Annotated in this window: 48 protein-coding genes and 1 pseudogene (1 of these 49 running past the window's edge); 14 read left to right on the top strand and 35 right to left on the bottom strand. The window is 62.9% G+C overall.

The genetic code is table 11. From position 1 onward, the window contains the following. Positions 1–72 carry the 3' portion of a CHAT domain-containing tetratricopeptide repeat protein gene (locus tag VJ811_RS10235; protein ID WP_324072169.1) on the top strand. Its footprint begins 2,211 nt before the window's first position, so the window shows 72 of its 2,283 coding nt (coding positions 2,212–2,283); the start codon falls outside the window, past its left edge; the stop codon is at positions 70–72. A gap of 79 nt (positions 73–151) precedes the next feature. Continuing rightward, positions 152–1,081, top strand: a pseudogene (locus VJ811_RS10230) (IS91 family transposase); the annotation flags it as partial. Between the two features lie 480 nt (positions 1,082–1,561). Here the strand turns inward: VJ811_RS10230 and VJ811_RS10225 are convergent. The 16 genes from VJ811_RS10225 to VJ811_RS10150 form a co-directional block, all read right to left on the bottom strand. After that, complete coding sequence (locus tag VJ811_RS10225; protein ID WP_324072168.1) at positions 1,562–3,076, bottom strand: alkaline phosphatase D family protein; 1,515 nt, start codon at positions 3,074–3,076, stop codon at positions 1,562–1,564. Between the two features lie 185 nt (positions 3,077–3,261). After that, complete coding sequence (locus VJ811_RS10220) at positions 3,262–6,441, bottom strand: TonB-dependent receptor (protein WP_324072167.1); 3,180 nt, start codon at positions 6,439–6,441, stop codon at positions 3,262–3,264. A gap of 107 nt (positions 6,442–6,548) precedes the next feature. Further along, on the bottom strand, positions 6,549–7,424 hold the full coding sequence (locus VJ811_RS10215) for a FecR family protein (protein ID WP_324072166.1): 876 nt from the start codon (positions 7,422–7,424) through the stop codon (positions 6,549–6,551). 40 nt (positions 7,425–7,464) lie between these two features. Further along, positions 7,465–7,980 (bottom strand): RNA polymerase sigma factor, encoded by a 516-nt coding sequence (locus VJ811_RS10210; RefSeq protein ID WP_324072165.1) that lies wholly within the window; start codon positions 7,978–7,980, stop codon positions 7,465–7,467. A 258-nt stretch (positions 7,981–8,238) separates the two neighbouring features. Then, complete coding sequence (locus VJ811_RS10205) at positions 8,239–9,183, bottom strand: hypothetical protein (RefSeq protein ID WP_324072164.1); 945 nt, start codon at positions 9,181–9,183, stop codon at positions 8,239–8,241. Positions 9,184–9,333: 150 nt separating this feature from the next. Beyond that, positions 9,334–9,591, bottom strand: a complete 258-nt coding sequence (locus VJ811_RS10200) for a hypothetical protein (RefSeq protein ID WP_324072163.1) — start codon at positions 9,589–9,591, stop codon at positions 9,334–9,336. Between the two features lie 135 nt (positions 9,592–9,726). Then, positions 9,727–9,948: a hypothetical protein gene (locus VJ811_RS10195; protein WP_324072162.1), complete on the bottom strand. Its 222-nt coding sequence runs from the start codon at positions 9,946–9,948 to the stop codon at positions 9,727–9,729. Position 9,949: 1 nt separating this feature from the next. Then, positions 9,950–10,492: a hypothetical protein gene (locus VJ811_RS10190; RefSeq protein ID WP_324072161.1), complete on the bottom strand. Its 543-nt coding sequence runs from the start codon at positions 10,490–10,492 to the stop codon at positions 9,950–9,952. A gap of 46 nt (positions 10,493–10,538) precedes the next feature. Further along, entirely contained in the window at positions 10,539–10,895 is a 357-nt protein-coding gene (locus VJ811_RS10185; RefSeq protein ID WP_324072160.1) for a hypothetical protein, read from the bottom strand. Positions 10,896–10,928: 33 nt separating this feature from the next. Continuing rightward, entirely contained in the window at positions 10,929–11,174 is a 246-nt protein-coding gene (locus VJ811_RS10180; RefSeq protein ID WP_324072159.1) for a hypothetical protein, read from the bottom strand. A gap of 218 nt (positions 11,175–11,392) precedes the next feature. Next, entirely contained in the window at positions 11,393–13,210 is a 1,818-nt protein-coding gene (locus VJ811_RS10175; protein ID WP_324072158.1) for an alpha/beta hydrolase, read from the bottom strand. A gap of 189 nt (positions 13,211–13,399) precedes the next feature. Then, positions 13,400–15,373, bottom strand: coding sequence for an Atxe2 family lasso peptide isopeptidase (locus VJ811_RS10170; protein ID WP_324072157.1), 1,974 nt, complete (start codon positions 15,371–15,373; stop codon positions 13,400–13,402). Next, positions 15,370–17,979 carry a TonB-dependent receptor gene (locus VJ811_RS10165; protein ID WP_324072156.1) on the bottom strand — a complete coding sequence of 870 codons (2,610 nt, stop codon included), beginning with the start codon at positions 17,977–17,979 and terminating at the stop codon, positions 15,370–15,372. Before VJ811_RS10165 ends, VJ811_RS10170 begins: the two co-directional genes overlap by 4 nt. Before the next feature lie 98 nt (positions 17,980–18,077). Then, a complete protein-coding gene (locus VJ811_RS10160) occupies positions 18,078–19,022 on the bottom strand; it encodes a FecR family protein (protein WP_324072155.1) in 945 nt (314 codons plus the stop codon). Then, positions 19,003–19,551 carry an RNA polymerase sigma factor gene (locus VJ811_RS10155; protein ID WP_324072187.1) on the bottom strand — a complete coding sequence of 183 codons (549 nt, stop codon included), beginning with the start codon at positions 19,549–19,551 and terminating at the stop codon, positions 19,003–19,005. The genes VJ811_RS10160 and VJ811_RS10155 overlap by 20 nt, the downstream gene beginning before the upstream one ends. A gap of 442 nt (positions 19,552–19,993) precedes the next feature. Continuing rightward, complete coding sequence (locus VJ811_RS10150) at positions 19,994–20,392, bottom strand: DUF6961 family protein (protein WP_324072154.1); 399 nt, start codon at positions 20,390–20,392, stop codon at positions 19,994–19,996. 14 nt (positions 20,393–20,406) lie between these two features. Here VJ811_RS10150 and VJ811_RS10145 point away from each other — a divergent pair, with 14 nt between their 5' ends. Further along, positions 20,407–20,667 (top strand): hypothetical protein, encoded by a 261-nt coding sequence (locus tag VJ811_RS10145; RefSeq protein WP_324072153.1) that lies wholly within the window; start codon positions 20,407–20,409, stop codon positions 20,665–20,667. A 6-nt stretch (positions 20,668–20,673) separates the two neighbouring features. Here VJ811_RS10145 and VJ811_RS10140 read toward each other — a convergent pair whose 3' ends face one another. The 8 genes from VJ811_RS10140 to VJ811_RS10105 all read right to left on the bottom strand — a co-directional run bounded on the left by VJ811_RS10140 (position 20,674) and on the right by VJ811_RS10105 (position 32,310). Continuing rightward, complete coding sequence (locus VJ811_RS10140; RefSeq protein WP_324072152.1) at positions 20,674–21,027, bottom strand: hypothetical protein; 354 nt, start codon at positions 21,025–21,027, stop codon at positions 20,674–20,676. Positions 21,028–21,136: 109 nt separating this feature from the next. After that, entirely contained in the window at positions 21,137–21,742 is a 606-nt protein-coding gene (locus VJ811_RS10135; RefSeq protein WP_324072151.1) for a superoxide dismutase family protein, read from the bottom strand. 346 nt (positions 21,743–22,088) lie between these two features. Continuing rightward, the gene (locus VJ811_RS10130) at positions 22,089–24,257 is read right to left on the bottom strand and encodes an Atxe2 family lasso peptide isopeptidase (protein WP_324072150.1); all 2,169 of its coding nucleotides are present in this window, start codon (positions 24,255–24,257) and stop codon (positions 22,089–22,091) included. A gap of 118 nt (positions 24,258–24,375) precedes the next feature. Beyond that, positions 24,376–26,952, bottom strand: a complete 2,577-nt coding sequence (locus VJ811_RS10125; protein ID WP_324072149.1) for a TonB-dependent receptor — start codon at positions 26,950–26,952, stop codon at positions 24,376–24,378. A 91-nt stretch (positions 26,953–27,043) separates the two neighbouring features. Next, positions 27,044–28,096 carry a FecR family protein gene (locus VJ811_RS10120; RefSeq protein WP_324072148.1) on the bottom strand — a complete coding sequence of 351 codons (1,053 nt, stop codon included), beginning with the start codon at positions 28,094–28,096 and terminating at the stop codon, positions 27,044–27,046. Beyond that, positions 28,093–28,599 (bottom strand): RNA polymerase sigma factor, encoded by a 507-nt coding sequence (locus VJ811_RS10115; protein ID WP_324072147.1) that lies wholly within the window; start codon positions 28,597–28,599, stop codon positions 28,093–28,095. The genes VJ811_RS10120 and VJ811_RS10115 overlap by 4 nt, the downstream gene beginning before the upstream one ends. 475 nt (positions 28,600–29,074) lie before the next feature. Continuing rightward, positions 29,075–30,265, bottom strand: coding sequence for a hypothetical protein (locus VJ811_RS10110; protein WP_324072146.1), 1,191 nt, complete (start codon positions 30,263–30,265; stop codon positions 29,075–29,077). A gap of 422 nt (positions 30,266–30,687) precedes the next feature. Continuing rightward, positions 30,688–32,310 carry a CHAT domain-containing protein gene (locus VJ811_RS10105; RefSeq protein ID WP_324072145.1) on the bottom strand — a complete coding sequence of 541 codons (1,623 nt, stop codon included), beginning with the start codon at positions 32,308–32,310 and terminating at the stop codon, positions 30,688–30,690. Between the two features lie 475 nt (positions 32,311–32,785). On the opposite strand from VJ811_RS10105, the gene VJ811_RS10100 reads away from it, so the two are divergent. The 10 genes from VJ811_RS10100 to VJ811_RS10055 are packed head-to-tail and all read left to right on the top strand — an operon-like array spanning position 32,786 to position 45,091. Continuing rightward, positions 32,786–34,024, top strand: a complete 1,239-nt coding sequence (locus VJ811_RS10100) for a cysteine desulfurase family protein (RefSeq protein WP_324072144.1) — start codon at positions 32,786–32,788, stop codon at positions 34,022–34,024. Further along, on the top strand, positions 34,021–35,142 hold the full coding sequence (dndC, locus tag VJ811_RS10095; RefSeq protein WP_324072143.1) for a DNA phosphorothioation system sulfurtransferase DndC: 1,122 nt from the start codon (positions 34,021–34,023) through the stop codon (positions 35,140–35,142). The genes VJ811_RS10100 and dndC overlap by 4 nt, the downstream gene beginning before the upstream one ends. Next, entirely contained in the window at positions 35,139–37,355 is a 2,217-nt protein-coding gene (locus VJ811_RS10090; protein ID WP_324072142.1) for an AAA family ATPase, read from the top strand. The genes dndC and VJ811_RS10090 overlap by 4 nt, the downstream gene beginning before the upstream one ends. Further along, positions 37,352–37,780 (top strand): DndE family protein, encoded by a 429-nt coding sequence (locus tag VJ811_RS10085; RefSeq protein ID WP_324072141.1) that lies wholly within the window; start codon positions 37,352–37,354, stop codon positions 37,778–37,780. The genes VJ811_RS10090 and VJ811_RS10085 overlap by 4 nt, the downstream gene beginning before the upstream one ends. A gap of 25 nt (positions 37,781–37,805) precedes the next feature. Continuing rightward, positions 37,806–38,045: a DNA modification system-associated small protein gene (locus VJ811_RS10080; RefSeq protein WP_324072140.1), complete on the top strand. Its 240-nt coding sequence runs from the start codon at positions 37,806–37,808 to the stop codon at positions 38,043–38,045. Beyond that, positions 38,042–40,072, top strand: a complete 2,031-nt coding sequence (dndD, locus tag VJ811_RS10075) for a DNA sulfur modification protein DndD (RefSeq protein ID WP_324072139.1) — start codon at positions 38,042–38,044, stop codon at positions 40,070–40,072. The genes VJ811_RS10080 and dndD overlap by 4 nt, the downstream gene beginning before the upstream one ends. 1 nt (position 40,073) lies before the next feature. Then, positions 40,074–41,561 (top strand): FtsK/SpoIIIE domain-containing protein, encoded by a 1,488-nt coding sequence (locus tag VJ811_RS10070; protein ID WP_324072138.1) that lies wholly within the window; start codon positions 40,074–40,076, stop codon positions 41,559–41,561. Beyond that, the gene (locus tag VJ811_RS10065; RefSeq protein ID WP_324072137.1) at positions 41,561–42,727 is read left to right on the top strand and encodes an AAA family ATPase; all 1,167 of its coding nucleotides are present in this window, start codon (positions 41,561–41,563) and stop codon (positions 42,725–42,727) included. The genes VJ811_RS10070 and VJ811_RS10065 overlap by 1 nt, the downstream gene beginning before the upstream one ends. Before the next feature lie 17 nt (positions 42,728–42,744). Further along, a complete protein-coding gene (locus VJ811_RS10060; RefSeq protein ID WP_324072136.1) occupies positions 42,745–43,614 on the top strand; it encodes a hypothetical protein in 870 nt (289 codons plus the stop codon). Positions 43,615–43,645: 31 nt separating this feature from the next. Further along, a complete protein-coding gene (locus VJ811_RS10055; protein WP_324072135.1) occupies positions 43,646–45,091 on the top strand; it encodes a DNA phosphorothioation-associated putative methyltransferase in 1,446 nt (481 codons plus the stop codon). Between the two features lie 415 nt (positions 45,092–45,506). Here the strand turns inward: VJ811_RS10055 and VJ811_RS10050 are convergent, their stop codons facing one another. The 8 genes from VJ811_RS10050 to VJ811_RS10015 form a co-directional block, all read right to left on the bottom strand. Next, positions 45,507–46,013 (bottom strand): RNA polymerase sigma factor, encoded by a 507-nt coding sequence (locus tag VJ811_RS10050; protein ID WP_324072134.1) that lies wholly within the window; start codon positions 46,011–46,013, stop codon positions 45,507–45,509. Further along, the gene (locus VJ811_RS10045; protein ID WP_324072133.1) at positions 46,010–46,459 is read right to left on the bottom strand and encodes a hypothetical protein; all 450 of its coding nucleotides are present in this window, start codon (positions 46,457–46,459) and stop codon (positions 46,010–46,012) included. The genes VJ811_RS10050 and VJ811_RS10045 overlap by 4 nt, the downstream gene beginning before the upstream one ends. A gap of 263 nt (positions 46,460–46,722) precedes the next feature. After that, on the bottom strand, positions 46,723–47,646 hold the full coding sequence (locus VJ811_RS10040; protein WP_324072132.1) for a nucleotidyltransferase and HEPN domain-containing protein: 924 nt from the start codon (positions 47,644–47,646) through the stop codon (positions 46,723–46,725). Positions 47,647–47,750: 104 nt separating this feature from the next. Beyond that, positions 47,751–49,715 carry a relaxase/mobilization nuclease RlxS gene (gene rlxS / locus VJ811_RS10035; protein WP_324072131.1) on the bottom strand — a complete coding sequence of 655 codons (1,965 nt, stop codon included), beginning with the start codon at positions 49,713–49,715 and terminating at the stop codon, positions 47,751–47,753. Positions 49,716–50,304: 589 nt separating this feature from the next. Continuing rightward, on the bottom strand, positions 50,305–51,393 hold the full coding sequence (locus VJ811_RS10030; RefSeq protein WP_324072130.1) for an IS110 family transposase: 1,089 nt from the start codon (positions 51,391–51,393) through the stop codon (positions 50,305–50,307). A gap of 134 nt (positions 51,394–51,527) precedes the next feature. Next, positions 51,528–51,749 carry a hypothetical protein gene (locus VJ811_RS10025; protein WP_324072129.1) on the bottom strand — a complete coding sequence of 74 codons (222 nt, stop codon included), beginning with the start codon at positions 51,747–51,749 and terminating at the stop codon, positions 51,528–51,530. A gap of 110 nt (positions 51,750–51,859) precedes the next feature. Beyond that, positions 51,860–52,231 (bottom strand): hypothetical protein, encoded by a 372-nt coding sequence (locus VJ811_RS10020; RefSeq protein ID WP_324072128.1) that lies wholly within the window; start codon positions 52,229–52,231, stop codon positions 51,860–51,862. A 372-nt stretch (positions 52,232–52,603) separates the two neighbouring features. Continuing rightward, positions 52,604–52,927, bottom strand: coding sequence for a DUF736 domain-containing protein (locus tag VJ811_RS10015; protein WP_324072127.1), 324 nt, complete (start codon positions 52,925–52,927; stop codon positions 52,604–52,606). Positions 52,928–53,356: 429 nt separating this feature from the next. On the opposite strand from VJ811_RS10015, the gene VJ811_RS10010 reads away from it, so the two are divergent. Next, positions 53,357–53,677, top strand: a complete 321-nt coding sequence (locus tag VJ811_RS10010) for a hypothetical protein (RefSeq protein ID WP_324072126.1) — start codon at positions 53,357–53,359, stop codon at positions 53,675–53,677. A 189-nt stretch (positions 53,678–53,866) separates the two neighbouring features. On the opposite strand, the gene VJ811_RS10005 is transcribed toward VJ811_RS10010, so the two are convergent. The 3 genes from VJ811_RS10005 to VJ811_RS09995 form a co-directional block, all read right to left on the bottom strand. Next, positions 53,867–55,804, bottom strand: coding sequence for a ParB/RepB/Spo0J family partition protein (locus VJ811_RS10005; RefSeq protein ID WP_324072125.1), 1,938 nt, complete (start codon positions 55,802–55,804; stop codon positions 53,867–53,869). A gap of 85 nt (positions 55,805–55,889) precedes the next feature. After that, complete coding sequence (locus tag VJ811_RS10000) at positions 55,890–56,333, bottom strand: DUF2958 domain-containing protein (protein WP_324072124.1); 444 nt, start codon at positions 56,331–56,333, stop codon at positions 55,890–55,892. Then, positions 56,330–57,349, bottom strand: coding sequence for an ArdC family protein (locus VJ811_RS09995; RefSeq protein WP_414711934.1), 1,020 nt, complete (start codon positions 57,347–57,349; stop codon positions 56,330–56,332). The genes VJ811_RS10000 and VJ811_RS09995 overlap by 4 nt, the downstream gene beginning before the upstream one ends. Positions 57,350–57,671: the final 322 nt, after the last annotated feature.

Genomic DNA, 57,671 nt, shown 5'->3' with positions numbered 1-57,671 from the left:
CCCTATCTCAAGAGCTGGTCGCATCCGAGCGCTTGGGCGCCATTTTCGCTGATCGGAGATGTCGGCCGCTGATGTTCTCGCGGCCAACCGTTGGTCGCATATGGCGGCATTTGGCAAGATTTCGTTAACCTCGTCCGCGCATGTTTTGCGCGACCTCCTCCCGGTCGGCTACTTCCACGTCGTGTTCACCCTCCCTGCCGAGGTCGCCGCGATCGCCTATTACAACAAGGCACTCGTCTACGATCTGCTGTTCAAGGCCGCGGTCGATACGATGGTGACCATCGCCGCTGATCCCAAGCACCTCGGCGCCCGGATCGGCATTACCGCCGTTCTCCACACCTGGGGCTCGGCGCTCACCCATCATCCGCATATCCACATGATCGTGCCCGGCGGCGGCATCTCGCGCGATGGAACACGCTGGATATCGGCGCGCCCCGCATTCCTCTTGCCGGTCCGCGTCCTTGGTGCCCTGTTCCGACGCTTGTTCCTCACCCGGCTGCGCGCGCTGCACGGCGCCGGCAAGCTCGCTTTCTTTGGCAGCCTCACGCATCTCGCCGAACGACGCGCTTTCCTGCGGCACCTGTCACCCGTCAGGAAGAAGCGCTGGGTGGTCTATGCCAAGCCTCCATTCGCGGGCCCCGAAGCGGTGCTCGCTTACCTCGCCCGCTACACCCACCGGGTCGCCATATCGAACAGCCGCCGCCTCCGGTTCGACGAGGCCGGGGTCACCTTCCGCTACAAGGACTACCGCAAGGCCGGTGCCGGACGGCAGCAGGTCATGACCCTCGCCGCCGACGAGTTCATCCGCCGCTTCCTCCTCCACGCCCTGCCGCGCGGATTTCACCGCATCCGCCACTATGGCCTCCTCGCCTCCGCCAGGCGCAAGGACCATCTCGAACGCGCCCGCCGCCTGCTCGATGTCGCACCTCCACCGACCGACGAGCCGGTCGACGATGCAGGGCCCGGGCCAACCTGCCCGGGCTGCGGCGGCACCATGATCATCATCGAGGTCTTCGAGCGCCGCTACCAGCCCCGCGCGCCGCCGCCGTCGGCGGTCTCATCCGGGACACCTGCGCCGTGACCCGGACCGGCATGGCAACGACACGATCCAGGGCAGACCGGCGCCTGGAACCGAACCCGCTCGCGCCGGCGGCGCCCAATAGCAGACGTCACACCACCAAAATCGGCCCGTCCGCTTTTGCACGTCCGCTTTTACAACCCATATCCAGACGGTCCGCTATCGGGCACGTCCGCTTTTGGGCAGCATCTGGCTACCCCAGCATCCGCGCAAAACAGCTTTCCCCATAGCTCAGCCCATGACCACCGCGGTTCGGGCACCGAAGACTTTCCGACGCCTGGCGGCGTCCGAAACTCTCAACGATTGCGGACGGTCTGCTCTCAGCACCGATGACGCGATGGCAGACATTGCCAGATGGCATTCGCTCAGGGTTCGGCCGATTTTCCTTGCTCCAGAATATCGAACCAATAGCGTCCGCCGGACCGGAAAAGGATATGTTCCGCGGTCGGGATCATCTGCGAGGTTATCGCCATGGTAATCGCTTTAAACTCGCTGCAGGCCGGGGCGCCCACGCTCGCTGACAAAGCTGGCAAATGTCGAAAGCTGCCCATCCGGTCGCATGACGCTGTCCAGGATCTTCAGGTCTCCGCGCCAGCTATCCCTATTGACGTCGCACAGGAGGTAGCCGCGCCGATCGGTCATCGCCTTGAGGCAGGCATTGCCGCTGACGGACTGGTGATAGGCATCGCCATCGCCGGTCCCATCCGCTCCCGATGTGATGGAGGTGGCCAGATATTCGCTGGTAACGGCCGGGCCCTCGCCGCCATTGCGCAGCACATCGCCGGCAAAATGGCGATGCGCGTCGCCGCTCACGGTCAACACATTGGTCAGCCGCCGGTCGGCGATGTGATCGAGCAGTCGGCCCCGGCTGGCCAGATAACCCGACCATTGATCCATAGAATAATGTGGCGCGGCCAAGCCTTCGCGATGCTGCGCCAATTGCATCAGCATCACCTGCTGCGCGATGAGCTGCCAGCGCGCCGTTCCGCGCGCGAGGCCGCCGAACAGCCACGCCTCCTGCCGATCGCCCATGAGCGTGCGATGGGGCGATAGCACCTCGGCATTGATCGGCGCGTCAATGTCTCCCTGCGCCTGATCGCTGCGATACTGGCGGGTGTCGAGGAAATAGGCATCCATCAGATCGCCGAAGGCCGCGCGCCGGTACATCTGCATATGCCCGTCCATCGGCATGGACGATCGACGCAGCGGCATATGCTCGTAATAGGCCTGCATCGCGGCCGCCCGGCGATAGCGGAATATCTCGGCGGGCGTCCCATCCTGATCGATATCGCTCGCCCAATTATTATCGACCTCATGGTCGTCGAAGCTGACGAACCACGGGGCCGCCGCATGGGCGGCCTGTAGATCCGCATCCGATTTGTAGAGCGCATAGCGCCGCCGATAATCGTCGATCGAATAGATCTCGTCGCCCACGTGCTGGCGCAGCGGCGAGAAGATGCGGCCGTTCATCAGGCGCGGACCGGGTCCGGTGGCGCGCCCTTCGTAGATATAGTCGCCGTAGTGGAACACAAAGTCGACCGGCTCCTCGGCGATTTTGCGCCAGGCAGTATAATGCCCCTCCTCATAATGCTGGCAGCCGGCCACCGCGAAGCGGACGCGATCCTTGCGTGCGCCGGGGAGCGGCAAGGTGAGGCTGCGGCCCGCAAGGCTCCGTTCCTTCCCGCACTGGAAACGATACCAATAGGGGCGATCGGGCTGCAGCCCCGCCACCTCGACATGAACCGAATGAGCGAGTTCGGGATGGGCGATCGCATCGCCTTTCGCGACGATCGTGCGGAAGCCTTCGTCAGCGGCGACTTCCCATTTCACGAGGATCGGGACCATCGGCATCCCGCCACCCGATCGCAGGGGCTCCGGCGCCAGGCGTGTCCAGATCACGAAGCCGTCAGCCGCGGGATCGCCCGAGGCGACGCCAAGCTGGAACGGCGGCACGACGAAAACAGGGTCTTCGCGCAGGTTGCGAAGCGTGGCGGCCATAAGATTGCCGGAAAAAGCGGTGCCGGTGAGGACAAGGCCGGAGAGAAAGATACGTCGCGTCGAACCGGGCATGGATGCCTCCCGCTGCCGTGAAAAGGAAAAGTCGTTCGGAAGAGCACGCTGGGCGCCGCTTCGAGGACGGGTTGCTGCGAAAAGGCCGGGGGCGGCGCCCCCGGCCCGCCGCATCAAAGTTTCAGGCTGAGTGTGCCGAAGAAGTAGCGGCCGATCGTGTCATAGCGCCCGCCGGCACCGGCCCAGACGAAGATCGTCTGGGTGGGCTTTACGTCGAAGAGATTGTTGACCCCCAGTCCCAGTGAATAGCGATCATCGATCGTGTAGCGGAACGAGATATTGTTATAGATTTTCGAGGGAACGTGGTTCGCATCGCCGTAATAATAATCGGGCTGGTTCTTTGAAAGAACGGTGGAACTGATGAACCTTGTATCGAAGCTGACTCCGAAATTGCCGATATCATATCCGAGGTATAGCGTGCTCTTGAAACGCGGCACGGTCCAGTCACCGGCATAGTAGATATCGCCCGAGGCTATCCCGGGCGTGGTTTCCGTCATGTTTCTGATGTTCCACGTGCTCTTCCAGGAAGCCTCAAGCCTGCCCTCACCGATATTTCTCCGGTAGTTGATCCCGACATCGATGCCTCGCGCCTGCATCCGCGCGGCATTGAGATAGTAGGAGTCGATCTGGGTAACCTTGTGAGATATGGGGTCGCGCGTGATACGCGAACAGAATGGATTATCGATCGTGGGCAGATCGACGCACAGTTTCTGCATATTCGCCACGCTATAGGACGTGATGACATCGGCGATGTCGATGTCCCAATAATCGACCGTCACATCGAGGCCAGGCAGGAATTTCGGCTGGATGATGGCACCCAGGGTCAAGCTGTTGGACGTCTCCGGCTCCAGGTTCGGGTTGCCGCCGCTATAGGTCACGACGCTGTCCGTATAATTCCAGACGAGCGAGCCGCGAGGAATGCCCAGTGCCGCACAATTGGCAGCGCGCGTCGATGACAGGTCATAGTTCGGACCCGAGCACGGATCGTTGATGCTGGCGGTGATCCCCCGGTTCTGCGGGCTATAGAGTTCGGCAAAATTGGGGACGCGGACGCTGCGCGAACGGACCGCCCGGAACGACAGCCCCTCGATCGGCGACCAGATCGCGCCGGCCTTCCAGGTGTGCGTGTCGCTATAGCTGCTGTAATTGGAATAGCGGTACGCGCCTTCGATCCGAAGATCATGGACGAAGGGCAAATCCTTGAGGATGGGGACAACGACCTCGCCATAGACTTCCGACACGCTGAGCGAGGCATCGATATCGGGATGCGGTGACGGAATGAGGTCGGTTGTCGAGCGCGGATCGTCGACCGTGCGCAGACTGTCGCGGCGGTGCTCCGCCCCCAGCGAGAAGGACAGGTCGCCATAGGGCAGAGCGAACGCGTCGCCGCTGACGTTCGCGCCGAAAAGCCGTTGCGATGTAGCCCGCGATTCCCGGCGCGTGGTCAGGACATAGGCCCGCTGCGCCGCCGTCGTCGCCATGCCGAAAATATCGAAGGGCACACAGCCCGCCGCACGTGCCGCCGGATCACGGCATATCGGCTGGCCATCCGGACCGGCAATGGCGTCACGCGCGGCGACCCAGCGGGAAATCAGCGGCACATTGGAGGTGTCGACGTCATCGGTGGTGCGGCCATATTGCCAGAACGCCTGCCATTTAAAGCGACCGTCTGCGACATCGCCGTTCAGTTCCTGGTGAATGGTGTAATTGTTGCGGTCATGGTTCTGGCGCATCGTGGGGAAATTGGTCCACCACTTGCGCAGCGGCAGGCTGGTCAGCCCGTTGGCGAGCATCAGCTGACGGACCGAATCGGGGAGATAAGGATTGTCCAGATAGGCGATCGCGCCGCCCTTTCCGTTCATCCACAGGCTAGTGCGCTGGTCGTCGCGATAATAGCCGGCCTCGCCCCGGTACAGGCTGCGGCCATAATCGAAGGTCGCGACATAGTTGATCGAAGGGGTCAGCTCATATTCAAAGCGCCCCATCACCGCGAAGGTATCGGTCGGGCCCTGCAACTGCTGCGTGACATTGAGATTGCCGCCATTGCCGCCGGGTCCTTGGGGAAAACCGGCGGTGTTGGTGTTGAGGTCGTAGGTGATCGGAACGACCTGGCCGTCGACGACCTTGTAGGCGTTCTGACCGATCATGAAGTTCGAGTAAGGCGAATAGGCGGCCCAGGTATAGACCGGCGTAATCAGCAGTTGCGGCTCGCCGCTATCGGGTCCCGTATAGGCAGGATTGTTGTAGTAGCTGGGCGAGTTGGCCGTGTAGGGGCGATCCTGCGCCATGACCTCCTTGTTGTTGACGTAGGTTCCGCCGATGATGACGCGGCCTCGTCCGTCGGCGAATTGGCCGCCCAGGGTTGCGGAAAACCGAAAACGCTGCGCGTCGCCACGTTCCGAGATGCCGTTGGTCACATCGAGCTGCAGCCCCGAGAAATTCTTCCTGGTTATCACGTTGACTGCGCCGGTGACGGCGTCGGCGCCGTAAATCGCCGCTGCGCCGCCGGTGATGATCTCGACCCGGTCGATCATCGCGGGCGGGATCATGTTGAGGTCGACTGCCGAAGACTGCGCCGAACCGGACACGCGCCGCGCCCCGTCCAGCAGTGTCAGCGTGCGATTGGTGCCAAGGCCGCGCAGGTCGACCGAAGAAATGCCGGCATCCCAGCCCTGCGATTGCGCGTTGCCCTCGCCGATGCCGACATCGAGCGCGGGCTCGCGCAGCAGGGCCTGATACGTGGTGGTGAGGCCAAGGTTGTTGGCCTGTTCCATCCGAACCACGCTCACGGGCATCGGCGATTGAAGTTCGGGCCGCGCGATACGCGATCCGGTTACGATGATGTCGCTGCCCGGCGCCTCGATCTCGCCGGCCGCCACCGACGGCCCATCCCGGGAAGGCGAAGGGGCACTGTCAACGACCTTGCGTGCCGCGCGGTCACCTTTTGGCGAGGCCGGCCCGGTGCCGCGCACGATCAAATACGCATCAGCACGCTTGCGATAGATCAGGCCCGATCCCCGGAGAAGTTGGGTCAGGGCAGCTTCGGCCGAAGACGCTCCCCTGATCGCGGACGCCCGCTTTCCCCGCAGCAGCTTCTGGTCGACGAGTATCTGCACGCCAGCCTGACGCGACAGCGCGTTCAGTGAATCTTCGAGGCTGGCAGAAGGAAGAGAGATACTGCTTTGCGCCTGTCCCGGGGATGCAGCCCCGACAGCGCCAATGACGAGAGCAAAAGCGGCGACGCTCGCGCGAAGCGAGTCCTGAAATCTGGACACTGAATATTTCCCCTGCACCTGAGTGAATTGGTTCCGGGGTTAGAGACGCGGTGGACGTCGAAACTTCACAAGGTTTTTTGTTACAGTTTTACTGCAGATCGGAGGAGAGTAACTTCGAAGGACTGTCAGTCCTTCGATATGACCAGCGCATCATCGGTGCGGCGAACCTGGAACGCATGAATGATCGACAGATTCTGAAGCTGACCGACCGGGTCGGTCAGCCGCATCCGCCCGCTCACCGGCCGGGTCATCAGACTCTCGTCCTTGAGCTCGATCGGCACGGGCGAAAGGCTTTGCAGGTCGGCAATCACCTGCTGCAGCGGCGCGCCCTTATATTCCACCCATTCGCCGCGCCACCGCGCGACGTCGTTCGGATCCACGTCCGCGATCCGGTTCAGGCCCCTCCTGTCCAGGATAGCGGCCTGAGACGCGGTCATGTTGATGGGCTTGCTGAGCCAGCCATCGTTACCGAATTCAACGATACCCGAAGCAACCATGACGCGGACGCTCGCGGGCTTGCTCGATACCTCGAAGCTGGTTCCAAGATCCACGATGCGCGCGTTGCCGGCTTCGACGCGGAAAGGTCGCTCTTCATCATGCGCGACAGTGGCAAAGATCGTGCCGTGCGCCAGCTCGACCACGCGCTCATGGCGGGTATAGCGGACCCTGACCTCTGCGCCGCCCCCCAACGCAAGCTGCGTTCCGTCCGCCAATATGACCTTGCGGACCGTTCCGTCCGCGACCGCATAGTCCTGCGGCGACGCCAGATGCAGTTCGACCAGCGGCATGGCCGTGTAACCGCACGCCACGACCAGCAAGACGGCCATGCCGCTTGCCAGCCAGGTGCGCCTGGATGCGCCTCGCCGCTCGTAGGAACCCAAGGCCGCATCCATCTGCGATCCCATGGTCCGTCGCCACATCGCGTCGAATACCGACCGGCAGCGGGGATCGCTGGAAAGCCAGATATTGAACGCGTCCTCGTCGAACGGGTCATTGTCCATGCGGCGCGCAATCCACTGCGCCGCATCCCATCTTATGGCGTCAGTCCCGGACAAGGCCGCCTCGCATCTCGATCTTCTCGATCGCCAAATCCAGGTCGAACAACGCTCGCGCAACATGGTTGCTAACGGCGCTGGGAGAAAGCCCCAGGGCCTCGGCGACGTCTCCGGCAGCTTCCCCATGCACGCGGCGACGGATGAAAACATCCCGCCGGAGACGCGGCATCGCCTTCAGCACGCCTTCGACAATGGCGATGAGCTGGCGCCGCTCCAATTGCTGATGCACGCTCGGCATCGGGCAGGAGATATCCTCGGACAACTCGACGATCGGCGCACTCTTTGCGCGACGAAAATGATCATGCGCGAGGTTCAGCGATATGCGGCGCAACAACGCAGAGGCGTTGGAAACCATGTTTCCCGGTTTCGCCTCATAGGCCAGCATCCGTAGGTACGCTTCCTGGACAATGTCCTCGCTAAGCGTCGAGTCGCGGACACGGCGCCCAACATAACGCAATAAATCAGAGCGTTGCGCAATCAGTTCGGAATCAGGAGGGCTCATCGCCCGCGGGGCATATTCAAGCGAGATGACAGCTCGGTTGCACCCGGCTCACTGGCAACGCACATTCAATGCCGGCACCGATGTCATCTCGCGGAGATGCGCCAATCCCGCGGGCTTGAGGCTTTGGGACGTCACGGACTGCTACGGATCAGCCCATGCTAGATGCGTGTTTCATCTCTAACGCACGGCTTTGTGGCCGATTGCGGTCAGGTAGCCTTCGGACGCAAATCTCATGAAACGGACGTGCCGTTGGCTCGACTAAGAGCATGCCTCCCACAGATTTCTCGCGCTGGAATTAATGCCTTCAAACTCGCGCTTGAACTGTGTTCCCGCGCTTTGTTCGATTGCGGTCAGCGAGGGAATATGGGCCCTGATGGCGAAGATTTCTCCCGTGCTGTCGCTCGAAATGACCATCTGCGCCATGGAATAAATCGGCTCGGCTCCCTTGCGGCGCCAGTCGATGACGTGCGACGCGTGGCTTGTCCTGAACTTTGTCTGGCAACCCGTCGTACCCACTTCGATGAGCTCGCGCGGCTCCTGATCGATCTTGAACACCGCGATACGAACCTTCCGGATGTTCGCGTCGAGATCTCGTCCGAGGCGCGCCAGGTCGACAGCCGTGTCGGGCCGCTTCTCCGTCGGCACTGCCGGCGCGGCGGTGGTCGCCGGATCGAAGGGCGGCTGCTTTTCGCTGCAGGCGTTCAACGACGCGATCCCCGAGTGAAAGCCCGCGTCTGCGTCAATGACGGCGATCTGCGATCCGGCCGCGGAGATTGCGATCCGGCTATAGTTGATCGTGTATGTCTTGCCGTTTAGGGACGCGCGAGCCGGCCGCAGGAGGCCTGACACGCCTTCGATGAGGAGGCCTTCTCTATCCGCGCTTTGTACAATGGTTGCCGCGAACTTGTTGTCGCTTTGCGTCGTCTTGCCTTCGACCTCATATGTCAGGCTAAGCACGACAGGCACATGGGTTCCGACGGCACCCGGCACATCGATCCCGCTGACGGTCAAGGAAGCCTCTGGTCGCCAGTCCGTCCGAAGAGACGTTTCGAGGGCGATGGTTCGCGAGCCGGCCGCAGCTTTCATGGAGCAGCCGCTTGCCTCCGCATTTCTGTACGGCGCAACGATGGGCTGCGAGAGCTGGGATGCCGAGGGCGCAGGCTGTAAAGCCGCAAGCGCCGCCGCAATCATGGCACCATTCATCGAAAATCCTTCTTAAACAGCCCTAGAGAACAGGGCTACAGCCATATGCGTGACGAAAGACGACCTCCAGCGCCGGCGGCACGACCCGCTCGCAGCCGACGAGCGGCACACCCGGCTATCGACGAAGCACGGAGCCTTCAACAACATGGCTCAATCATCCTCGTCTCCGACATTGCCGGAGAGGAAATCATAATGAGCAAGGTCGAAAGGTTGAGCCATGTCGATGATCTGCACCACTTCATAGTCGGTCCAGCGGTCACCAACGTGCGGTTCGACAGTGCAATAGGCCGGCTCGTGCCGACCGTCGTCGGGCCGGAGATAGACCGCGATCCAGTGTGCCTTGAGCTCGATGCCGCGATCGAACCAACTGCGCGCGATGTCTGCTTCTTCTTCGGTCAACTTCGGCAAGGGCATTTTCTCGCAATTTGATCGGACGGCCGTCTCTGAAACGGCCCAAGAAATTTCGTCGCTACCGTGGGGAAGCCGAATTGGAAACGCGCAGCTCCCGTGCCTTCCATGAATGAGGCTTCCAAAAATCGCCCGTCACCGACCGCGCGATTGCTCCTCACGCTCCATTTCTTCTCGCTCGACGAATTCGAGCATCTCCAATCGGAACAGCTCGTCGAGTTCCTCCTGCCTATCGTCGCGATGCGCACGCGCGTCGGCGAGGATACGAGCATAGACTTTCACCAAGGCCGGGACGCCGAAATAGACTGCGAGCGCCATACCCCCGATCAGCAGCCAGCCTATGGCGGCGTCCGTCATGTTACGAATTCAAGGTCGTACAGCGCAGGTGCAGCAAATCGCCCATTTCCTTAATCTTCTGAAAATTGGCCCGCGAGCGTTCCAGATTTCGGGACGCCGCCTCATTTTCGAAGAAGCCGAACACCTTGCTCGACTGGTTCACTTCGTGAACCCAGATTACCCCGACGAACTCGACCGTTCCGCTCTCTCCGCCGTAGGTCTGTGTCTGGGTCCAGTCGATCGTCCAGCGTCCCCCGCGATCGCTGAGAATGTCGGTCCTGCACGGGTGCCAAGCATAGATTTGATCGCCATGCCCACGCAGCAGCCCCCGGCCATCCTTCCAGAGAGGCATGCCCCGGGCGGCGTCGATAAAGGCTTCGTTGTACTTCCAGACCTCCGCGAGCTTCGCAGCCTCGGGAATGCCGTCCGCTGCGGCGCTCTCGATATATTGGCGGGCCGCGATCGGATCGGGCTGCGTTGTACCGTTCCCGCTCGCGTCTTCGACGAGGCTCAGACCGGCATAGAATTTCGCCAGTGCATATCCCGCGTCCGCGGCCTTCACCATCCATCGCTGACCCTCGCGTTTGTCGAGAGGCGTGATATTGCCATTATTATACATCGCAGCGAGCGAGAAAAAGGCGAAGGGCAAACCACTGTCGGCGGACTGGCAAGCCAGCGCTCGGCTTCGGCATAGTTTTTCGCAACACCGGCTCCCACGACAAGGGCACTGCCCAGTAAGGCGGCTGCTTGGCATCGCCGCGCTCAGCCGCAGCCCGAATCGTCGACAGCGAGCCGGGTATGCCGGCAGTCGCGCGCAGCGACGGGCCGTTCATCCGCAGCCAATCCTGGGCCGTCAGTCCCCACTCATCGACGGCCGAAGACTGCGCCTGGGCAGGCCCGGCCGTGCCGATTGGCACGGCCGCGAGCATCAGGGCGGACAGAAACAAGGAAGTCTTGGATATGCGCATCTGTCGATCTCCGTCGCCCCGCAGCGCGAATGTCTATTTCCACTCGCCGGTGTTGGCGTTCACCGAACTGCAGCCGGTATCGTGTCCCTGCTGTTTGTGGCCGTTGGCATATCGCCAGCATTCGTCGCTGGTATAAAAGGTTCCCGAAATCCAGCCATAGCCGCCCGAAGCGCTCCGCCCGTGAGCGGCGTTTTTGCACCAAGGACGGTAGGCCACGTTTGAAGCGAGCGCGGCAGCCGGGATCGCAATCGCGACGGCGAAAATAAGTATGCGTTTCATGAAGGTCCTCCCACTTGTGCGGTGCGGGGAAGTCGAATGGGGTCGCGACACTCGCCCTCCCCGCAGCTCGCGCTCGGCAGATAGCAACGGCCGGAGGAGACCCCCATACCCATTTGTAGGGTAATGCGCTGAGTTGCTGTTATAATCGAGGAAGCTTGGCGGGATCATCATTCCTCGCTGCTGCGCAACTGCGCACGGGCGGCGCTAAAGTACAGCCGTCAGATCATTCGTTCCAGCCGTTCGACGATCAATTCGGGATGGCTGGATGTCATGAAACGACCTGCGCCGACGACGATCTCCATTTTCGTTCCAGGCAGCAGGCACGACCAATAGGCGGTAACTTCCTCGACATCGTTGTGGGGGTCGTCGGCGCCCTGCAGGACGAGCCAGTCCTCGCAATGGAGCGGCTCGAATGTCCAGCCGCCGTGCGAAATGACCAGTTCCTCGAAAATGCCGCCGACATAGTTGCCGCACGCAAAGGGACGCAGCGCCCGAAACCGGTCGCGGATGAACTGAGGATCGTCGCATAGTTTTTCGTCGACCGGCGACCCGCGCGTAATCGAGCGCATGAGATGAACGACCCGGTCGAAACTGAATTGCGCGCTGATAACTCTGAAAAAGAGTTCAACGAGACGGGGGCTCCGATAAAAGGCTTCTTTGAAGGCGCCTACCACGCCCATGCGCTTGCCATCGGCGTCCGCCTGCGGCGTTGGTGAAACCAGCACGACCGCTCCGACTTTTTCGGGATACGCCGACTTGAATGCGTGCACAAATTGGGCTCCGCAGCGGGCAATCACCGGGATCGTCTCGATCCCAAGCGAGACCATCAATTGCAACACATCCTCAATGGCCTGGCTGAACGGGTCTTCGCGCGATGACTTGCCTACACTTGTCGCACCAAAACCCGGGCGGTCGACCGATATGGGTCGCCAGCCTCGCTGTTGCAGTACGGTCAGGAGTGGCCGTGGGACGGCGCGGCAGCACCAGTTGGAATGAACGAGCAGGATCGGCCGTCCCGACGAAGGGCCATAGTCGCTCCATGCTATGAGACCTCGCCCGTTGGGTCGGATAGAAAAGCGCGAAGGCTCGATCGACAAATCCAAAAAACCGGGCGGATTGTCGATCGTCCGCGCAAAAGATCGCAGCGCCTGAGATTCGGTGATCAACCGCGTAAGCTCCGCCGCACTTTGCAGCCCGAAGGTGGAAAACAGCGTCTGCAGTTCCTTCTTGATCACAGCCGGACTCGCTCCGATCGATGCTGAAGCCTCTTCGCGCGAAGCGCCGCTAGCTATTAGAAGGGCGACCTTTGCCTGCCGCTCGGAGATGCAAAGCATATCGGCGATCTGGACTTGGCCATCGATGTCGCTTGGCAAAATGCCGAATGCCGCTGCGACGACGGCCCGGACCACCGCTGGCGTGTTAGGGAGATGCATGCGCTGCGCCGCCGCTCCCATCGCTTCGCGCGCGGTCGGATAGGACACGCCGATTGCGGTGGCCGCACGCCGCACGCTGCCGGTTCGTACAACGGCGGCAACAGTGCGCTGCTGCAAGGGCGTGAGGCCAAACGCCGCAACCGCATCCTCAAGCGGTTCGGTCGAGCCGTTGGCGAACACCGCGACAGATCCGGCAGAGTGCGCAGCGACCGTCCTGCGGAGCGTCGCCGGCAGGTTCCAGCCGTGTGTCTCGGAACAGGGCGCCCAAAGTCCGAACAATGGAGGCGCCTCGTCACGCGGACAGCTGATCAGACGGCCATCGTTGCTTCGCGGATCTACGTGCGCAAGCACATCGTCGAGACACGCAAATTCCGGAAGCCATGGAGGCTCGTCCATAACGATCCGCTCACCACCGCCGCCAAAGAGAAGAAATGCCAGCGCCCGTCGATCGGGTAATGCCGCCCGGGCGACATGGCTGTCAGCTTCCTCGGCCAATACCGCCGCTTCGAACGCGGATGCATCGCGTTGCAACGCCGCGAGAGACGATTCGGGCGAATCGATCATCTGCTGGAAAACGGGTGAAAATCGGTCTTCTTTAGCCAAAGCTGCACCCCCCGGAGCGGCCGTGTCGATATGTTACCATTGCAAACTGGCGCGCCCGGACGGGCTTCACAAGAGTGTGGCGTGTGACAACCCTACAAAAGGCGATGGACGCTAGTCGGGAGTGGCCGTTTGCTGACAGGCAGCTTTTGGAACCGGTTTATCGGACAGCGGACATTAGAGAATTCCTGCTCACGGCTGGCTGCCGGTTCGGAGTAAGTTCCATCTCTCGGCTTCGACTTCATCGGCGGGTTTTTGACCCATAAGCCAGAAGCGAAACCAGTCGATGTTCCTGTTATAGATGGCCAGACGGTGCGCGGGCTGCGACTTCACATGATCTTCGTCCGGGAAGACATAGGCGTCGACCGGCTGTTTGTAGAAGCGGAGCGCACGCAGGCCTTCGAGAGCATATCGGTACTCCGCGTCCGCCAATTGCATCAGGATCGGGGTTGAAAGTCGCTCGGCATTTCGTGCGACGGATAGAACCCGCCAGAAATCGTCGCCCGCATCGGCTGGCGAAGGAAAGCCCGTTCTTTCAAAATACCCGGCTCCCGGCTGCCCGAGGAGCGCCATGCTGCTTCCGGGATCAACGCAGCAGGAACTCGCAGACGCGGCATGAAAGAGATCGCTGTTGATCAGCGCGTGCAGGACAATGCTCGTCCCCTCGCTGAGACCGGCAATCCCCATCCGGCTGCGATCGATGACACCGAGCCTGTCTACGGCTGCGATCCCCTCCTCGAGCGAAGACTGGACGCTGCGACGATCCGCAAAGTCCTTCCGGTTCAGCAAGGCACCTTCTTCGGACGATTTGGTCGGCGCCGTATCCGAAATATGCCGCGGCCGGTTGAAGCTTAGAACGGCAAACCCTTTTGCCGCGAGCGGAAAGACCGGAAACTCGTCGCCCGTCCCGCCCCGCAGAAAGCCCTTGCTTACATAGGTGACGACGATCAGCGGGTGCTTCTGCCCCGGCTTGTGGCCGGGCGGCAGGACGAGATCGCCGAAAGTTTCGATGCCCCGCGCGTTCGTCCAGGTGAGGCGCTGCACCTTGCCGATATCGAACGAGGAGAAGGCCGGGTTTGGATCGAAGACCGGCTCGACACGTCCCGAAAGCGGATCGACCTTGACGATGATCCGCGGCTGCGCGGCTTCTTCCCGTGCGCAAATGAAGAGGGTTGCCGCCGGCTCGCATCCGAGAATGACACCCTTTGTCGCGAATTTGCGCACCGGCGCGGCCTGCCCGCCTTTCCAGAGATAGAGACCGAGGCTCGAACCCCCTGCTCCTTCGCGCCGCAGAAAGGCGATCTGGCTTCCATCACGGGACCGGAAGGCCGCAACGACCGGATATGCGACCTTCATGGCGGCAATTGCTGGCACCCGTCCAGCTTCCTCCTTATCGATCTTCTGCCAGGCAGCCGATTGCAAAGCGGATGTGCCGATCGCAGGATCGGCAGCCGCGGTGGCGGGCAGCTCGACGATGCCGGTTACGACAGGCAATGGTCCCCGGAAAGATGGCCGGCTGGAATTGACCGGAGCGAAGCGGTCATCGAGATGAAATCCTTTCAGGCCTTCCAGGTCTCGCTGCGCTTCCATATCAGATACGGCATAGGAGGTGACTTCGAGCGCCGTGCCGTCGCCTCGCCACGCTAGCGCGGTTACATCTTCCCCCTCGCCTCCGACTGCCTCGGAGTGGCCGCCGTTCGCGTCGGCGATCCAGGCAAGGGTGTGGCCACCAACGCGCTTTCGGAAGGCAAGCCGCGATCCGTCCGGCGACCAGACAGGGCGTATCACATCGTCCACCCCGGAGGTTCCCACCAGACCCCAGACGGATGCTTCCATATGGATCGGCTCACCGCCGGCATCGACTTCCACCGGCGGGCGCCGGCCGTCGAGATCAAGGACGACCATGGACTGGCAATAACTATTGGCATCCGGGTCCGCCCGCCGGAGTTGAAAGGCGACCTGCTTGCCATCGGGCGAGACGCTGAGGCCTGCAGATCCATCATCATATGGCTCGCGTCCGATATCGACGACGCGGGCGAGGTCCGCGGTTTCGATCGGCCGCTTGGCCGCAGGTGTTTCAGCTGCAACAGTCGCAAGCGCTGAACAGGCGTTCGCGGCACCCGGAAATGCCAGCACCAGCCCGATTGCGGCAACGCGCGCGATCACCAGCGCTGCTCCAGCGTGAAGCCGATAAAGCGGCCCGCCGCGGAATAATTGGTGGAATCATAGGGCGGCGTCGAGGGATCGGTCGTCCGGATGAGGTCCGGCTTCGCGTTGAAGGCGTTCAGCAACGAGAAGGACACAGCCGTGCCCTTGAGGCCGCTGTCATCCAGAGCCGCGCGAAGCGTCAGGTCGAGCGTTGTCGTGGACCCCACATGTTCGACCGGCAGGCGCCGATCGTCGCGCAGTCCGCCGGCATGGCTGAGAAATGCGCCGGCGGTGACGGCGCTGTTCGACCAGACGAGATTAGCCCGCGCTCGCCAGTGCGGCGGATCGAAGATCGTTCCGGCCATATCGATATTGCCCTGCCCCGCGATCAGTTCCTGCCTGCTTTTCAGATAGGTCAGCGACACGCCGGCCGAGAGCCTGTTCCGGTCGGACAGGGCGATGTCGTAGTTGGTACTGACATCGAGCCCCCGGATCAGCTGGCTGCTGGCATTCCGGTCGCGCTTGTCGACGATCGCCACGACAGTCGACAGATCGACAGGGACCCCGGAATTATTGAGGAGCCCCGACGAGCCGGTAATGTTTGCATCGATCTGCGCCCGCGTCGGAGCGAAGTTGATGAAATCGGTATAGAGGGGATTGGTGAGTGCACCCGTCCGGCTCTCGATGGGAATGACCACCCGATCACGGTAACGCGTCCGAAAATAGGAAATGTCGATTTTCAGCCCCGGGGCGAACGACGGCATCAATCCGAGCGTCGCGGTCCAGGTTGTCGCCCGCTCGGCCTTGAGGTCCGGATTGGCCCCCGCCATCTCGAGGACCGTCGCGCCGGCGGGATAGCCGGCGGCACCGAAGTCGAGCGTGCGAAGGAGACGCGCGGTCTGCGGGCGGAAGCGCTGGTAGAGCGTGGGCGCCTTGAACGATTTGCCCCATGTCGCCCGAAATTCGACGTCCGGGGAAGGCGCGGCGATGAACCCCAGCTTGGGCGTCGCCAGTTCATCGACGCCGGGGTAGCGTTCATAGCGAAGCGCGCCGGTCAGGACGAACCGGTCAAGGAACGCAATATCGTTCTGGGGCGAGACGATCGGGAGACTGACCTCGCCGAACAGATATTGTGTCGTCTGGCCATCATTATAATCGGTCTGAACCGCCGTCACCCCGCCGGCCACCGACGCGGTGTAGCCCCGCAGATTGTTGCGCCGAACGCCCGCTCCAACGGCGAGGCGCGCCGCACCGCCGGGCAGCGCGAACACCGGCCCTTCCGCACCGATCTCGCCGCCGATGACCCGATTGCTAAATTCGGCAGGGTAAACCGCGAAGAGCGACGACCCAAAATAGAAGTCTGTCTGGACCGTTGATTTGTCGGTGCCGTAGCTGCCCATCGCGGTCAGCTGCCAGTCGCCGGGCAGACCGACGGTCAGCTGCGGAGATATCGCAAAGGAGACGTTTTTCGATCGCCCCTCCGATCCATAGACAAGGCAGCTTCCCGTGACGGCTTGGGGGCTGCAGCGAAAGTCGCGCCGATTGCTGTAGAGGGCGTCGATCCCGAACTCGACGGCGCCCCCGAGAGACTGGTGACCGCTGACAAGTGCGCTGTAGTGCCGCTGGAACGGGATCAGCGTCTGCGACGGATCAAGGCTGCTCGTATAACTGCGCTGGCCAGCTGTGACCTCGCCGATACGGTCGTACTGGACCGCCGCGATCAGGCCGCCGGAGCTCCAGCGCTTGCCCGCGAGAAGCTCGTATTGCTGCTGCTCGTTCCCGCCGTCGGTCGAAGCACCGAAGCGCGCGGAAGTCTGGACGCCGTCATAGTCGCGCTTCAGGATGACATTCACAACGCCCGCGACCGCATCCGACCCATAAATGGCCGATGCGCCGTCGGTCAGCACCTCGATCCGCTGGACCGCCGAGATGGGGATCGCGCTGATATCGACCGCTTGCTGCGCGGCATTGTAGGACAGGCGCCGGCCGTTCAGGATCGTCAGCGTCGCATCGGCGCCGATCCCGCGAAGATTGACGGACGACGCCGACGACAGATTCTCGTCGTTGAACCGAGGACTCCCCCGCACCACGCCGGGGTTCTGCCCGCCGGCATAATTCTGCGGCAGGGCCCGCACGACATCGCCGAGATTGGTCTGGCCCGCATCGCGCATCTGCTCCGCGGTGATCCTGGTGACCGGCGACGGCGAGACCGAGCCACGAATGCGCGACCCGGTGACGATGATCTCTTCGTCCGCAACAAAGGGCTCACCCTCGACAGCAGAGGCCGTCACGCGCGGCGCCGGCTGGATCGTGATGATCTGCCCGCTGCCGTTGAAGCTTGCGACGAGACCCGTTCCGTCGAGCAGGAGCTTCAGCCCTTCCTCAACCGGATAGCGCCCCCGCACCTGTTTCGTGCGCTTGCCGGCAACGAGATTGCCGCTGGCCAGAATCTGGACACCGGCCTGCTTGGCGAAAGCCGGAATGCCGCGCGAAGCGGTCTGTTCGGGCACGTCGAAATTACGCGTCTGCGCAGACGCCGGCGCCGAAACGGCCGCGGCCGCAATCACTACGGCCCCCGCCATCAACTGCCGTTCGAACGAAACTCCCGTGATCAGTCCCCGCATGTCATGCTCCTTCACAGGCCCGGATTTTTCCGGCCCCCCGCATGACAGGACGAGCAGCGAAATATTTTCCGATGTACGGTGACAAAAATATTTCAGACTTATCGTTCGAGATGGATCGTCTCTCCTGCCACCCGCACGCGAGCGCCGAGCGTCGAGGCCACGGCCCGCGCAAATGCCTCGGGCTGGTCGACGCGAAAATAGCCGACAAGCGGTTCGCGCCCGAGCGCAGGATCGTCGATCACGATGGCGCGGCGGTTGTAGCGATTGAGTTCACCAGCCGCAAAACCGAGGCTCTCGCCGTCGAGCGCGAGTTCTCCGGTGCGCCAAGCGAGGGCGCGATCGACCCCGCCGGGCGCCGGCGTGACCTTCACTCCGCCCCTGCCCGCCGGCACGAAACCGCGATTTCCGGCCGGGATGCGAACACGCCCGTCGCCTCCCAGTGCCCAGGCTTCCACGACACCCTCCGTCACCAATATTTCGGCGCCCGCAGCCGTCCGGCGTACCGAGAAAGCGGTGCCAACCGCCTGCACCCTTATCTTTCCGGCCTCGACCAGAAACGGCCTCGTCCGGTCATGTGCCACCTGAAACCAGGCCTCGCCATTGTTGAGGCGAATATTGCGCTGGTCGCTGGCCATCTCGATTTCGACGTCGCTGTCGGTATTGACCGATGCCACCGAGCCGTCGGTCAGCGGCACCCGCCTGATCTCGCCGACGGCCGTGGCAATTTCGATCCGGTCGGAGCGGCTAGCAGGCACAAGAAACACGGCAAGGGCGACGGCTGCGGCCAGCGATCCGGCCGCAGCAATCGGCTTCCAGAGCCTCGCCGAACGCGGACCGCTCTCGCGCTCGTCGCCTTTGCTCAAGGCCCTGCCGCGATCGAGATAGGCGAGCGCGGCCTCGGCACGCAGCAAGGCGCCGGCCCGGCGCTCATCGACGGCAAGCCAGTGATCGAGTTCCTTCTGATCGGCCGCGTCGAGCGGTCCGCCGTCGAGACGCACAGCCCAGCGTGCTGCCGCCTCTTCGTCAGTTTCGCTGCTTGCCATCATTCCTCTCTCGCAAATTGTCTTGTTGTTGTTCCTGGTCTCGCCCCTGCTCGGCGATCGCCTTCAGGATCAGCTTCAGGCCGCGTATCGCCTGCGCCTCCACGACCTCCTCGCTGACGCCCATGCGGGCGGCGATCTCGCGCTGAGGCAGGGCCTCGACGCGGCGCATGTGAAATATCTCGCGGCACCGGTCGGGAAGCGCGTCGATCAGGGCGCGAACGCGTTCGAGTTCCAGACGCGCGCTGACACGCCGCTCGGGCCCCGGCCCCTCGTCGGCGAGAGCCAGGGCATCCACCTCGGCAAGGCTGTCGATCCGCACGATCCGGTCGCGGCGAATGCGGTCGACGAGCACCGTCCGCGCTGCGGTGAAGAAATAGGCACGCCCGTCCCGGATGTGGGACACATCGTCGAGCCTCGCGAGCTTCAGATAGGTATCCTGGACGATATCGCCGATTTCATCCTCGGCGACCGCCATACGCCGAAGCCGCGCGCGCAAATCCCCTTCGTGAGGAACAATGTTGCTCCCCACCCAGGCGACAATGGCTCGACGATCAGACGGCAATGAACCCTTCGCTCCCTGTTTCCGCAAGGCTATCAGAACAGGACGATTGGCGGCGAGTTTTCCTATGGGTGCTCGATATTTTTTGCCGCTGATGGTGGTCGTGGCCGATTTAAGACGGGCTGCCTTTCAGGCGAGCGTGGTGAAAAGCGGACATTCATAGCTGTGGTAATATTCCCCATCGCGGCCTGCCAAATTTTACGACGAACGTCGAGAGTTGCCGAGGCGCAATGCGCCCGCCGGGCTCGATTCGCCTCGCGCTCAGGCCCGTAGGTGAACTGCCGGGAATATCCGCGCTCCCGACGGTCATCTCTGGGAAATTGTCTGGAATCCGGCCAACCTGCCCGAAACCGATCGACAAGCTGGCCACACACCGGTCGGCGCGTGTTTGCCGCGAGCGCCTTGGCCCGGTTTAGCTACCGGGTGCTGGCCCGTCTTCGCGAAAAACCGCCGCGGAACCCTGCCCTGTCAATGACGCGCCTACGGGCTTGGGCTCGAGTATGGGAGCACCGATACGGATCGCATGGAGATCGTCGAGGCAACCAGCCACCTCCGACCAGAAATCGGCTTCCGTCAGTTCTCCGGCGTCGCGAAGATGTCGGATCTTCTGCGTCAGTATCTCCGGTCCATGATCGCCATATCGATTTTCGATGGCGAGCACTTGGCCCCAAAGGTCGTTTTCGGCCCGGCTTCCCATCGGTGCGACTCCATTTTGCCCGCCGAGCATATCACCGATCCCGGACCCTTCCAAATCCACGGGCATGACGGAGCGTTCGGCGGGTTCGCGCGTAATGCTGGCAGAAATCGGCATTTCGGGAGGATCACATGGCCATCGAATGCACCGCCTATCGCGACGACAAGGGAGGATTGCACTCGACGCCCGAGAAAGCGACGCTTGCCGATCTTGCAGGCGTGCTCGGACGGGTGGGCGAAGAAGGCGGCATGACCGCAGGCGTCGCAAAGCTGCTTTTCGAAAAACGCGAGGAAATCGAACGCGTGTTCGCTGAACACGACCGAATGGTCGGAGCTGCCGACATCGCTTCCGGCGAGGGCGGCGACGTCATCCCGATCAAGGAAGCCAAATAGTCTCGCTCAGAGCGGCGAGTGCTGGTGGAAGGCGAGCTTCCAACCGTCCGTGCGCCGCACATAACCGGAACTTACCAGCGCCGCATAAGGCTCGCCGTCGGCGCGCGTCACCTCGGCGCGGTAGCTGATGATTGCGAAATCGTCGATCTCCAGCACTTGGCGATCTTTCATCGCGAGGTCACGCCACCGATTAACGCTCGTCGCGGTTGCTGCCACCTCGGCGCGCGAATGCACGCCATGCATCTCGCCCATCTGCGGAAAGGCGAGCAGGCATTGTTCATCGACATTATCGAGGAAATGCTCCTTTCCCTTGAGCCAAAAGCCCTCCTCGATCTGATAAAGGTCCTTTCCTGTTGTCATTGTCCCATCCTCTCGAAATCACAGATAGCGCGGAAAGCCTGTATGGCGCACCGCTACGAAGCGGCAGCGTTGCTGGATCGATGGCGCAAGGGTGAACGCGCGGGCAGGATCAGCCTTTCGGCGTCCTGACCGCTTGGCCGACGTTGAATATTCCGCACGCGATGCGATCACCGCTGTTGCCTGACGGGTCGGTCTTCTGGTCGTCGGCCGAGGCGTGGACCACCATGGCGGATTCGTCCGCGTCCATCAGGCCGGCGAACGTTGCACCCTTCAGTTCATAGGTAAGCCTCCCGAGACCATTTGCGTCCACCACGAGGTTCGGCATGTCGCCGGCATGCTGCCCGGCGGGCGCTTCAAGGCCGTGCTGAGCGTTAGCCGGGTTCCAGTGCGCGCCCGCGCTTTCGAATTTCGGTGCGTCGCACTTGCCGGTCATGTGGACATGCACACCATGGTCGCCCGGCGGGAGCCCTTCGACCTGCAAGCTCAGCATCACGCGTCCATTGTCGACAGAGGCCGTCGCCTTGCCGACTGGCTTGCCGTCTGCTGCCTTGAGATCCGCCATGGCGTATTCGGTCGGCATCGGTCCGGCGGCGGTCGGCGCAGCTTCTTCCGCTGCAGTGTTGTCATCCTGCGCCGGGGGCGTTGAAGCGTCAGGCGGGTTGCAGCCCGCCAACAGGACCGGAAGGCCGACCATGGTCCAACATATTCTGTTCATCTCGAAAGCTCCCTTGCCGATGCCTACGCGAGGCCAACCATCGAACGCCGGCAATGTTCCGCAGCTTGGCGTGAGAGCGATTGATCGAGCGGTGCGCCGGCACCGGCATCGGGCTGTGAGATATCCGGATTTCCGGCCACATGCTCCTCGGGAGAATATTGATTTGAAAGAGAACGTGCTCGACGACGCGCAGATTGTGAAAAGCAGCTCAAGGCCTTCTTCGCCGACCACGGGCTTACATGCAGCGATCACTCCGGTTCGACGCGCTCGTGCCAACTGGCCGACTTCGGACTGTCCGCTACGCATCGCAATCAGGGCAAAGCGGACAGAAAGGACCTCCCTATCCCTAACGACAATAAATTGGTCGGCTCTCGCCCGTCAATCGTTCGCATTGAGCGCCTCGCATTGCTCGCCAGTGCAGGACTTCATCCGCCTTCGCAGGATCAGCACTTTCGCGATCCTGGAACCAGAAGCGGAACCAATCGAGATTTCGCTCATAGACAACTAGCCTGTGTAGCGGCTGCCATTTGTTGTGATACTCATTCGGAAAGACATACATATCGACCGACTTTCCCTGCTCGCGCAAGGCTGCAAATCCGTCTATTGCCGTCAGATACTCGCGATCGGCCAGCTGCATCAGAAGCGGCGTGTCAATCTCTCCGGCATTCTGGATTATCGACCCGGGCTTCCAGAATGTCCGATCATCTGACGTGCCCGCCGGAAACCCCTGCTTGCGCATCATTTTGGCGAATGCCGGGCCAATTGTCGAATTGACCGCCCAAGGCTCCAGGCAGCAGGTGCTGATAGAAGCAGCCGCGAAGCGCTTGCTGTTAATCAATGCGAAGGTCGTCGTACTCGCTCCGTCGCTCAATCCCGTAATGCCGATCCGGGCCGGGTCGGCGATTCCGAGATCGATCGCGCGCTGAACACCGCCCATAACAGCCGACTGTATGCTCCATCGCTCCGCCCAGCCCTCGTCGTTCGCGGCGCGCAGCTTCACGGCGTCGGTTTCCATCGGCTTGGCGGCAGCGACCGGCAACGGTCGTTCCAGCGCAAGAACGGCGAAGCCATGTTCGGCAAACAGGTGGATAGGATATTCATTCCCCGTCGCACCGCGCAGAAAGCCGTTGGCACGATATGTCGTCACGATCAGCGGCAAGCGCACGCCACCTTCATATCCGGGCGGCAAGACCAGATCGCCTCTTACCTCAAGACCCCGATCATTCTTCCACTCCAGTCGTTGAACGCGGCCGAAGCGGATGGATGCGAATTCGGGATTGGGGTCGTATAATATTTCAGACTGTCCGTTGGCGGGGTCGATTTCGACGATGCGCGCCGGCGTCGTCGCATCTTCTCGCGTGCAGATCAGCTTACCTCGTGCCAGCCCGCAGCCATTGATGACATCTTTCGTCGCCAACAGCCGCTCCGGCGGCCCCTTGCCGGGCTGCCAGCGATAGAGCCCCATCGAGCCGGCGTTCCACCCTTCGCGTTTTAGAAAAAGGAGGGTCTCGCCAGCCACCGTCCACCACATGCCGGTGAATTTGCCGCGGCAGGCGTCCTGCTCGCATGCAATCTGTTCCCCTGTTTCCGTGCTTATTTTTATCTGCTGCTCGCTGAACGGGTTTGGGGTCAGGCTTTCCGCAATCGCGATTTGCCCGCGAGGGGTCCGGACCGACATGGGAAGTGTTTTATAAGTGATCGGATCGGGAGGTAGCAGCGCCCGATCTCCCTCCGACCCACGGCTTTCCCGTCCGTTTTCCGGATCGATCCTGTATATCGATAACGGTGTAGCAGAAACCGGCATAGGCCTGTCGCCCATCATCGGCACATAGCGATCATCGTACCGGAAGCCGGTCACTGCTTCGCGCGCAACGCTGGCACGCTCCGCGAGCTGTCCCGTGCGACTGGCGTAGATAATCGTCCCGCCCTCCTGAGACCATGCGAATTGCTCCACGTCGATCTCGCCGCGGGTCAACGCGTGTGCGGAGCCTCCATCTGTCCGCACGGCCCAAAGTTGCGTCACCCCTTCATCGCGCCGAAGGAACGCGATCCATCTTCCGTCGGGAGACCAGGCAGGCGCCAGCAAGACCGGAAATCCCGTCTCCAGAATGACGTCGCGATAGTCCCCGCTTCCGAGAAAAATCTCGCCGCCCCGATCGAGCAGCCGGGGCGACGCACCGGCTTCCGCCTCCATGACCGCCAAGCCGATGCAATATGCGTTGGTGTCCGGATCGGCCCGCACCAGCGTAAAGGCAATTTTCCTCCCGTCGGGCGACAGCGCAAGCGCGCTTTGCCTGCTGCTGGGGCTATTGTCGCCCCGACCGATATCACGCACGCGGAGAAGATCGAGCGCGGTAATCGGCCTCTTCTGGGCTCCCGGCGAAGCGGCACTTTTCGATGCCGGCAGCAGGTCATCGCACCGCGCCGAGGCCGAGGGCGCCAGAACGAACGCTGCAATCACCGCTACGAAACAGATCGAAGAGCGGAAGGTCGTGGCGCCGACGCGCCTGTTCAACACACTGTGAATCACGGCAAACATTTCCCTATTAGAGTGCGCGGCCATGGCGCCTCCCCAGTGCGCTCTTTCCGGAGAGACCCGATCGGCAAACCCGCCGAATGGACGACCAAGGGCGTCAGAATCTCTTCGTCAGCTTGAAATTGATCGTGCGACCGACGATCGAATAATTGGTCGAGTCATAATCGACATAGAAAGCCTGGGACGGCTTCAGATAGGGCGCGTCCTTGTCGAACAGATTGTTCACATAGACGCTGAAGCCAAGATCGCGGAGCGGCCCCGACTGGATGAAATATTCCGAAAAGATGTCCACGGTCGTCATCGATCCGCCCTTGACCGGGGGCGTGCTATCTATGTCGGTCACGCCCGTTATGTAGTTGACGTGCGCCGCCAGGGTCAGCCCGTCGCGGCTCCACGACGCTCCCGCTTTTCCGCGAAATTTGGCGGGAAAAAATCGCACGCCGGCAACCGATTGCGCCGACGACAGTGACGAGAGGGTCCGCTGGCCCTTCAGCCAGCTGCCCCCGGCCGTGAGGCTGATATCGCCGTCAAGAAGGCGCGTCGCGTAACGGGTCGATATATCGACTCCCTTCATCACCTGCCGGGCGGCATTGACCGTACGATTGTCGATCACGGCAACGACCTGGGCGGGATCATAGGCGATCCCGGAGCTGTTGATGAAAGCGTCCGACTGGGCAATGAGCATCTCCTGATAGGCGGCGCTCGGCGCCATGGTCAGGAATTCCGCGAAAACCGGATTGGAGAAGGCCGTAAAGAGACTCGTGATCGGCGTGACCACGCGTCCCCGATAGTCGATCCGGAACCAGCCCGCCTCCAGCTGAAGACCGGGCGCGAAACCGGGGCGCGCGGTGAATCCCGCCGTAAGCACATTAGCGCGCTCGGGTTCCAGCCGCGGGTTCCCGCCAGAGCGCAGGAGGACGAGGCCGGTCCCGGGCGCCCCGCCGAAACGCGCCGCCGAATAGACGAGGAGAGTGGTATCAGCGAACTGGTCGCGCATGGCTGGTGCCTTGAAGGACCTGCCCCAGCTTGCCCGGATATCCAAATCGCGAACCGGGCTCCAGACGACACCAGCCTTGGGGACCACGACATCGCCAAAACCATTATAATTCTCATAGCGGACCGCGCCCTGCACGGTCAGCCTTTCGATACCGCCGACCTCCTGCTCCGGAGAAACCAGAGGCAGCAACAGTTCGCCAAAAGCATAATAGTTCCGCGTCGTCGCGTTGACGGCCAATGCCTCGGTGTTCAGATCCAGAGCCTGAAGCTTATTGCGACGATAGCCCCCGCCTAGCGCAACCTTCGTCGCTCCGCCCGGCATTTCGAACAACGGACCATTGATCGAGAACTCCGCTGCCTGCGACTGATTATAATAGCCGTAAGGCCTTGCCGAATAGAAGGAGTCGTCGATCACGTTGAACAGGTCTTCGTTGCGATCGAGATCATTCGTTCCGATAGTTCCTTGAAGACGAGCCGCCCATGCTCCCAGCTCCACATTGACGGCGGGCGTAATGGACCAGCTTTCGCTGGTACTGTGATGATCCGCGTAGATGCTATTGGACACGAGGAACTGGCGGTCGTTGGTTCTGCGGCCATATTGGCCAGTGAGGCTGATATCGGCCGAACCGATGTCCTGCCGCACGACAGCCAGCAGGCTGAGCTGATCGCTTGCGGGCACAACGGACTGCTCGGGCAAGGGCAGATAAGATAGTCGGCCTCGATCGCTAGCACGGATCTGTGACCGTGACGCATAATCGACGCCGGCCATCAGGCTGCCACCGCCCCAGACCTGGCCAAAGGCAGCGCTATACTGCTGCTCCTCGCCACCACCGCGGGTCGCGAGGCCGAAGCGCGCCGATACCTCCCCACCCTGATAATCCCGCTTCAACAGGATGTTCGCCACTCCGCCTACCGCATCCGATCCATAAATGGCGGACGCGCCGTCCAGGAGAACTTCGACCCGTTCGATCATCGCCGTGGGAATGGAAGAAACGTCGGTAGCCTGGTAAAGGCCGTCGAACGGCAGGCGCACGCCGTCTACCAGTGTGAGGGTCGCATCAGGGCCCAGCCCGCGCAAGTTGAGGCTTGCCCCGCCGGTGATGTTGAAATTGGTTATACCTCCAGCGGTCGTGCCCGAAGAAACCTCCGGGTTCTGCCCACCGGAGAAATTCTGCGGCAAGGCACGAAATACCTCACCTAGATTATTATGGCCGGCTTCGCGCATGTCCTTGGCAGTGATAGCGACGATCGGCGCGGTCGGCGGCCCGCCTGCGATCCTGGAGCCAGTTACGACGATGTCGCCTTGCTCTTCGGATGTGTCGGCAAGGATGGGTGCGCTGGTTTCAGTCGAGGCGCCGTTTCCCACTGCGCTCACGACCCATGCACCGCCGCGCGCCCGCGTGACCGTAAGCCCCGACCCGCGCAGCAGGACGGAAAGACCCTGTTCGGCACCATAGGAACCCTTCAGCGCCGGCGCCGTCTTGCCGCGCACCAGCGCGCCGTCGAACAGGATCTGCTGGCGCGTCGTGCGGGCAAAGGCCCGGAGCGAGGCATCGAGCGACTGGGCAGGCAAATCGAACCGGTAGGTCTGCGCCTCTGCCAAGGCTGGCACCGGCGCCGCGGCCAGCACCGCAACCGACATGCCCAACAACATCCTGTTCGCCGTAAACCCCGTCATCGTCTGCCCCCTGTCCTCGCGCCGCAACCCAGCGGCATGGGGGATAAGACGCGCGATGCCGGCGGACTCACACCGCGGCCCGCAAAATATCTCAACGTGCCCTGCTACCGATGACGATCGCATCCCCGGAACGGCGTACATCGAGGGGATAGGCCATCTGCGCGGCATCAAGGAATGCCTGGGCGTCGCCGGCGTTGAAGACTCCATTGATCTCGATTGCCGCCGCCCGCGTATCGCCCACCACGATCTTCGACCGGCTATAGCGATTAAGCCTTTCGACAACCGAGCTCAGCGGCTCATCGACGAAGCTCAATTGCCCGCCTTCCCATGCGAGCGAGCGTGCGACATCCGCCTTGACGATCTGCGGCACCACGGGCGCGTTTACCGGTGCGACAAGCTCGCGTCCGGGGGCAAGAGCGATGGCGGCCCTTCCCGGATTGCGCTTGATTTCGAGCAGCCGCGCCGCCGCGGGCGGTTCGCCCCGAACCACCGCGACGCTGCCCTCGTAGAGGATGACATGGAGTTGATCGCCGAGCAGTTCGACGCTGAACGCTGTCCCCGTCGCAACAACCGTTCGCCCCCCCGCGGTCACCGTGAAGGGGCGCGCCGCATCCTTCTCGACGTCGAACTTGGCGCGTCCTGTCAGCAGGCGGAGCGTCCTCCGGTCCCCCGCCAGATCGACCTCGACCCGCGTCTCGGCATCGAGTGACAGGCGCGACCCGTCGGCCAGCACGAAAGTCCGTCGCTCGCCAAGCCCGGTCGCATATTGCACCGGCCCGCCGCGCCCCGGCCACAAGGCAACCGTCAGTGCGAGCAGAAGACAGGCCGCCGCGGCCATCGCCCAATTCCATGGACGCCGCGCGTTACTTCGCGTCCAACGCCGCGCATTCGCGTCGCGCATGGCCTCGAGCGCCTCGGCGCGCATCGCGATAACCTCGGGCTCACCCTCCATCGCGTGAAGCCCGCCCCACACGGCCAGCGCGCGCTCGAAGGCCGGCGAATGCGACGCGTCGGCGGCGAGCCAGGCATCGAACTCGGCTTGTTCGCCGGGCGCCAGTGGCGCGTCCGCCATCCGGATGCACCAGACACCCGCGACATGGTTCGCGCCTTCTCCCTCTTCCCGGCCCGGTTGATTGTCGTTCATTCGGCCTCTCCCAGCCTGTCGACCAGATAGGCCATCGCGCGATAGATATGTTTTTGCACGGCGCTGGTGGAGATACCGAAGCTGTCGGCGATCGTCCGGTGGTCGAGATGTTCGTAACGAAAGAGAAGAAAGATCTGGCGCGTCCGCTCGGGCAGATCGTCGAGCCCGGCGCGCAAGATATGGATGGCCTCGCGTCCGGCAGCGACGCGGTGCGGGTCAATCGGATCGATGCCAGTTCCTTCGGTCGCGCGCGCACCCGCCACATAGTCGCTGCGCACCGCCATGCGGCGTCCCCGGTCGCGCAAGAGATTGGCCGCGACCTGAAAGATATAGGCGTCGGCGCGCCGCATCTCCCGATCGTCCATAGCGGCGATCCGTGCGAAGACCTCCTGCGTCAGATCCTCGGCCTCACTGTGGTTGTGGACCCGGCGAAGGAAGAAGGCGAGCAGGCCGGGACGATGGTCCCGGTGCATGTCCATCAGTGCTTCCTGCCTGTCGCTCACGCACGCTCCTGCACTTTTCCGAACGGCGAAGTCCGGCCGAATGACATTAGACGCACGAGCCGCGCAGAGTCACACTCGACCTGGAAGCTTTTTCTTTAAGCGGTGTCGGCCGCTTGCGGACCGCCTGCTTTAACTGCGAAATTCAACACAAGCAGACATCCGCATTCGCCGCTCAACCGCTATGCTAGGGGCCGCAACGGTTCCACAACCGCCGTAATCGAGGCCATCAGCTCGGCGAGCGGTCGCGCCGCACGCTGGCAGTCGCGAGCCCGACGAAGGTCACGTTCGGCCAAGGTATGATTTTTACCTCAGGCCGCACCGAGACGAATAATCTAGCGATGTCGAGCTTCGCGCAGAGGAGGCGCCGATCGTGTCATCGACGGTCGAACACACTTCAACGCCTGTCGCGCCGCAGGGCGCAAAACCGGCGCTGCGCTGCGGACTCATCCGCCGAAAATAGCCCAAAGCGGGCAGGTCAGAGCGAAACCGCGCCGATTCCAGAGACGTCAAGCTGACCGATTACCCGCGGTTTCACGCCGCCGCGCAGGATGGCGAGCCCATCAGGCGCGAGCGCGGCGATCCGGGTTTCGCCAAGGAGCAGATTGTTGCGTATACCGGGCTCGAAGCGCGGCGCGGAAAGCACTCGTGAAGGCCCTTCGCTCCCGAGGCCCTGCTGCCCGCCAAAAGGCCGGTCAGCCAAAGGGCCAGGATCGTCCATCGCGAGCTTCAGCGCAAAGCGGAAAGCGTCGAGTTCCATCGCGAGCATGAGTTCGCGCTGCGACCGGAAGCGCGGTACGACGAAATTGAGCTCGCCCGCGTCGACAATGTCGAACCTGCGCACCTCGGAATCGAAATAGGGCAGCTGCAACAGGCGTGCCGCGGGCCCGCGCGCGCCGATCAGAGTTAGCGCCGCACGATAATGGCCGCGTGCCACGGAGATCGACGGCCCAACGGTGCCCGGCCCCTCCGCAACTGGTTCAGGTCCGCCCCCCGAATAGCGCGCGCGCACGCGCGCAGGCACGGATCGCAGTGCAGCCACGCCTGCTTCCCTTCCGGCCGGAATATGAACCCCGATGGCGTAACCGCCGACGATGGGATCTCCCGCCGAAGTGCGATCGAGCGCCCAAGGGCGCACCTGCTTCTCCCACGCTTCTTCGACCTTCGCCCGCAATGTGCCGAAGGGCGTCTTCGAAGAAGCCATGCCCTTGACTTCGGAGAGAATAACGCTGCCGTCATCCCGTCCAGTACTCCAGACATAATCGGGCCGGCGCCGGCTACGCGGCAGCACTTCCTTGGCGTGGTCGACCCAAGTGAAGCCGGCATTCTGCATTGCGATTGCGGCGACACCGACTGCCATGTCATGTGCGAACTGCACGAGCCCCTGATCGGCGAGATCGCCGATATCGATCATCGCCCGCAGGTCGGGAGCATCGCGGTCAATCAAGACCTTGATCGTCTCGCGCGCGTTGCGCTGGAAGGTTCGAACGACTGACTCGCGCGCGCTGGCGAGCGCTATCATGCGCCCGATCGCAAGATAGAGTTCTTCGAAGCCTAACTCGAGCGGCTCGTCGAGCGCCGGCGGCAGGAAGGGCGCGCCGCGCGTCGGCCAGCTGCGCCGCCGCTGGCACTTGACCTCGATGGTCTTGGGTTCGGACGACCAGACCATGGGAGGCTAGGACGCAGCGCTAGCCGTCCGCGCCGGCTTGGAAGTCCGGCCACGGCAAATCGTCTCGGTAATGCGGCAAGGGTATTCGATTTGCGCGTCTATCCGGTCTGTTTCTTCAGCGGTCGTGCGATAATATTTGGAACGGCTTAAATTCATCCAGGTTACCTCAGGCCTCTTGGACAATCCCATCAGACCGTTGACCCGAAAGATCGGAATTCGCGCCGGCCCCGTCAAGTTCGGCATAGTTTTGCCTGCAGCAGTTCTTGTCCATCGCTGCGATTGAAAGCTCGCACACACTTACCCGGCATCTGCCTTCTAGACTTCCTCGCCTCCGGAGCCCGTTATCCTGCTGGCGTGCGGATCGCCGCCGAAGTAATCGCCAGCCTGCGGTGTTTGTTGTCAGTCGGCATTCCAATGATCGATCAGGATAAGTCTTTTCGATCGGCTACGTCATAGCCCGCGGCTCGAAGCAAGGCGCGCGATTTGAAAACAATGAGCTCGGGATTGCCGATTTGCACATATCGGATGGCGTCCGACCTCGCGATCGTGTCGCGCCCCATGGCCTCCACCGCTTCGTCGCTGATATCGAGCAAGGCCCCCAAGCTATGCAGGGCGCCTTCCCACCACCCCTCTTCCTGATGCGCGGTGGCGATAATCGCCGCCAGATTGATTTGCGCATATTGGTCCGACGTGATCGCCCCCCGCTCGATTTGCGGTTGAAGCAGGTCGAAGAGAAGATGGAGGCGCAGCATTCCGCCCATGACTTCGCTCCAGAGCACCGCGCGCCCGCTTTCCCCAGTGATCATGGGCAGGAATTCGGCGAGGCGCCAGATCAGGCGTGCGATCAACAGCGCGGAATTGCGCGCATCGACCGGAAGCAGGCTGCCTAGCACCGTTACCGCACCGGCGGTCAGGAAGGCATTGGCGGTCGTCGCGTGCGACCGGTCGGCCGCCTGGGTATCGCAGGCGCTCAGGATGACGACCGGAGGCACGCGAATTTCCGTGCGCAGGTCCCAGACCGAGACGTCTTCTGTCCCGACCCGCAGGACCGCGACGCCGCTCAGCCGGTCGTGGCCGCCGTGACCATCGAAAACCATGACGGCTCCCTGAAAGTCATTGAGCGCGGCAACGAGGTCCGCGCGCGATCGGGCCTTCACAATTCGGACATGGACCTGATCGCCATAGGCCGGGGCCCATGCCGCGAGCATGTCGGTCAATATATCGCAGATCGGATCGCCAGGCTCGATCGCCGAGACGACGAGGATTTCGCGAAAGGCGTCGCGATCGAGATGAATCAGTTCCGATCGGGCCAGCACACCTGTCATCAGATTGCCGGGCGTTGTCGTGATACGCGATACATTCTTGCGCAGCATGAGCGGAAGCCCCCCGACGGGAAGCCATTCGAGCGGGACATCGGTTACCAGTTTCACGCCGGTTTGCGATCGTTCGATGACCGGGAGCAGCTGGGGACCGATCTCGGCGACGAGCCGGGACTGGACCTCGGCGAAAAGCTTGACGAGCTTGCGCGCGTGCCCCGCTTTCCCCGATCGGGCATGGGCCGCCATCTGGCGGATTGCTCCCTGCACCCGGTTGACGGCGGCGGGCAACCGGATGGTGGCCGACAGCGTTCCCGCCGCAGCCAATCCCGCTGCCACGACCTGAAAATCCAGCTCACGCCGCCGGATGTCGAGGAGCGCCATCGCGAGCTGGTCTTCCAGTATCGCAAGCCAGGTCTTGCCGCCGCCCTTGAGTTGATATCCTGTCTGGCGCCGCATCATTTGGAGCAGGTTTCGTGCCGGCACCCCGGCTTTCCCGGACGGCAGATTGAGTCCGCCCTCGTAAACAAAGGCATAGAATGAAGGCGCCACGACATAGAGATCGGGCTGCGACGGCGTCGTGCGGAGGGCGGCCGCTCCGTAATTCGGCTCCCGAATGTCGAGGACGTCATGCGCGAGACGGGAGATCTCGCGCAGAAAATCGTCGGGGTCTGCGGCAAGCGGTGCACTCACCTCCTCCACGACGAAACCTGCACCGGCGAGCGCCATGACGTTCGGGAGGGTGACATTATGGGGCTGGACCGGGCGCGAGAAGGGGCGCAGGTCGCGCGGCTTCCAAGCGCCCAGCGCCTCGGCGGCGAGGCGCATCTCGAGGTCCGGCCTGTCCTCCGCGACCTGCGCCAATATCGCCCTGAAATGCGCCTCCAGCATGGCCTGATCGAGCTCCCGCAAGGGTGTTCGTCCGCGTCCCGGGATTTCGCTGACATGGAGCGGCCGATCGAAAAGCCCTGAAACGGGCTGGCCTGTTCGGGATCATCTTCGGGGACCACCAGGAAATAGGCGATTTCGGGACGAAGCAGGTGCGTCACCCTGCCCTCGCTCTCGACGTTTCGCTCCATACTCCCCCCCTTCCCCACGGCATTTTCCCGCTGCCGCGTCCGAATAGCGCCGCACGGGAACAACAGGGGGCCTAAATGCGATAATCTGCGCCCTATCCCAACTGGCAATTGCCCGGCGATCGGCTATGGTTGCCATGACGGGGCCGTACGACGATCAACGAAAAAGTGCCGAAACGCGCCCCACGCGATTATCAGGCATGGGGAATAACTTGGGTCAGCCGCCGATTTATCTTGATTATCACGCTCATGCACCGCTCGACCCCGAGGTGGCGGCGGTGCTTGCGGACGCTTTCCTTGTCTATGATGCGAACCCGCATTCGCATCATCTTGCCGGCGACACGAGCCGCAAGGCGCTGGATGAAGCCCGGCTCGAGGTGGCTCGTTTTCTCGGCTGCAGCGCGGCGGAACTGATATTCACCTCGGGCGCAACCGAGGCCAATAATATGGCCTTCCATGGCATCGCGCCCCTGTTGCGACGGCGCGAACGGACCCGGATCTTGGTCGGGGCCGGCGAGCATCCGTCCGTGCATGCCGCCGCCGGCCGTCTCGCCGACTTCCAGGTCGAACCGGTCGCGCTCGACGAGAGCGGCCTCGTCAATCTCGATGCGCTGCACGGCCAGCTCGGGGTGGATGTCGGCCTTGTCTCGATCGGCTGGGCCAATCATGAAGTCGGCACCGTGCAGCCGATGACCGAGATCGCCGCGCTTGCCCGTGCGGCGGGAGCGTTGCTGCATTCGGATCTCGCGCAGGCTTGCGGGCATGTCCCGGTCGAGACCGCCCTGCTCGATCTTGCAAGCGTGGCGGCGCACAAATTCTGCGGCCCTGTCGGCATCGGAGCACTGATGGTGCGCCGATCGTTGCGCCCGGCGCTCGACCCGCTTCTTGTCGGCGGCGGGCAGGAAGGCGGCGCGCGTTCGGGCACCACTGCAGTGCCGATGTGCATCGGCTTTGCGGCCGCCTGCGCGAGGGCTGCGAAGCTTCAAAAGGAGGAAAGCGCCCGGCTCGCGATGTTGCGCGACCTCCTTCTCGATCGCCTGTCGCAGGCCCCCGGCCTGAAGGTCAACGGCACTCTCGCGTCCCGCCTTCCCGGCAACCTCAATATAAGCTTCGACGACGTCGACGGCGAAGCGCTGGTGATGCGCGTGCGTGACCAGCTCGCGATTTCCACCGGGTCTGCCTGTTCCGCCGACAGCCTTGAGCCGTCGCCCGTTCTTCTGGCCTTGGGACTTAACCGGACCCGTGCAGAAAGTGCGATTCGAATCGGACTTGGCCGGTTTACAACAGAAGAAGAGGTTGAAAAGGCAGCCCGGTTCGTGCTGGACGCCGTGACCACCCTCCGCAGGATGTCGAGACGCGTCGCATGAGTAGCAATCCCGCAGAAATCGAGAATGACGATATCGGTTCCCGAATAGACGCCATCCTCGCAGACCTTCGCGATGAATATCAACAACCTCATGCAACGCCTTGGATTATTGGCTTTTCCGGGGGTAAAGACAGCACATTGCTGGCGCAGCTGGTTTTTGAAATGCTGCTCGGCCTGCCACCGCGGGCGCGTACGCGCACCGTCCATGTGGTTGCGAATGACACGCTCGTCGAATCTCCCGTGCTTGCACGCCATCTCGACGAGATGCTGAAGCGCCTCGAGGATTCGGTCGGGCAGTTGCGTTTGCCCGTCGTCGTGTCGAGGACGACCCCTGATGTCGACCAGACCTTCTGGGTGAACCTGATCGGCCGCGGATATCCCTCGCCCAGCCGGCTGTTCCGCTGGTGTACCGATCGAATGAAGATCGTCCCGACCACAAAATATATCCGCGAACAGGTCGATGCCGCCGGCGAGGCGGTCCTGCTTCTCGGCGTCCGGGCCGCGGAGTCGGGCATGCGCGCTGTCAGCGTCCACCGGTACCGCAACAAGGGATCGCGGCTCAATCCGCACAACAGCCTCAAGAACTGCATGGTGTACAAGCCGATCGTCGACCTTACGACCGACGAGGTCTGGCAAGTATTGCTGCAATCGCGCCCGCCTTGGGGCGGCACGCACCGGCAGTTGGTCACCATATATCGCAACGCAGCCGGCGGCGAATGCCCGCTCGTCACCGATCGCGACGAAGCGCCGTCGTGCGGAACCCAGTCATCGCGCTTCGGCTGCTGGACCTGCACGGTGGTCGAAAAGGATCGAAGCGCCGAAGCGTTCGTCGATGCAGGCTATGGCGATCTCGAGCCGCTGCTTGCGATGCGCGACTGGCTCAAGGAAATTCGCGAGGACAATAGCCGGCGGTCTGCCCGCCGCCGCAACGGTACCTTGAACTTCGTCGGCGAGGGCCGGCTCATTCCCGGCCCCTTCACGCTGCAGGCCCGGAAGGAAATTCTCGACCGCCTGCTGAAGACGCAAGAAGAGGTCGGATTCGAGCTCATAAGCGCCGCGGAGATCGAGTTGATCCGTCGATTGTGGCAGGATGACGCAGTGGCGGGGAAAACCGAATGACGGCGCAGGACCATATGCCGGGCGACGCCATGACCTTTTTGATCGACTTGCTCACGCGCCGGGACGCGCGCAGCGGCGATGGGAACAGGCGCGCTCTTTTCACCGACTTCGACCAACTGATCGACGCGAACATCGACGTTCCGCTGACCTTGATCCTTGGCCCCGAAGCCCTCTCGATGGCCAAGCAGCGCACGCCCGTGGCGCTCCGGAAAATCGCTCTGCGCAACTGGAAGCTGTTCGAACGCGCCGAGGTCTTGCTGCCTGACGTTGCCGACGACAAGCCGATGGTTCTCCTGGGGGGTGCGAACGGATATGGAAAGAGCAGCCTCCTCGAGGCTGTCCTGTTCGGGCTGTTCGGCCGCCGTGCCGCGACCGAGCTCGATCATCTTTTCCGGCTCGGCGGCAACAAGAGCGCGCGCAAGCCGAGCTACAAGGCGGTGATCGAAAGCGCTTTCACCCGGAGCGAGCGAGCACGCCGCGAAGGCTTCGCCTCTGTTGAACTGGGCTTCGACTGCGACGGCGGCGGCCTTGTCCTGCAGCGCAAATGGTATTTCGACGACCAGGGCGCTTTCATCGAACGCGACGAGGAATTGATCGTCTGGGTCGGCGAAGACGGGGACCTTCTCGATATTCCCGAAGGAGTCGATGCCGAGAGCTGGTGCCAGTCGGAAATCGAACGGCGCGTCGTGTCGGCCGGGCTCGCGCCTTTCTTCCTGTTCGACGGTGAGCAGGTCGACCGGCTCGCCGACGCCAATCTCGGCGATCAGCTGCGCTTCGGGATCGAGAAGATACTCGGGCTCGACGCCCTGACCGCTCTCGCAGCCGACCTCAGGGATTATGCTCGCGACCGCTCGCGCGACTTCAAGGGCGCGTCCGAACGCGACGAGACCCTGCGGGCGCAAGCACATGAATTGCAACTCGCGGTCGAAGGGGCAGCAGAGCATCTGGCGGCGATCGACGCGGAGCTCATTCCTCTGAAGGCCGAACGCGACAGACTCGTCGGCTTCCTGTCGATCCCGGCGGGCGACAGCCACGCCGAGCTTCAAGAGCTTCTCGAGACGGCGCGAAAAGAAAGCATGGAATGCGACCGGATCCACGCGGCGATCGTCGATGCGACGGCATTCGACATTCCGCTGGCCATGATAGGTACGGGCTTGATGGGGCGACTGGTACAATCGCTTTCGGACGACGGGGCATTTCACAGCAGTGGAGCCATCGGGTCCGACGATGATCTCGCTCTCCTCATTGAACGGATCAGCGGGCTGAGCGTCGAGAAGGAAGAGGCGTTTTCCGAGGTGCTACGCAAGGCCTGGGCGGGCGGAGTCGGTTCGGCGGGCTCCGCCGTAAGACACCCCTTTCTCGATCGCGCACAGCACCGCGAGGTCGAAGCCGCATCGCGATCGATCTCCAGCGGGAGGCAGCGCGTCCGGGATTTGCTGGCCGAATTGGCGGTTCGCAGGGAGCATGTCGCCAATCTGTCCAACAATATCGAGCAGCGCCGCAAGCAGGACGAACGGCGCACAGAAGCGCGCGAAGCGCTTGGCCAGCTTTCGATCCGGCTCGAAGCCATGCTCGACAAGCACAAGCAGGCCGAGACCGTCCTGTCGGCACGACAAGCGGATCTCGAGCCTATCGCGGCCAGACTGGAAGACGCCCTGCTCTCGTCGCGCGAAGCAGCCCCTCGCCTGCACCGTGCCGATCACGCGCGCGAGCTTGCGGCATTTGCCGACCGCGTCGTCGCAAAGATTGCTCCGCTCTATTTCGACAGCTTCGCAGCGGCCGTCACCGAGGCCTATCAGTCGCTTTCCCACAAGTCCGATGTCGCCGGCATCGAGATTGCGGCCGACGGGGCGGTGATCATTCGTGACGGCAGCGGCCGCGACATTTCGGATCTCCGGCGATCGGCGGGCGAAAGCCAGATATTCGCGATGGCGCTGATAGCCGCGGTGGGCAAGCTTGCTGGGCCGGCATTGCCGCTGATCGTCGATACCCCGTTCGGGCGCCTCGACACGCAGCACCGGGCCAGCGCCCTCGCCGCTTTTGCCGCACGGCCCGGTCAGACGATCCTGCTCGTGCAGCCCGAGGAGTTCGGGGCACAGCAATATACGCAGATCGGCGACCGGATCGCGGGAGCGTTCGAAATCGCCTATCGTCAAGGCGACGACGGCAGCATCGGGACCAGCGTCCTTCGTCCGGAAGTTCTCGCGGCATGACGGTCGCAAAAGACATTCCGGTTGCCCTGACCGATATCGGCCGTGCCGATTTTCGGCCTTCGCTGGCGGCCGATGCGCATTGCGAGTCGCTCCAGCGCGCTCTCGATTTGCCGTTCCGATATCAGATCGCCCGCATGGCAATCGCGCGATCGCTTTCGATCCCATCCAATCCGCCCGCGCCCGCCGATGCCGGAGGACGTTCGATCCGCGGCGAGACCCTGTTCGGGACGCATGTCGCCGAACTGGGTCTCTGGTTGGCCTTGCTTGCCGAACATGCGAACCGCGCCGATCTCTCGCGCCGGGACGTACAGGAACTCGCGGCCGCCCATTGGTGCCGCGGTGCCGTCCTCCTCGAGGAGCAATGGCGCTCGTCGGGTCAAGCGTTTGAATCTTTTGTTACACGTCTGGTCGCGAACCGCCGTTGAGCCGAGAACGGTAACGGGCTATTCAATGGAGGCGGCGACGCCGACAGCGGCGGGCCAAGGGGCGATGATGAGCATTCTTTCAAGCTATGACGACGTTATTCGTGCGGTTGCCGAACGCAACGAGGTCCCTTTCGATCTCGTCAAGCAGTTGCTCGCGCTCGAAAGCGAATTCGGAAATCTCCACGGCATCAGCGCGCGCCCGGCCTTGCGCAGGGCGATCGGGGAAATCATCGACGCGGCGTTGGCGGAATCCGAGCTGCAATGAAGTTTCTCGAAATTCGTCTCGAGAATATCTTTGCTTATGAGAAGGAAGCAAAGTTCGATCTCTCGCTTACAACGCCGGAGAAGAATATTGTCCTGATCTGGGGCCGCAACGGCATGGGGAAGACGAGTTTTCTTCGTTCCATGAAGCTGTTGTTCGCCGGATCCGGCTATCCACCCGTGCGCGCGGTCGGATATCCGCCACGCAATCTGAACGAACGTCAATTCGTCACGGGCGATGGCGGTGCCTGGTCGGGCCTCGTCAATCGCAATGCGGCCGCGCGCGCGATGAAGGACGGGAATGACGTCACGGCCTCGGTGTCGGCGCGTTGGGAAACCTCGAGCGGCGACATCATCACTGCGGAACGGCAGTGGATCATCAACGGCGCGAACTATGAGGAACGGGTCACGATCTTCGATGGCCATGACAGGCTGGCCGGCGATCCGGCCCGCGATCGCATTTCGGATTTCCTTGCACCCGAGTTCGTCGACTTCTTCTTTTTCGACGGCGACGACATCATGTCGCTCTCCGAGAGCGACGAGAAGAAGCCGCTCGATTTCGACAGACTTCTCCGGGTCACGTTTCTGAAGGCACTCGCGGACGATCTTGCAAAAGTGGCGCAGGACCGGCAGCGCAACAGCCTCGAGAAGGATCTGAAGGCACGCATCGGCGATGCCGAGGCGATCATCAAGCGAGCCGAAGGCGTCAAGGCGAGCGCCACGACCGGCCTTGAGGACCTGATCGAGAAGCTGACCGACGACACGGCGGATCTTCGCCGCCTGCAGCGCCGCCGCGAGAGCCTCAGCAGTGGCGCCTCTGAAGTCCAGCGTGCCGCGCTAGACAAGCGGCGCGAGGAACTGACCGGTGAACTCGCCGAACTGGTCGACCAGATCGCGATCGAAATTCCCAAGACGGCCCCAGTCGTCGCCAACCTTTCGCTCGTTCAAACCGCGCTGGTCGCGGTCGAGGCGCGGCTGGAGAGGACAGGGCAGGCCGAGCAGGTTTTTGCCCGCAAAGTGACGCAGAAACTCCCGGCGTGGCTGAAATCGTCGCCGATCAAGCTTCGCGAGCCTGACGCCAAGAAGCTGTCGAAGCATCTCGATGCCAGTATCATGGGCGAACTCAACGCCGATATGGACACCGGGCTGTTCGGATCACTTGATCCGCTACGGGCCGAAAAGCTGCGCGACGCCCTCATCCGCTGGCAAGCGGCCGGCGAGGTGTCGTACCAGGCCCAGGTCGCCCTTCTCACCGCGGCACGGCGAGCGAGACGCGATCTTGCGGACGTCGACGAAGCGCTACTGCAGATCGAAGTCGGCTCCCAGGCCAATCTCGAGCAGTTCCGCGAGGTCACGGCGAAAATCGCCGAACTCGACGAAAAGGTGGCCGACCACAATATTCTTCGCGGTCGCCTGACGGCGCAGATCGAGGAGAGCGATGCGCAGATCAAGGACGCGCAGCAGCGCATCGACGCGTTGATCGCCTCGCAGGTCCAAGTCGAGCGCGACCGTGCTACGGCCCGCTACATGAACCGGATCGTACGCACGCTGAATGATGTCCGCGAGGAACTGCGCGTCGCCATCCGCGAACGGCTCGAAGAGCAGCTGACGAAGCGTTTTCGCGAACTGGTTCAATATCATCACCTCGTCGAACGGGTTACGATTGACGATCTCTACACGATGACCTTTCTCGACGGGGCAGGCCGGCAGATCGGCCGGCGTAGCCTGTCGAGCGGGCTGAAGCAGCTTGCCGCCACTGCCCTGCTCTGGGCGATGAAGGACCTCGCCGAGGCGGAGATGGCGGTCGTCATCGACACGCCGCTCAGCCGGATCGACCGTCAGAACCAGGAGCATCTTCTGCGCAACTATTATCCGAACCTGGCCGAGCAGGTCATCATCCTTCCGACTAATTCGGAAATCGACAAACATAAGTTCAAGTTCCTGGAAGATCATGTCGCGGTAGAATATCGCATCGACAATGAAACGGGCGACAGGGCGGAGGTCCAGCGCGCCTCGTTGCGGGAGGATTGAGGTGGTCGACAGAGTCTATCTCTCCCCGTCGGAACGCGAGCTGGTTGCCGATATTCTCCGTCAGGGCTTGCATCAGCGGCGCGACCAATGGCGCGCAGCACGCATCGGCTTGGCACGCTCGCTTCAAATCGCGGAAGCGCCACGCGCCGAGGATTACAAGGTACTCAGCCAGCAGCCCGAAGGCGTAGAACTTCACTCGAAACAGCTGACCGGCGAAGGAAATGACGAAGCCGACGACTTCACCGACGTCTATCGCGCGCTGCTGTCGGTTTACGCGGGGCGCGACCTGTTCCAAGACGAGGAGGAGTTCCACCGGCTCCTGCAGGCGCATGTGCGGCGCGGCGTGCACGAGATCACGAGCCAATGGCGCCCTTCGGACGATTTTGCCGATTATCTCCTGCGCGAGATGCTGTTCGAATTCGGCCAAACGCCTGCGTCGGCCGACGACGCAGCCGAGCTCGGCGATCGAGTCGTGCGGATCCTCGGCCAGGTCGGCGTGGGAGCAAAGCTCATCGAATCGCGCGACGGCCCGCGCATCACGCGGTTCACGCTCGAGCTCGAAACGCTCGACGACCTCGACCGGCTGCGGCGAAGCCTCAGCAAGATCGGTTTCGCGCTGGGCTGGGGAGAGAATGCCGTCACCTCGTCGCTCGCGCGCGGTGAACGGCGCGTCTTCCTGTCGGTGCCGCGCCCCGCATCGAGCTGGCGCATGGTCGACTGGCAGGATGTGCGCGACATTCTTAAATCGGCGGACGCCGAGGATTTCCGGCTCCCGCTTTGCTTCGGCACCGACGTACTCGGCGATCCGCTGCTATTCGATCTTGCCGAAGCGCCGCATCTCTTCATCGGGGGAACGACGGGAAGCGGCAAGAGCATGTGCCTCCATGCTCTTCTCCTATCGCTTCTCGAAGGACCGACGCCGCCGGAACTGGTGTTGATCGACCCGAAGGCGGTCGAGTTCACACCCTACACCGGCAACCGGCACCTTAGATACAAGGAGCCCATCACCACGCCTGAGTCGGCGCTCACTGTGCTGGAGGATCTCGTGGAAGAGATGAACATGCGCCAGGAACGGCTCCGCGCTCTCGATGCCCGCAATATTGACGAAGCCAATGAGCGCAACGCTGAGATGCGCCGTGTCGTGGTCGTGATCGACGAGCTTGGCGACCTGTTCATGACGCGGCGCGAGGTCGAAGTCCCACTGATCCGGCTCGCTCAAAAAGCCCGGTCGACGGGCATTCACTTAGTCCTTGCGACGCAGCGACCGGAAGCGGCAACCTTCCCTGGGCTACTCCGCTCCAATATTCCGAGCCGCGTCGCACTGACTGTGCAGAAGGCGGCAGAATCGCGCATCATCCTCGATGAGGGCGGCGCGGAATCGCTCCTCATGAAGGGCGACATGCTTATCCGGTTCGCCGGCCGGTCGACCGAGCGCGCGCATGGTTGCCGCGTCACCTCACGCGATATTCAACAAGGAGTGGCCGGCTGATGGCCGACATCAATATCGAAGCGGCGGAGCCGCTGTATGACATTGAGATCGAAGCGTGGCAGCCGCTGCGGCTGATCCTCGACCAGATCGGACCGTTCCGGCAAGGCCCCGAGACCTTCAATTTTCGGGGACCCGACGAGAATGGCGATCCGAAGCCTGCCAACATCTATATGCTGCTTGCGAAAAATGGTCGCGGCAAGACGACGGCGCTCGAGGCGATATACGGCCTCTTTGGCCTGATGGCTGATCCGCCGACCGGACGCTTCGCCACACCGCGTGCCACCGGCGAGCGCGCGCAAATCGACATCAGAGTCGGATGGCGTGACCGCGGCGGGAAGAAAAGCTGCGTGCTCTCGATCTGGACCGGGAGCCGCGAGCCGCTGGAGGCATGGTCGGACGAAGAGGTCATCGCGGCCGGCAATGCACAAAGCTGGGAACGGCTGGTTGTCAGTGCTGTGACCGGCGAGGCACAACCGATCGAGCCGACTTCCGACTTCGGCCTCGAACTCTTTCGCGCGATACGGGCGCAGCGCCGCATCGATCCGTCGCAGCTCTACGGAGCCTCGCAGACGATGCCGACAGTCCTCTATTTTACGGCCGATCGCCGGATCGTTGCCCCGCTGGACGAGCGCGCGGTGATGAAACCTGCCGGCTGGGGTTATCAGCCCGCACAGATTTTCGCATCGGACGGGCCCGAATGGGCGCAATCGATCGACAATCTTCTCGTCTGGCTAGAATGGGTCGGTGACGACCGCGTCGACGATCTGATCAACTTTCTGAACCAGCAGTTGTTTGTCGACACGCCCGGGAAGGTGCTACGCCGTCCGCGGCGTCAGGACCTCGCAAGCTATATCTCGACGCGGACCGGCGAACATTCGCTGCTCGGCCTCAGCCACGGCGAGCGCTCGCTGTTGCAGCTCTACGCGCGGACGCTCTGTCACATGACCGCGAGCACGATATTGCTGATCGACGAGGTCGAAAACCATCTTCACCCGCGCTGGGCGCAGCGCCTCTATTCGTCGTTGAAAGACCTGTTCGCCCAGGCCCCGGGACTGATGACGATTTTCACGACCCACAGCATGGCCTTGATGGAAACCTACAAGGACGATGTTGCCGAACCAGGGATCGTTCGCGGAGGGTTCCTGATTGAGGAGGACATGAACTGATGCCCGACATCACTTCAATGGGTGACTCCTCGGAGCTGATCAATCGCTTCAACAACAAATATACGCTGTATGTCGAGGGGCCCGGCGACCGGGCAGCCTATCGCATGATTGTCGGCAACGACTTCCTGATCGACCATGATTTCCAGGTTCCGCCCACGGGCACGGGCGCCAACGCCGTGCTCAAGCGGGTGGAAGAAGAACGAAAACGCAACAAGAGGGTGTTCGGCTTTCTCGACGGCGAAGCCGCCGCGACATGCGGAGCCGCAATCAAGCTCGTCGAGTGCGACGATCTTCTTTTCAGCATCGACAAGCCCGATCTTGACGGCATCATCTTCGTCGCCGCGCACGAGATGGAAAATCTCATTCTGAGCTATTGCGAGGTGGCACCCACGATCGCCCTGCACAAACCCGCCGCCCAGCTCGCCGACGACGATGCCGCAAGCATCCAGAAAAGGCTGGAAACCCTCACGAGCCGTTTTCTCGCCGCCGCGATGTTCAAATATGCTTCGCTCCATTTTCAGAGCCGCGGCGAATGCGTGCATGTCGCGAATACAAGGATTTTCAGCAAGGACCTCGGTTTGCGGGAAACCTTGACCGGAATGAAGGAGGTCGTGACCGTCCAGTTGAAACTCGACTGGGCGACATTCCTCCAGGAGTTGTTCGCGATCACGCGCGCAATGCGCCAGCGCGTCGCGGCGACCCCTCCGCCGGGGCTCACGAAAGACCTGCGGCATCGCCGCCTCGCCGACGGCAAACAGCTGCTCACCAAGGTGCGCGGACATGCGAGCAGTGCCGTCGAAGGCCATCTGCTGAGGGTGCTCGCGCGGACGGAGTTCGCCAAGGAGCTTCGCGACGCGATAAAGGGAGAGATCGCCCTCGCGGCCTGAGACCCTGTTTGCCGGATAGCGGAGAAGTGGGTTGGAGTTCGATCGCCACCTGACAGCCCTCCATAGGCACGACCTTTCGAGGCCTATACGCCTCTTGATAGCCGACGGCCTCCTGTCGGCGGGCGAGAGCCTGTTTGACTATGGCTGCGGGCGCGGCGGCGACGTCCGGCTTCTAGCGCGCATGGGTTTCCAATGCGCGGGATGGGACCCGGCCCATTCGCCCGATATCGTCCCGCGCCCGGCGGATGTCGTCAATCTCGGCTACGTGGTGAATGTCGTGGAATCTCCCCCGGAGCGGGCCGAGGTGCTGCAGCGCGCGTGGGCGCTCGCCCGCAAGCGGCTCGTGGTCTCGGCACGGCTACGCGGAGAACTATCGGACACGAAGCCGGTCGGCGACTTCGCCGACGGGGTGGTGACACAGCGCGGAACCTTCCAGAAATTCTATGAGCAGGGTGAACTCAAAACATGGGTCGAGGCGACCCTCGGCGTCTCCCCGGTCGCGGCCGCCCCGGGAATTTTCTATGTCTTCCGGGAAACTGCGGACCGCAGCAATTTTCTCGCAGCCCGGTACCGGCGCGCATCGCAACGTCCGCGCCTATCGAGGCTGGACGAGATGGTGACCGCAAACCAGGATCTGTTCGACAGCCTCTCCCTCTTCGTCGCCGATCGCGGCAGACCGCCCGGCCCCGAGGAATGGCCGGATCATGAGCGGTTTCTCCAAGCAATCGGGACCATGGACCGCGGCATGCGCGCGCTTCGCAACGCGGTTCCCGCCGACAGCCTCGAGGCGGCGCAGCGGGCCCGGGCGGAGGACCTTCTGCTATTCGTAGCGCTATCGCGTTTCGACGGCAGGCCCGACTTTCATCAGCTGCACCTGTCCTTGCAGCGCGACGTAAAAGCCTTCTTCGGTACCTATAAACGCGCATGCGCCGAGGCCGACCGGGCGCTCTTGACCATGGGCGATGCTGCTGCGCGCGACGCGGAACTTGCGGCAAGCAGAATCGGCAAGCTCCTGCCGAACGCTCTGTATCTTCACATCAGCGCCCTCCCGGCAGTATCGCTCACGCTCCGGCTCTACGAAGGCTGCGCACGCCACTATCTCGGGGCTATTGAGGACAGCAATATCGTGAAGCTCGCGCGCGGCGAGCCGCGGGTATCGTTCCTGACCTATCCGGCATTCGACAAAGACCCTCACCCTGCCCTCGCCGCCTCGACCTCGGTCCGGCTGCAGACATTCCAGATCCGCGATCGCCGATACGACAGCTGGAGCAATCCGCCGATCCTCCATCGTAAAGAGACTTTTCTCGAGCCCGGCCACCCCTCTTACGCAAAGTTTGCCCGGCTCACGCGGCAGGAGGAAAGTCACGGTCTTTATGCAAATCCGTCAAGCATCGGCACGCGCGAGGGCTGGGAGACCGTGCTCTCAGAAAAGGGGCTAACCCTCGCGGGGCATCGCGTCGTTACGAAAAAGGCGTAAATACATCAGCAACCACCTTCGACAGTTTAACGATCCAAATGACCGCTTATGGGCGCAGGTCCGTCGAGGTTACAACTACCGACATGAGGCGCTAACCCGACGACAAAAAAGGCGGCCTGAAAGGCCGCCAGGTTTGTGATGAAGGAGCCCCTTCATCGGGTCGCGTTGCGGGCCATAGCGTGCCGCCAGCGAGTCGCCACAGGGAATAAACGAATCTATCGACGAATGTATTGGAGTGATGCTGCAGTGCAACACGTGGTATCCTTTGCAACTACACGGTGAGTGCGCAGTTCAGGACTGCCCACGACCAAAAATAGCCCTCAATCATCGGCATCTGTAAAAGTCGAAAGTTCGGCGCGACGAGAGCCTCCTTTCGGGCTGATGGTGCGATATCAAATTGCGCTACGGAAACTGCTTAATGAAGAGACGCCACCGCCGTGCGGCAGTGAGCAAGGGCGCGCATCATATGATACTCAACGCCCTGCTCCCCGATGCCGACCTCGTTTGAAATTTCCCTATAGGTTTGGCTTCGCAGCCGATGCATCAGGAAGATGCGACGAGTTCTTCGCGGCATTGCAAGTATGGTCCGCCGCAAAGTTCGCCGCAGATCAGCGGCCTCAATTGACCATTCCTGTTGGGCGCAAACCGGCGCGTCGCGTTCTTCGTCAAGCGCGGGTAGCATGGCTACGTTGCATGCTTCCCGACGTGATCGTTCCATCAGGAGGTTGCGGGCGGCGGTAAACATGTAGGCGCGAGGGTTTTGCAGGCGTGCAAACGCATCGGCGCATAGCATCCTTGCGAAAACTTCGTGCACAAGGTCGGCCGCCGCGTCACGACCCGCCCGGCGCCTGAAGAAATGGAACAATGGTCCGTTCTGGGACCGATAGAAAGCCTCAAAAGAGGCGGAGTCCGGGGCCATCATGATGAGGGCTCCCCGACTCCACGCGACGTTAGCGGCGCATCCCGTGAAGCGCGGTAGAGCGTGATGCCTGCCTCGATCCGATCGAGAATGAAGGTATCTCGTTCGGCCGCGGCGATCCGGATGTCGGACTTCGAATATATCTCGATATCGAGGGCGCAGCGGTCGCCGAGTTCCCGGTGGACAATATCGCAGGCGCGTCGCCAACATTGCTCGTCGGCAAATAGGGGATGATTGACGACGACCCAGAACTCGTAGTCGGAGAAGTCGATCGTGTGCTTGTCTTCGTACCAGGATCGGCGCGCATAGGGACCGATCAGAATGATCCGTTTGATGCGGCCGGGTTTGGGGGACTGAACCTGTTCGGGATCGAAGAAGGCGCGCAGAATGCGCGTGATCCGTTCGATCTCGTGCTGCTTGCGGCGGATCAGGTGGCCGACGCGCGCCATCACAACTTCGCGCGCGTAAACGTCGTTCGTACTTGGGGTATACAATTGCAGCTCGCACCGCGGCGGTCCGCGCAGTCATGCGCGGATGTGCAAGCGGTGTCCGCTGCGAGCCGACGAGGCGGCTTTCAGCAACCGTCCGACGCGCAGCCGGACCTACATGATGCCTGGCAGGACAATCCTCAGGATGGCCGCCAGTCACTCCATCCCGTACATTGGATTATGCCAGCAATGCGGATTCCCGGCAAGCCATCCAACTGCCGCACCTATTTCACGGCAGCGGCTTCCTCAAGTTCGGCAATCTTGTCCGCGCAAACTTGATGGACTACGCGACCGAGTTCCTCGATGCGCGCACCGAGCCACGTCAGCTCATCCTCGCTGACCTGGTAATGTTTCGAGTAGCGTGCCTTGGTGTAGGCTTCCTTCAATTTCTGGAACATCGCGCGTTCGCGACGATTGCTTTCGGGCCAGACGCCGTAAAGCCTGCGGTCCAGTCCTTCGGCGAGTGAGCGCAGGAACGCGATATTGTGATTGTAAGGCGTATAGTAGGTGAGCGTTAGCAGTAGGCATGAATATAGCCGTTCTACCGTCTGATGCATGTCGAACGCGGCATCCTTCAAGAAACCACGTTCAACATCAAACTTGGCAATCTCGAACCGTTTCATCGCCGAAGGGAAACCGTCCTCGAAATATTCCTTCGCCGCTTCCAGCGCCTGCCTCGGCGTCTTTGGCTTTGGCGTCGCCAGCTCGCGGTCGTCGGCTTCATAAAGGGCGACCCCATCCTTCCCGACCTCCATGAAGAACACGCGCCCGTGCGAAAGGCCTTCGTTCACTTCATGCATGCTGTGAACGATGAAGTTCACCGGGGTCCGAAACGTCTTCTCGATCGTGTACGCCCGGATCAATCGTTCCTCGGCCTTCGCCCAATAAGCGGCGCGGTCGGTCAGCTCCTTCTGGCTGACGATGATGAGAATGTCATAGTCGGATTTATACTGGTTCGCCGACAGCGGCGCATCGACCCAGTCGCCGCGTGCGTGACTGCCGAACAATATGATCTTGAGGATACGCGCACCCCTGCGCGGTCCCGTCGCATTCTCGGTCGCCTGCCCGAACTCATCGAAAATGATCTCGACCACGCGTTCGAGTTCACGCTGCTTAGTCGCAGGAAGATGATCGAGATCGGTGCGCATGGTGATGAATCTTCGGCAATATCGCGCTGTTTGGCAAGGGGTAACGACTGCGCCAATGCGATTGAGAAATGCTGGTCAGCGGTCGAGTGGGAGGCCGTCGTCCGTCACGATATGGAGGGGCCGCTACGCTGCTGCCCCAACGTCCAATTAATTCCGCCGTCACGCATGATGCCCGCAACCGGCTTTCCTACCTGCCGATCGAGCACCGGCCGCCACGGCACCAAGGTGAAATCCCGCGACCGTTCGACCAGCGCGTGCCGCCCGCTCGCCATCTCCACGGAGCGCACCAGACGCCCCTCGATCCGGTCGCCAGACTTTGCGTCCCTGAAAGGCTTGCCGAGCTCGTCCGAAATCTGCCCGGCGACGCGCAGCAACTCGCGCCGCTGGAGCGCCGCGAGCATACCGCGGCGATAGGTAATTTGCTCGCCCCGCTCGTCCGCCAACTCCTGGGAGATAAGCCACTGGCGGCGGAGCGCCTGCGCGGCTCTGACCTCGCGCCCGAAACCGGCATCGCGGAGCGATATCGGAGTGGCGGCCACGAGCTCGCGATCGATCCACGTTGCGGCGTCGATCGCGGGCAATTTTCCGATCGGCTCGGCCGAGAGGATTTCGATGTTTACCGGCCGGCTTCGCAGCTGCCGCCTTTCGAACGCCTCGACCTTGGCGAGATGATCGGGCGATATCATCCATGTCCCGTCGGGTTCACGCTCGACGCTATGCATGATCTTGCGCATTGCCTCAAGCCGGCGAACATGGGTTTCGGCGAATGCCTGCTGCGCCGCTGGATCGTGGCGCAGATGGGCGTCGACCGAGTAGCGCCCGTCATTCGCCGCGGCGACCTCGACGACGGTCCTGTCGACGGCGCGCACGCCCCCGCCGCGCGGCGCAATTCTGACGATCGCGCCTTCGGGGGTGGGGTCGGTGGTTTCGCCGACACCGATGTCGGCATAATGGACGCGGCCATCGACCCCATCGATGAGCAGATAATGGCGGTCGCCATGTTCGTCGGCGAGACCGCGCATGATGACGCGCCCCACGAGCCGGGTCCCCTCCCCGGCCGCGGGATCGAAGATCAGGCGATCGTTGCTCGCGCGTTCGACATTTCTGGCGCCGAGTTCGCGTTGCATCGTGCGGATGATATCGCCGCGCTCCCCCATGCGTCGCAGCGTATCGGCGACGCCCGGTTCGAGACGCCAGTTGTCGCCGCCGAGATGCGTGGCGAGACCCAGCCGTGCGAGCTTCTGCAAACGCCCCGTCCGCAGGGATTGCTGAAACGGATCGGGATTCCGAGCCGTGACGAGGCCGAAATCGCTCATGTCGCGAAGGAGTCGACGATCGATCGGGGTCAGCCTTTCAGCCTCCGTATCGGCGCGCTGGCGCTGTTCGATTTCGAGGTCGGTCCGCGGCCCCAAGTCGAGCGTAGCGATAGCTATCGCGCGCTCGCGGGCGCCGTGCGAAATATACTCGCGCGCGATGACGAGATCGGCGCCGCGATCGTTCTTGCCGCGCAGCATGACATGGCTGTGCGGATGGCCGGTGTTGAAATGATCGACGGCGACCCAGTCGAGCTTCGTGCCGAGATCTTTTTCCATCTCGGTCATGAGCCGGCGGACGTAGGATTTGAGGTCGCCAAATTGATCGCCGTCCTCGGGCGCGACGATCATCCTAAACTGATGCCGATCCTGACCGCAGCGGGTGAGGAACGACTTGCCATCGGCAATATCGAGATCGGCGGAATAGAGTTCGCCCGGCAGGCCTTCGCGCGTCACGCCGTCGCGCTGGATATAGGAGAGGTGCGCCCTGGCGCCGCCGAGCCCCTTGCCAGCGAGCGCGACGGGGCGAAATTTCACGATGACCCGGCGCGACCGGAGCGCGGCATGCCTGCCCTGCCCGCGCAGGACGCGCGCAAGGCTCGCGCCGCGGCCGATCCGGCTGCCGTCGAACTGGCCGCGCCTGCCGGTGCTTTTGCCCGCGCGCCGCGCCGCCTTGATCACGAGGCCGATGTAGCGGGCTTCCTTGCCGCGGCTGCGCATGCGCCCGAGCCGCGGGGTGAATTCATCGTCGTCCATATCGCGTCCTTCCGGATGGAACGACGCTCCCCACGAATAGATTGGCAATTCCGCCGGATTTGACAAGGAGTCTCGCGTTTGCGGCGCGAGAGGCACGGAAATCCGCGCGATCGGCGCAGCGAGTCTCGCGGCGGAAGAGCGTGTCTCGCGAAATCGGCAAAAAAAGGATGTGCAGACAATAAGTTACAATATCGCGAGATATTGCTTCTATCTTGCCCTCTTATTTGGCTCCCTGATTTTCGAAGTTTTCGCCATCTCCATCTCTCCCTTATAGCAAGTAATCGGCCCCTATTCGACGACAGGCTTTCAAGATCTGCGATGTGACGAGGGTCTGATACGCCGTGCACTCTTCCGGGCTCATCGACGGGATGTTGGAACCGCACGTTCGCGGTGTTGGCGCCGTCGCGGCACATGTCGCAATCGGATTTACGGGGCAGCATCACAGGCACTCCGGCGTGGTCCGCGCGGTGCGGCCACAGGCAAGATATCGTGCTTCCCGTTTTCCAGGTCTGTATCATTCCTCTGCCGCTCGCGCGGACCTCCTAAGCTCGTTGCACCGTCAACCGGCAGTCGATGGGGCGGTGGATGTTCATGAGTTCGCGCGGCTGAGCCGCCGCAGCTTCGCTGCGTTCGATGCGTCGTTGTCCTGCGCGGACGTGTCTGGATCGCCGATGTAAAAGGTGCCGTCGCGCCACATCGCGTGCATCACGATCGCAAGTTTACGCGCGACCGCAACGCGGGCTTTCGCATGACACTTGGTCTTCGCGAGCTTCAGCCCCCATGTCTTGATCACGTCGCGGCCCTTGAACCGCGTGAGCATCGCCGACGCTGCTTCATAGAGCGCGCGGCGCACATCGGGATCGCCTGCCTTGCTGATGCGACCGTGGACATCGATCGACGTACCCGACTGCCATCGCTTCGACGTCAGCCCGAAGTAGGCCGCGACATTGCGCGAGCGGCGGAACCGCTGCGGATCGTCGATCGCGCTGCTGAAGCTGAGAGCGGTGACGGGACCGACGCCGGGGATTGCCATGAACCGTCGACACAGCTCGTCGCGCATGGCGATCTGCACGACCAGCTTGTGCAGCGTCAGATACTCAGCCCACAGCGCCGCGCGCGCCCGAAGCATGCAGTCCATCAGTCCAGCGGTCATCGCGTCGCCAGCAACAGACTCGCGCACGACCTTCTCAATGGCGCCGCGGCCGACTTTGCCGAGCCGGATTCCGAACACCTTCAGCGAGTGACGGATGGCATTTTCGAGGTCGAGGAACTTGCGCTTCAGATTGCGGCGCTGAACGAGCAGCAAGCGGATGCGATAGCAGGCGTCCGTCTTGACGTGCGCCTGGCGGAACCAGCCGGTCCGCATGATATGCGCGATACCCAGTGCATCATTAGCGTCGGTCTTGTTGCGCTGCGCCGACAGCGCCGCGCGCACATGACGCGTTTCGAGGCAGACCGCTGGAACACCTTCCGCGAGCAGCTCGGTATGCAGCCACGGCGACAGCGACCCGGCCTCGTGGCCGACGCGGCGCATGCGATCCGCATACGGTCGCAGCGCCTCGGCGATCGCAGCCGGATCGGTTTCGACGGCGGTTTCGAACGCCACTTTGCCGTCATCGCTAACGACACAGATCGCGGTTTCGTCGACCGAGACATCGAGGCCGGTAAAGTATTCCATCACACGACTCCTTCGCTTCCGTTTGACCGGAGCGAGGGTCGCGCCGCTGGCGGGAACGACGCAAGGTTTCTCATCGGGTGCGGGTGCCGCGTTGGTCGGAAGCAACGCCAAGTCCTCGCCAAATACGGCGGCATTCACCGCTCCCTCTCCACCAAAGCCCTGACCGCCTCGCCCAGCTCGGTCGCTTCCCAGGTGAACCACTCATCGCCGGTCGCGCGATCCCAATGGCAATCCTCGTCGAACAGACCTTGGGGAAGTGCATCGGCCTCATTGAAGCTCGAAGGCCCGGACAGAAGCAAAGCACGCTGTGCGGGCGTGAGACCCGCGGCGATTTTCTCAGGCGAACGATCATCCATATCGCCATCCTATCATGAGGCGCACGCCGCTTCGAGCGGCCTACGACGGCGAGGAAAAGAAAGGGAGCAGCGCCGGTTCGGCGCCGCTCCCGCGTGCGATATTCGCTGCCTCAGCGCGTGCTCTCGAACGCGCCCTCGGCCTCCTCGCGTCGCTCGAATTGCCGGACCCCGAGCAAAGCCTCGACCCCCTCCCGCCGGTCCAGAAGCACGACCGCAACATAGTAGCGACCATCGAGAAGTCCGAAGACCGCCACCCGGTCGAGCGCCTCGCCCCAGTCCCAGCCATCCTCCTCGTCGAGCCGCTCATAAGCACCGATCCAGCGTTCCGCGATCCGCGCCTCCCAGTAGAAATCGGCCCCTTCCGCCTCGATGAACTGGCGCGCAAGCCCTTCTGCCGCACTCCGTCCAAAGCTCGATTCGAGACCCGAAACAATACGTTCGAACACATGATCCGAAGTCTTTCCGATTGCCAAAGCGCCCATGATTTCCTCCTCAAAAACTTGCGATCCCAAGTCGGGAACAAGTTTCCAGAGACGGGCGGCGGCGCGGCTGTCAGGGCCGCCGGAGCGCAGCGGAGGCGCCGCGAAGCGGCGGTGGGGGGAACCGATTTTCGAAGAAAATTGGGGGGCACCCGCCGGCCTTGCACAGCCGCGGCGGCGCCCGTCATACTCGGACTTTCCGAGACGAGCCCCCACCCTGCCGGCCCTGCGCGACGTCCGAATTCGCATCCTCTTCTCGCTTCTCCCGCGTACGCTATATCAGCGCGGCCGCCGCTCCCCGCGGCCAGCCGCTGCGGCAAAACAGGAAAGAAGCCCCCGCGCCGCAGGCGATGCGGGGGCTGGAAGTGCGGGCGATCAGTCTGCCGGATTCCAGATCAGCGCGTAGCTGTCGTCATCGTCCTGACCGGCAGCGCGGCCGAGATTGCAGTAGAGCCGGCGCGGTCCGAATTCGGGCGCGGCGAGGGTCAGCGACACATAGTCCTTGCCCGAAACCTCGCCGGTGCGGATCCATCCCGCGCCGATTTCGACGCCGTCCGAATAGACCCGGTAATCGGGCTGCGTCTCGCCCGCCTTGCTGCGATTGGTCCGCACCTCGATGCTGGCGCGGATCGTGAGGGTCTTGAGCTGCCCGACAAAACCCTTGTCGATGCTGCCGTTCACATAGCCGATGGCTGCCATTGGTCGTCTCCTTCGATTGCACCGCCGGGACCATTCCCGGGGCGTGGCGGACGAAGGGACCGGCGCCGGAGGCGGGAGCGCACCCGCAGGGCCGCAGCGAAGCGGAGGACGGACGCGGCCGTGCTATTTTGAAGGCGCATGCCGGGCGCGAGGAGCCGGCGCAGCCGGCGGGGAAAATAGCGCGGCCGCGCCCGTTGCGCTGCCGCCGCGCCGGGCCAAACGCCGCCTTACCGATCCCCGGGATCGTCTCGCGGTCGCGGAGAAACGAGCCTTTGGCGGCCTTGCTGCGAAGGGCACACGGACAAGGGATATGGGCTGGCCAAGACCCCGAATTCGCGGCAGGAGGAGCAGCTTCAAGCGCAACGATTCGGGAGTGTGCTGCCGCATTCGTGCAATTTCGGAGCCCGATCGGACGAAAGGGGAATCCAGGTGAACGGGCGGGCAAGCCTCAGTATCGCAGCCGAGGGCGCCGATCCTGTCATGATGGCGGCGCGCAGCGCGGGCATCTGGATTGGCCTCGCCCTCGACGACGACGCGCTCGCGGCGCTGCGCCGCGATGGGCTCGACCCTGCCGCGCTACGCCTCTCGGGGCTTCATCCTTTCGAATATGAGCATGCCGCCGACGGCTCGCTCGCGGTCATCGCCCATGCCAATGACAATGAGACGGCCGAAGCGCTGCTCGACCTTTTTCGCGTCTATTTCCTGCGCCGCCTGATCGCGCGGCGGCCCGAAAACGTAGTTCCCACCTGACAGACATCGCGCGGCGCCGGAGGCCGGCCGCGCGACCAACCTGCAATAAACGCAAAGGCGCGCGCCGGGCCCGCGAGGAACCGGCGAGCGCCTTTTCCACCCTACCCCGCCGCCCCGTCAGGGGCGGCGCACGGGTTTCGGCGACCACCTGCAAGCGAAAAGAGGCGGCGAGGCGCCGCCCCTTCCCTGTCAGGCTGCGAGCGGCGCTTCTGCCTCGCCATCGTCCTCGCCGTCCTCATTGCGAACCGGCGCATCGTCCGCCGCGTCGCTCCCTTCTTCCGTATCGGCGTCCGGCTGCCATGCGCTGGCGAGAATGGCTTCGACTTTCGGCCAGACCGGCTGAAACTCGCCATCCGCCGATTGCGGTTCTGCCGCCGCATCGGACTCGCATTCTGCCTTCGCCTCCGCATCGCGGGCAAGGATATCGAGCAGCCGGTCGCGGGCATTGACGCTGCCGACACCGCCGCGCGCGGTGTAAGGCGATGGCTCGAATTTGAGCCAGCGCGGCACCCACCCCTCGACCTTTGGGCGACCGTTGATTCCGTCCAGATGGTCGGTGACAATGCCTTTCAGCACGCCCGCCTTTTCGCCCGCATTGGCCGCCGCGACCTCGCCCCCCGCGACTTCGGCGACGATCTCGCCGAGCACGTCCTTGTCGCGAATGAGGCCCCAAAAGGCCGCATCGGCGGTCCATAATTTCGCCATGTCGACGTCCAGATGACAGCCGATCTGCTCGACCGCCTCGCTTCCCGACTGGAGCGTTTCGCCCATGACGATGGCGACGATGTCGAGCACCACCGGATCGGGCAATTCGAGCAAGCGCGCGAAGATCGGCGCGAACCGGCGACCGCTTTCGAAGCGCTTGCCCATCACCGTCAAATCCTCGGGGTCGAACCCGAGCACCGCGAGCACCGCACGGCGGCGTTGGTCGAAAAGCACCTCCGCCTCGCATGTCTCGACGCTTTCCTGCACCGCGTCCTTGCCGCAGCGATAGGATTGCGTGTCGATGGTGAAATGGTCGGCGTTCGCGATGACGTGCGCGACGAGCGCGCGGAGTGCGACCCCGCCATGTTTCGCGAGTTCGGCACGCACGGCGGCATGGCGATGAAGATTGATATAATCGTTCATCGCGCTCGTCACCTCGGGGCGGCTGACCTTTTCAGGTTGCCCGCCGGCTTCCTTCTTGGCGCGCGCGGCGGCTTCCTTCTCGGTGACATAGCCTTCGTGGAAGATCACCTCGCCCGATTTGCGCACCTCGACATAAATGCGCCCGCCCTTGGCTTTCGGCGTATGGCGGAAGTCGTAGCTGTCGAAGCGCTGGCCGCATTCCTGCACGATCACGTCGCTCCAGCCATCGTCCAGATAGGCAGTGCGCCGCGCCTCTACCTCGGCCATCTGCCGCGTCCAGAAGGCGTCGGCATCGGCGATCAATTTCTCGTCGCCGAACAGGTCGGCGATGATGCCGATCTTCGCCTCCTCGGTGTCGAAGAGTGCATAGTGGGCCTTGATCGCATGACCGCCGAACAGCCAATCCTTGAGCCGGAAACCGGTCGGGCAATAGGCGTCCTTGTCGTCGAACAGCGCCAGCCAAGCGGTCTGCTGGCTCTTGCTAGCAAGAGTTAGCTGCTTGACCGTCGTCTGATCGATGTCGGCATTGCGAAAGAGTATGCGGATGCGCGGCAACAGATTGCCGAGCGCGAGGATGCGCTTCACCGTCTGGACCTCGAAGGCGAAGTCGGTCGCGATCTCCTCGATGCTGCGACCCGCCCTGACCAGCTTGACGAAGGCCTCCCACTGGCTGACCTCGTCGGGCGCAACCCTTGCGAGATTTTCGAGCAGCGACGCCTCGATGGCGTCGGCGTCGTCGCCCTCTTCCAAGATGCCGCACGGCAGAGGGCGCGCCGGACCGCCCTCGCGGACGACGATGTTGGCGGCGGTGAAGCGGCGCCGCCCCGCCGTAACGCGGTAATGCCCTTCCTCCGCGCCGGGACGGACGAGCAGCGAAAACAGCACCCCGCGCTTGCGTACGCTCGGCAGGATATCGCTGACATCGGGGTCGCGACCCTTGGCCCGCATGTTCGCGGGGTCCAGAGACAGCTTGTCGAGCGGGATAAATTCGAGTTTCATGTGACTTGCTCCTAGTGAGCGCCGGTCCGTCGGGTTTCGCGATTGGGCGGACCGGCTAGGTTGACGGCGAAAACGCGCCGCCGCGTCAGCTGCCCTCATTCTCCCTGTCCCCTTCGGGGCTCGGGGGCGGATCGGGCAGAAGCCGGTCGGATTTGCGGCGGCGCATCACGCGCTCGGCTGCGACTATCGAGCCGTAGCGCCGCGCCTCGTCGGTCCATGTCGAGAGCGGCCCCAAGGGATCGAAATAAAGGTCGCGCTCGATCACGAGGCCGAAGGGAAGCCGAACGCTGCGGATTTCGCGCAGCGAGAAATAGCCGAGTTCGGGACAGCCGAAGCCGAGGTCGGCAAGCCCGAAAAGCGTGTCGCCGTCTTCGGCGAACTCGGTCGCGATCCAAGTCGCGGCGCCGACGGGATTGAACAGCTTCACCACCGGCCACGGGTCGAAACTTTCGCCGCGCGCGGCGTGGATGCGGCTGGTTACGCCGTTCGCGTTGAGCGCGAAAACGAGGCTGTAGGGAAGGAGGCTCATTGGTCCGCCTCCCCCGCATCCGCGCCGCGCGCGGCAACGCCCGCCGCCGCCGGAGCGAAGGCGAGCAGATAGTCCGCCGCCTTGCTCGCGAGGCTCGCGGCCCTGAAGATCGCGCGCGTATCGGCGCGGATGATCGCGAGCCACGCGCCGATATAGTCGGCGTGGCGTACGGTCGGCACGATGCCGAGCGCGGCGCAGAGAAAGGCGCTCGCAAGCTCGGCACAAAGCTCCTCGCGTCCATAGGCGGCGCTTGCGAAAGCGCCCGTCTGGTCGCGGCCGAGCCGCGAGCCATGGCCCGTCCAGTGCCCCAGTTCGTGAAGCGCGGTGCGATAATAATCGATCTGGTTCGCGAACGCCTGTTGCGGCGGCACCGCGACATAATCGTGCGAAGGCGAATAATAGGCCTCGTTCCCGCCGACGCGGAAGTCGGCGCCGGTCGCGGCGATCAGCGCCTCGGCGACGGGCACCAGTTCGCGCGGCGGCAGCGGCGGCGCGGCCTCGACGCAGCGCGGCGGCAAGCCGTCGCATTGATCGACATTGAAGACGGTGAAGCGCTTGAGGAAGGGGATCGCGCGCTCGCCCTCGCCGCCTTCGCTGGCATCTTTACCACGCGCCGCGCCGCTGCCGCCGTCGTCGCCGCTCCCGCCTTTCGGCGTGAAGCGCGCGGCGTAGAAGATCGTCGTGCCCTTCTCGCCCTTGCGCACCGCGCCGCCCGCGCCGAGCGCCTGACGGAAGGTCAGCCAGCGCTGCGTAGAAAAGCCGCGTTCCGCCGCCGCGCCCCAGAGAATCAGGATATTGATCCCCGAATAGCTTCGCCCGCTGTCGGCATTTTGCGGCAGCCCCGGCGCGAAAGCGGCGGCGTCCCACGGTCTGACCCATGGCACGCGTCCCGCCTCGAGTTCGCCGACAATCCGCGCTGTCACCTCGTCGTAGAGCGACACCCGCACGGCTCCCGCGCCGACGTCGCGGCGGCGCCCCGCCGCGCGCCCATGCGCGCTTGCCGATGCTGCGAGCAACTTTCCGGCATTACTTTTCTTCGTTTTTGCTCGCGCCGCCGCCGGGGACGGCAAAGTCGCGGCAGGCTCGCGGACAAGCGCCGGGGGTGAAGGGTGAAAGTCCATCGGTGCGGTTCCTTCCTGACCAAAATCCGCCGCGGCCGGCCCCGGACGGCGGGGCGGGCGGCAGATCAGGACAAGGGGACCGCCTCACGAGGCGGCTGCGCACCCGAAGGGCCGCAGCGAAGCGGAGGAGCCGGCCTTGCCGGCTTGCGGAGGCGCCGGGCGGGCCCATGGCCCTGCGCCGCCCGGACCGCCGTTCCGTGCCGGCCCACCAAGGCGC

It is taken from the genome of Sphingopyxis sp., from assembly GCF_035250425.1.
In the GTDB taxonomy this organism is placed as follows: Bacteria; Pseudomonadota; Alphaproteobacteria; order Sphingomonadales; family Sphingomonadaceae; genus Sphingopyxis.
The sequence above is the reverse complement of the archived record's forward strand: the minus strand, read 5'-3'. Positions and strand labels throughout refer to the sequence as shown.

Coding starts and splice junctions, on each gene's coding strand:
- VJ811_RS10145 (WP_324072153.1), top strand. CDS start 20,407: ATGGCCATCGAATGCACCGCCTATCGCGACGACAAGGGAGGATTGCAC.
- VJ811_RS10040 (WP_324072132.1), bottom strand. CDS start 47,646: ATGCGCACCGATCTCGATCATCTTCCTGCGACTAAGCAGCGTGAACTC.
- VJ811_RS10100 (WP_324072144.1), top strand. CDS start 32,786: ATGGTTGCCATGACGGGGCCGTACGACGATCAACGAAAAAGTGCCGAA.
- dndD (WP_324072139.1), top strand. CDS start 38,042: ATGAAGTTTCTCGAAATTCGTCTCGAGAATATCTTTGCTTATGAGAAG.
- VJ811_RS10000 (WP_324072124.1), bottom strand. CDS start 56,333: ATGAGCCTCCTTCCCTACAGCCTCGTTTTCGCGCTCAACGCGAACGGC.
- VJ811_RS10215 (WP_324072166.1), bottom strand. CDS start 7,424: ATGGACAATGACCCGTTCGACGAGGACGCGTTCAATATCTGGCTTTCC.
- VJ811_RS10015 (WP_324072127.1), bottom strand. CDS start 52,927: ATGGCAGCCATCGGCTATGTGAACGGCAGCATCGACAAGGGTTTTGTC.
- VJ811_RS10020 (WP_324072128.1), bottom strand. CDS start 52,231: ATGGGCGCTTTGGCAATCGGAAAGACTTCGGATCATGTGTTCGAACGT.
- VJ811_RS10005 (WP_324072125.1), bottom strand. CDS start 55,804: ATGAAACTCGAATTTATCCCGCTCGACAAGCTGTCTCTGGACCCCGCG.
- VJ811_RS10090 (WP_324072142.1), top strand. CDS start 35,139: ATGACGGCGCAGGACCATATGCCGGGCGACGCCATGACCTTTTTGATC.
- VJ811_RS10060 (WP_324072136.1), top strand. CDS start 42,745: ATGGGTGACTCCTCGGAGCTGATCAATCGCTTCAACAACAAATATACG.
- VJ811_RS10025 (WP_324072129.1), bottom strand. CDS start 51,749: ATGGATGATCGTTCGCCTGAGAAAATCGCCGCGGGTCTCACGCCCGCA.
- VJ811_RS10160 (WP_324072155.1), bottom strand. CDS start 19,022: ATGGCAAGCAGCGAAACTGACGAAGAGGCGGCAGCACGCTGGGCTGTG.
- VJ811_RS10190 (WP_324072161.1), bottom strand. CDS start 10,492: ATGGTGAAGGCCGCGGACGCGGGATATGCACTGGCGAAATTCTATGCC.
- VJ811_RS10185 (WP_324072160.1), bottom strand. CDS start 10,895: ATGCGCATATCCAAGACTTCCTTGTTTCTGTCCGCCCTGATGCTCGCG.
- VJ811_RS10180 (WP_324072159.1), bottom strand. CDS start 11,174: ATGAAACGCATACTTATTTTCGCCGTCGCGATTGCGATCCCGGCTGCC.
- VJ811_RS10165 (WP_324072156.1), bottom strand. CDS start 17,979: ATGCGGGGACTGATCACGGGAGTTTCGTTCGAACGGCAGTTGATGGCG.
- rlxS (WP_324072131.1), bottom strand. CDS start 49,715: ATGGACGACGATGAATTCACCCCGCGGCTCGGGCGCATGCGCAGCCGC.
- VJ811_RS10150 (WP_324072154.1), bottom strand. CDS start 20,392: ATGCCGATTTCTGCCAGCATTACGCGCGAACCCGCCGAACGCTCCGTC.
- VJ811_RS10210 (WP_324072165.1), bottom strand. CDS start 7,980: ATGAGCCCTCCTGATTCCGAACTGATTGCGCAACGCTCTGATTTATTG.
- VJ811_RS10105 (WP_324072145.1), bottom strand. CDS start 32,310: ATGGCGCTCGCCGGTGCAGGTTTCGTCGTGGAGGAGGTGAGTGCACCG.
- VJ811_RS10120 (WP_324072148.1), bottom strand. CDS start 28,096: ATGAACGACAATCAACCGGGCCGGGAAGAGGGAGAAGGCGCGAACCAT.
- VJ811_RS10195 (WP_324072162.1), bottom strand. CDS start 9,948: ATGACGGACGCCGCCATAGGCTGGCTGCTGATCGGGGGTATGGCGCTC.
- VJ811_RS10140 (WP_324072152.1), bottom strand. CDS start 21,027: ATGACAACAGGAAAGGACCTTTATCAGATCGAGGAGGGCTTTTGGCTC.
- VJ811_RS10030 (WP_324072130.1), bottom strand. CDS start 51,393: ATGGAATACTTTACCGGCCTCGATGTCTCGGTCGACGAAACCGCGATC.
- VJ811_RS10050 (WP_324072134.1), bottom strand. CDS start 46,013: ATGATGGCCCCGGACTCCGCCTCTTTTGAGGCTTTCTATCGGTCCCAG.
- VJ811_RS10085 (WP_324072141.1), top strand. CDS start 37,352: ATGACGGTCGCAAAAGACATTCCGGTTGCCCTGACCGATATCGGCCGT.
- dndC (WP_324072143.1), top strand. CDS start 34,021: ATGAGTAGCAATCCCGCAGAAATCGAGAATGACGATATCGGTTCCCGA.
- VJ811_RS10125 (WP_324072149.1), bottom strand. CDS start 26,952: ATGACGGGGTTTACGGCGAACAGGATGTTGTTGGGCATGTCGGTTGCG.
- VJ811_RS10110 (WP_324072146.1), bottom strand. CDS start 30,265: ATGGTCTGGTCGTCCGAACCCAAGACCATCGAGGTCAAGTGCCAGCGG.
- VJ811_RS10225 (WP_324072168.1), bottom strand. CDS start 3,076: ATGGCCGCCACGCTTCGCAACCTGCGCGAAGACCCTGTTTTCGTCGTG.
- VJ811_RS10205 (WP_324072164.1), bottom strand. CDS start 9,183: ATGAATGGTGCCATGATTGCGGCGGCGCTTGCGGCTTTACAGCCTGCG.
- VJ811_RS10080 (WP_324072140.1), top strand. CDS start 37,806: ATGGAGGCGGCGACGCCGACAGCGGCGGGCCAAGGGGCGATGATGAGC.
- VJ811_RS10045 (WP_324072133.1), bottom strand. CDS start 46,459: ATGGCGCGCGTCGGCCACCTGATCCGCCGCAAGCAGCACGAGATCGAA.
- VJ811_RS10065 (WP_324072137.1), top strand. CDS start 41,561: ATGGCCGACATCAATATCGAAGCGGCGGAGCCGCTGTATGACATTGAG.
- VJ811_RS10135 (WP_324072151.1), bottom strand. CDS start 21,742: ATGAACAGAATATGTTGGACCATGGTCGGCCTTCCGGTCCTGTTGGCG.